The 47,903-nt window shown below is 68.3% G+C and carries 40 protein-coding genes and 4 pseudogenes; 26 read left to right on the plus strand and 18 right to left on the minus strand.

The annotated features are described in order from the left end of the window. Nucleotides 1-196: 196 nt before the first annotated feature. Nucleotides 197-1,474 (plus strand): LuxR C-terminal-related transcriptional regulator, encoded by a 1,278-nt coding sequence (locus A5767_RS19380; RefSeq protein ID WP_064852952.1) that lies wholly within the window; start codon nucleotides 197-199, stop codon nucleotides 1,472-1,474. A gap of 39 nt (nucleotides 1,475-1,513) precedes the next feature. Here A5767_RS19380 and A5767_RS19385 read toward each other — a convergent pair whose 3' ends face one another. Then, a complete protein-coding gene (locus A5767_RS19385) occupies nucleotides 1,514-3,292 on the minus strand; it encodes a cutinase family protein (protein WP_064061571.1) in 1,779 nt (592 codons plus the stop codon). A gap of 333 nt (nucleotides 3,293-3,625) precedes the next feature. On the opposite strand from A5767_RS19385, the gene A5767_RS19390 reads away from it, so the two are divergent. Genes A5767_RS19390 through A5767_RS19400 form a run of 3 tightly spaced genes read left to right on the plus strand, consistent with a single transcriptional unit; the run spans nucleotide 3,626 to nucleotide 6,406 of the window. Next, entirely contained in the window at nucleotides 3,626-4,711 is a 1,086-nt protein-coding gene (locus A5767_RS19390) for an S-(hydroxymethyl)mycothiol dehydrogenase (RefSeq protein WP_064852953.1), read from the plus strand. Next, on the plus strand, nucleotides 4,708-5,343 hold the full coding sequence (locus A5767_RS19395) for an MBL fold metallo-hydrolase (protein WP_006550373.1): 636 nt from the start codon (nucleotides 4,708-4,710) through the stop codon (nucleotides 5,341-5,343). Before A5767_RS19390 ends, A5767_RS19395 begins: the two co-directional genes overlap by 4 nt. 40 nt (nucleotides 5,344-5,383) lie before the next feature. Continuing rightward, nucleotides 5,384-6,406 (plus strand): CobW family GTP-binding protein, encoded by a 1,023-nt coding sequence (locus A5767_RS19400; RefSeq protein WP_064852954.1) that lies wholly within the window; start codon nucleotides 5,384-5,386, stop codon nucleotides 6,404-6,406. 129 nt (nucleotides 6,407-6,535) lie between these two features. On the opposite strand, the gene A5767_RS19405 is transcribed toward A5767_RS19400, so the two are convergent. The 4 genes from A5767_RS19405 to A5767_RS19420 form a co-directional block, all read right to left on the minus strand. Then, nucleotides 6,536-7,957, minus strand: coding sequence for a DEAD/DEAH box helicase (locus A5767_RS19405; RefSeq protein ID WP_064852955.1), 1,422 nt, complete (start codon nucleotides 7,955-7,957; stop codon nucleotides 6,536-6,538). 223 nt (nucleotides 7,958-8,180) lie between these two features. Next, nucleotides 8,181-8,594, minus strand: coding sequence for a molybdenum cofactor biosynthesis protein MoaE (locus tag A5767_RS19410; RefSeq protein ID WP_024101437.1), 414 nt, complete (start codon nucleotides 8,592-8,594; stop codon nucleotides 8,181-8,183). Further along, nucleotides 8,587-9,585 (minus strand): bifunctional molybdenum cofactor biosynthesis protein MoaC/MoaB, encoded by a 999-nt coding sequence (gene moaCB / locus A5767_RS19415; protein WP_024101436.1) that lies wholly within the window; start codon nucleotides 9,583-9,585, stop codon nucleotides 8,587-8,589. Before moaCB ends, A5767_RS19410 begins: the two co-directional genes overlap by 8 nt. After that, entirely contained in the window at nucleotides 9,582-10,787 is a 1,206-nt protein-coding gene (locus A5767_RS19420) for a molybdopterin molybdotransferase MoeA (protein ID WP_039957738.1), read from the minus strand. Before A5767_RS19420 ends, moaCB begins: the two co-directional genes overlap by 4 nt. A 129-nt stretch (nucleotides 10,788-10,916) precedes the next feature. On the opposite strand from A5767_RS19420, the gene moaA reads away from it, so the two are divergent. After that, the gene (moaA, locus tag A5767_RS19425; protein ID WP_039586034.1) at nucleotides 10,917-11,975 is read left to right on the plus strand and encodes a GTP 3',8-cyclase MoaA; all 1,059 of its coding nucleotides are present in this window, start codon (nucleotides 10,917-10,919) and stop codon (nucleotides 11,973-11,975) included. Beyond that, nucleotides 11,968-12,246 carry a MoaD/ThiS family protein gene (locus tag A5767_RS19430; RefSeq protein WP_006550379.1) on the plus strand — a complete coding sequence of 93 codons (279 nt, stop codon included), beginning with the start codon at nucleotides 11,968-11,970 and terminating at the stop codon, nucleotides 12,244-12,246. The genes moaA and A5767_RS19430 overlap by 8 nt, the downstream gene beginning before the upstream one ends. On the opposite strand, the gene nadE is transcribed toward A5767_RS19430, so the two are convergent. Further along, the gene (gene nadE / locus A5767_RS19435; RefSeq protein WP_006550380.1) at nucleotides 12,243-13,079 is read right to left on the minus strand and encodes an ammonia-dependent NAD(+) synthetase; all 837 of its coding nucleotides are present in this window, start codon (nucleotides 13,077-13,079) and stop codon (nucleotides 12,243-12,245) included. The genes A5767_RS19430 and nadE overlap by 4 nt on opposite strands. 77 nt (nucleotides 13,080-13,156) lie before the next feature. On the opposite strand from nadE, the gene A5767_RS19440 reads away from it, so the two are divergent. Together A5767_RS19440 and A5767_RS19445 are read left to right on the plus strand one after the other, a co-directional pair. After that, nucleotides 13,157-13,957, plus strand: a complete 801-nt coding sequence (locus A5767_RS19440; protein WP_006550381.1) for a fructosamine kinase family protein — start codon at nucleotides 13,157-13,159, stop codon at nucleotides 13,955-13,957. Beyond that, nucleotides 13,954-14,502: a nucleosidase gene (locus A5767_RS19445; protein WP_006550382.1), complete on the plus strand. Its 549-nt coding sequence runs from the start codon at nucleotides 13,954-13,956 to the stop codon at nucleotides 14,500-14,502. The genes A5767_RS19440 and A5767_RS19445 overlap by 4 nt, the downstream gene beginning before the upstream one ends. Before the next feature lie 21 nt (nucleotides 14,503-14,523). Here A5767_RS19445 and A5767_RS19450 read toward each other — a convergent pair whose 3' ends face one another. The 3 genes from A5767_RS19450 to A5767_RS19460 are packed head-to-tail and all read right to left on the minus strand — an operon-like array spanning nucleotide 14,524 to nucleotide 16,408. Continuing rightward, nucleotides 14,524-14,943, minus strand: coding sequence for an META domain-containing protein (locus A5767_RS19450; protein ID WP_231913236.1), 420 nt, complete (start codon nucleotides 14,941-14,943; stop codon nucleotides 14,524-14,526). Between the two features lie 24 nt (nucleotides 14,944-14,967). After that, a complete protein-coding gene (locus A5767_RS19455; protein WP_064852957.1) occupies nucleotides 14,968-15,759 on the minus strand; it encodes an META domain-containing protein in 792 nt (263 codons plus the stop codon). 4 nt (nucleotides 15,760-15,763) lie between these two features. Further along, the gene (locus tag A5767_RS19460; protein WP_050993422.1) at nucleotides 15,764-16,408 is read right to left on the minus strand and encodes a TetR/AcrR family transcriptional regulator; all 645 of its coding nucleotides are present in this window, start codon (nucleotides 16,406-16,408) and stop codon (nucleotides 15,764-15,766) included. A 128-nt stretch (nucleotides 16,409-16,536) separates the two neighbouring features. Between A5767_RS19460 and A5767_RS19465 the strand changes: the two genes are divergently transcribed. From A5767_RS19465 to A5767_RS19480, 4 genes are all read left to right on the plus strand, one after another. Continuing rightward, on the plus strand, nucleotides 16,537-17,094 hold the full coding sequence (locus A5767_RS19465) for an NAD(P)H-dependent oxidoreductase (protein WP_064852958.1): 558 nt from the start codon (nucleotides 16,537-16,539) through the stop codon (nucleotides 17,092-17,094). Between the two features lie 222 nt (nucleotides 17,095-17,316). Further along, nucleotides 17,317-17,931, plus strand: a complete 615-nt coding sequence (locus A5767_RS19470) for a 2Fe-2S iron-sulfur cluster-binding protein (RefSeq protein WP_051121499.1) — start codon at nucleotides 17,317-17,319, stop codon at nucleotides 17,929-17,931. Then, nucleotides 17,928-18,929: an FAD binding domain-containing protein gene (locus A5767_RS19475; protein WP_024101424.1), complete on the plus strand. Its 1,002-nt coding sequence runs from the start codon at nucleotides 17,928-17,930 to the stop codon at nucleotides 18,927-18,929. The genes A5767_RS19470 and A5767_RS19475 overlap by 4 nt, the downstream gene beginning before the upstream one ends. After that, a complete protein-coding gene (locus A5767_RS19480; RefSeq protein ID WP_064852959.1) occupies nucleotides 18,926-21,049 on the plus strand; it encodes a xanthine dehydrogenase family protein molybdopterin-binding subunit in 2,124 nt (707 codons plus the stop codon). The genes A5767_RS19475 and A5767_RS19480 overlap by 4 nt, the downstream gene beginning before the upstream one ends. On the opposite strand, the gene A5767_RS19485 is transcribed toward A5767_RS19480, so the two are convergent. Genes A5767_RS19485 through A5767_RS19505 form a run of 5 tightly spaced genes read right to left on the minus strand, consistent with a single transcriptional unit; the run spans nucleotide 21,029 to nucleotide 25,964 of the window. After that, a complete protein-coding gene (locus A5767_RS19485) occupies nucleotides 21,029-21,496 on the minus strand; it encodes an ATP-binding protein (RefSeq protein ID WP_024101422.1) in 468 nt (155 codons plus the stop codon). The two genes, A5767_RS19480 and A5767_RS19485, sit on opposite strands and share 21 nt — an antisense overlap. Further along, entirely contained in the window at nucleotides 21,486-21,821 is a 336-nt protein-coding gene (locus A5767_RS19490; protein WP_024101421.1) for an STAS domain-containing protein, read from the minus strand. The genes A5767_RS19485 and A5767_RS19490 overlap by 11 nt, the downstream gene beginning before the upstream one ends. Beyond that, nucleotides 21,818-23,773 carry a glycosyltransferase gene (locus A5767_RS19495; protein WP_064852960.1) on the minus strand — a complete coding sequence of 652 codons (1,956 nt, stop codon included), beginning with the start codon at nucleotides 23,771-23,773 and terminating at the stop codon, nucleotides 21,818-21,820. The genes A5767_RS19490 and A5767_RS19495 overlap by 4 nt, the downstream gene beginning before the upstream one ends. Further along, nucleotides 23,770-25,008, minus strand: coding sequence for a PP2C family protein-serine/threonine phosphatase (locus A5767_RS19500; RefSeq protein WP_064852961.1), 1,239 nt, complete (start codon nucleotides 25,006-25,008; stop codon nucleotides 23,770-23,772). Before A5767_RS19500 ends, A5767_RS19495 begins: the two co-directional genes overlap by 4 nt. After that, nucleotides 25,005-25,964 carry a glycoside hydrolase family 26 protein gene (locus tag A5767_RS19505; protein ID WP_033097722.1) on the minus strand — a complete coding sequence of 320 codons (960 nt, stop codon included), beginning with the start codon at nucleotides 25,962-25,964 and terminating at the stop codon, nucleotides 25,005-25,007. Before A5767_RS19505 ends, A5767_RS19500 begins: the two co-directional genes overlap by 4 nt. 393 nt (nucleotides 25,965-26,357) lie before the next feature. Between A5767_RS19505 and A5767_RS19510 the strand changes: the two genes are divergently transcribed. From A5767_RS19510 to A5767_RS19530, 7 genes and pseudogenes are all read left to right on the plus strand, one after another. Beyond that, nucleotides 26,358-26,588, plus strand: a complete 231-nt coding sequence (locus tag A5767_RS19510; protein WP_006550390.1) for a redoxin NrdH — start codon at nucleotides 26,358-26,360, stop codon at nucleotides 26,586-26,588. A gap of 115 nt (nucleotides 26,589-26,703) precedes the next feature. Continuing rightward, nucleotides 26,704-27,156 (plus strand): class Ib ribonucleoside-diphosphate reductase assembly flavoprotein NrdI, encoded by a 453-nt coding sequence (gene nrdI, locus A5767_RS19515; protein ID WP_064852962.1) that lies wholly within the window; start codon nucleotides 26,704-26,706, stop codon nucleotides 27,154-27,156. 83 nt (nucleotides 27,157-27,239) lie between these two features. After that, nucleotides 27,240-27,797, plus strand: a pseudogene (locus A5767_RS24040) (ribonucleotide reductase N-terminal alpha domain-containing protein); the annotation flags it as partial. Nucleotides 27,798-27,803: 6 nt separating this feature from the next. Continuing rightward, a pseudogene (locus A5767_RS24045) lies at nucleotides 27,804-28,991 on the plus strand (LAGLIDADG family homing endonuclease); the annotation flags it as partial. Between the two features lie 24 nt (nucleotides 28,992-29,015). After that, nucleotides 29,016-30,632: pseudogene (gene nrdE / locus A5767_RS24050) on the plus strand (class 1b ribonucleoside-diphosphate reductase subunit alpha); the annotation flags it as partial. A 51-nt stretch (nucleotides 30,633-30,683) separates the two neighbouring features. Next, nucleotides 30,684-31,685, plus strand: coding sequence for a class 1b ribonucleoside-diphosphate reductase subunit beta (gene nrdF, locus A5767_RS19525; protein ID WP_006550395.1), 1,002 nt, complete (start codon nucleotides 30,684-30,686; stop codon nucleotides 31,683-31,685). Nucleotides 31,686-31,843: 158 nt separating this feature from the next. Continuing rightward, on the plus strand, nucleotides 31,844-35,080 hold the full coding sequence (locus A5767_RS19530) for an arabinosyltransferase domain-containing protein (RefSeq protein ID WP_064852963.1): 3,237 nt from the start codon (nucleotides 31,844-31,846) through the stop codon (nucleotides 35,078-35,080). Here the strand turns inward: A5767_RS19530 and A5767_RS19535 are convergent. The 3 genes and pseudogenes from A5767_RS19535 to A5767_RS19545 form a co-directional block, all read right to left on the minus strand. After that, nucleotides 35,074-35,547, minus strand: a complete 474-nt coding sequence (locus A5767_RS19535; protein WP_006550397.1) for an NUDIX hydrolase — start codon at nucleotides 35,545-35,547, stop codon at nucleotides 35,074-35,076. The two genes, A5767_RS19530 and A5767_RS19535, sit on opposite strands and share 7 nt — an antisense overlap. 49 nt (nucleotides 35,548-35,596) lie before the next feature. Next, the gene (locus A5767_RS19540; RefSeq protein ID WP_064852964.1) at nucleotides 35,597-36,655 is read right to left on the minus strand and encodes an ABC transporter substrate-binding protein; all 1,059 of its coding nucleotides are present in this window, start codon (nucleotides 36,653-36,655) and stop codon (nucleotides 35,597-35,599) included. A gap of 46 nt (nucleotides 36,656-36,701) precedes the next feature. Next, nucleotides 36,702-37,711 (minus strand): annotated as a pseudogene (locus A5767_RS19545) (ABC transporter substrate-binding protein). Nucleotides 37,712-37,981: 270 nt separating this feature from the next. On the opposite strand from A5767_RS19545, the gene ctaD reads away from it, so the two are divergent. From ctaD to A5767_RS19560, 3 genes are all read left to right on the plus strand, one after another. Continuing rightward, entirely contained in the window at nucleotides 37,982-39,742 is a 1,761-nt protein-coding gene (gene ctaD, locus A5767_RS19550; RefSeq protein ID WP_082937751.1) for an aa3-type cytochrome oxidase subunit I, read from the plus strand. A gap of 172 nt (nucleotides 39,743-39,914) precedes the next feature. Then, nucleotides 39,915-41,144 carry a phosphoserine phosphatase SerB gene (gene serB, locus A5767_RS19555; RefSeq protein ID WP_024101411.1) on the plus strand — a complete coding sequence of 410 codons (1,230 nt, stop codon included), beginning with the start codon at nucleotides 39,915-39,917 and terminating at the stop codon, nucleotides 41,142-41,144. Beyond that, nucleotides 41,137-41,979, plus strand: coding sequence for a peptidyl-tRNA hydrolase (locus A5767_RS19560; protein ID WP_006554579.1), 843 nt, complete (start codon nucleotides 41,137-41,139; stop codon nucleotides 41,977-41,979). The genes serB and A5767_RS19560 overlap by 8 nt, the downstream gene beginning before the upstream one ends. A 27-nt stretch (nucleotides 41,980-42,006) precedes the next feature. Here A5767_RS19560 and glgX read toward each other — a convergent pair whose 3' ends face one another. Further along, complete coding sequence (gene glgX, locus A5767_RS19565) at nucleotides 42,007-44,169, minus strand: glycogen debranching protein GlgX (RefSeq protein ID WP_064852966.1); 2,163 nt, start codon at nucleotides 44,167-44,169, stop codon at nucleotides 42,007-42,009. Between the two features lie 43 nt (nucleotides 44,170-44,212). Here glgX and A5767_RS19570 point away from each other — a divergent pair, with 43 nt between their 5' ends. The 4 genes from A5767_RS19570 to A5767_RS19585 are packed head-to-tail and all read left to right on the plus strand — an operon-like array spanning nucleotide 44,213 to nucleotide 47,742. Continuing rightward, complete coding sequence (locus tag A5767_RS19570; protein WP_006554577.1) at nucleotides 44,213-45,043, plus strand: ABC transporter ATP-binding protein; 831 nt, start codon at nucleotides 44,213-44,215, stop codon at nucleotides 45,041-45,043. A 44-nt stretch (nucleotides 45,044-45,087) separates the two neighbouring features. Next, entirely contained in the window at nucleotides 45,088-45,921 is an 834-nt protein-coding gene (locus A5767_RS19575) for an NUDIX hydrolase (protein WP_006554576.1), read from the plus strand. Nucleotides 45,922-45,931: 10 nt separating this feature from the next. Next, nucleotides 45,932-46,711 (plus strand): enoyl-CoA hydratase-related protein, encoded by a 780-nt coding sequence (locus A5767_RS19580; RefSeq protein WP_019288413.1) that lies wholly within the window; start codon nucleotides 45,932-45,934, stop codon nucleotides 46,709-46,711. A 53-nt stretch (nucleotides 46,712-46,764) separates the two neighbouring features. Next, the gene (locus tag A5767_RS19585) at nucleotides 46,765-47,742 is read left to right on the plus strand and encodes a class I SAM-dependent methyltransferase (protein ID WP_019288412.1); all 978 of its coding nucleotides are present in this window, start codon (nucleotides 46,765-46,767) and stop codon (nucleotides 47,740-47,742) included. Nucleotides 47,743-47,903 lie beyond the last annotated feature (161 nt).

A 47,903-nucleotide genomic window follows, 5' to 3' on the forward strand; every position in this document is an offset into this window, starting at 1 on the left:
GTGCCCGTCGTCGCGCGGGGGTCCGCCACTGTTCGCAGCACCTCCCACGGACGAGGAATCGATGTCGCCCCAGTGATCGGAATGTTACCGCCGGCCGGGGTCCGAGGGGCCGAAGTGGCGTAGTACGCGATGCGCGCGTCGGCAGGGGCCGGGGCTCCTCCGGGAAGGCGCCGGTGGACGCCGATATCGTGGGCATGTGAGTCCCGCTGCCCGTCGCCCTGAGGTCCTGATCGCCGAGCTGCGCGACGTCCTCACCGGTCCGCTCGCGGAGATCGCGCAGCGATTCTCCACCTATGTCGACGACCTCGCTCCGCACAGTGCCCTGGTGATCTTCACGAGGGAATGCACCGGCCGGCCGCGGAAGGTGGCCGGCGACCCGTCGATCGTCGACCGGGTGACCATCGCCGAGCTGGATCGGGTGCGGAACGACCTCGCCGCGGGGGAGATCCGCCGCGGCAGCTTCCGTCTCGCTGGTCGCGATCGTGAGGTGTGCGCGATCCTCGACAGCACCGACACGCTCCTGGTGTTCGTGCCTCGCGGGGCCCGGGCCACCTCCGCGGCCCTCGTTCTCGTGCGGGCGGCGTTCGGCGTGGTCGCGACCGGCATCCGGTTGCAGGTGCACACCGCCAGCCCGGCATATCTCGCGGAATCGCGGGCCGCCTCCGCGGAGCGGGCCCGCACCGTCGCCGAGCTCACCGAATCCCATGCCGTGACCCTCGAGACGATCCTCGCGACCCTGCGGTCGAAGGATCTCGACGACACCCGTGCCCGGACCACGGCGCGGGAGACGGCGACCGAGGCCCTGATCGGCCTGCGATCGGCGGTGGACCTGCACCGCGAACTCGCGGAGGAGGCACTGACCACCGCGTTCGCGCGACTCCACGGTGAACTGCGCGATCTGGTGCGGCACCGCCCGCTCGACCTGCAGATGGTCGCTCCGCCGGTGGGTGGGCGGGGACTGCCCGGCGAGGTCGCGCACGCGGCCCGCGCGATCGCCCGGGGCGCGGTGCTGGCGATGTCCGGTCAGACCGACGTGACGCGGGTGCGCGTCGCGTGGACCTGCGACGACTCGACCCTGCTGGTGGACGTGCGTGACGACGGCAGCGGCGAGATCGACGTCGTCGAACTCGGGCGCCAGCTCCGCGACCGCGTCGAAACCCTCGGCGGTGGAATCGAATCCGAGTCGACCCCCGGCTGGGGCACACGGATCGCGGTGAGCTTCCCGCTCGACCTGCCGATCGCTGCGACGGACGGACCCGCTCTCGATGCGCTCGCCGCGCTCGCGCCCCGGGAGATCGAGGTCCTCGAACATCTCGTGGCCGGACGGCGCAACCGCGTCATCGCCGAACGTCTCGGCGTGAGCGAGTCGACGGTGAAGTTCCACGTGGCCGGCGTACTACGAAAACTCGGCGTCAGCACTCGCGGTGAGGCCGCGGCTCTCGGTGCAGAGGCCGGGGTCCGCGCCGCGGGCTGACGCCGAGTTCTCGGTCGTCGGGTGGCCCGTCGAGGACGGTCAGGCAGCCGGTGCCGGCGACGTGGTCGTCGGGGCGACGGTCGTCGTGGGCGTTCCGGAGGAGGTGGTCGACCCGGCGCCCGTGGTGGTCTCGCCCGTGGCCGGAGTCGTGGTCTCCGACGGGGTGGAGACCGGAGCCGTGGTGGTCATCGGGGTGGGCGTGGCTGTCGTCACGCCCGCTTCAGGTGCAGGCGGGGCCACCGGTGCAGCGGGGTCGCCTGCGGGAGCCGGGACAGCGTCGACGGGGGTGGGCACGCTGCTGTCGGCGACCGTCGCATCGTCGGTCACAGTCGAGGACGGCGAGGTCTCCGGCGTGGTGGACGCCTCGGCGGTCTCGGCCTTCGCCGTCTCCTCGGCGATCATCAGCACCGCGGCCTTGTCGACCTTGTTCGCATCGACCGCGTTGCCCTCCTTGGCCTGGCGGGCCAGGTGCTCGAGCCAGGCGGCGGCGTACTCGACGGTGGACGTGCCCTTGCCGTCGATGTCGTCGTCCCAGTAGTCGAAGTGGTGCCCGTAGTGGTCGTCGTTCTCACGGTCGTAGCCGAAGGTCTGGTCGTACGGGTCGGCAAGCACCACCGCGAGGGTGTTCTGGTTGCTCCGGATGAACCCGACGACCTCCTTGACGATCTTCTCCGGCAGGTACGCGAGGTTCGACAGACGCTCCGCGGGGATCGGCGCCTCGGCACCGTCCTCACGGGTGGCGCCGGAGTCGGCGTCGGCAGCCACAGGCGTGGTGGGGCGGGCGGCGGGATCGTAGCTCGGGTCGGAGACCTTGATCAGCACCTCGAGGAAAGTCTCGTCCGACCGCATCCAGTCCGGATTCGCCGAGATGTCGGCGAGGGCGAGCAGCGCGACCCGGCCGACGACCTGGGCCAGGTCGGCGCCGGTCGCGGGGGTCAGTCCCTCACGCTCGAGGGCGTCGCCGTTGACCTGACGACCCACGTTCGCGAGCAGTTCGATCAGCGCGATGTTCTCGGGTGCCGAGCACGTGAAGTCGCCCTCGGAGCAGAACGAGGCGACCTTGCCGGCGAGATGACCGAAACCACCGTTCGTGTCGGGGAGGACACCGCGTCCGGAAACGGCGTCGCTGCCCGGCTGGTAGGGGCGATCGAAGCCGTCGGGGTTCGTGCCGTTTTCCGCGCCGGGGAAGAAGCCTTCTCCGGCCTCGCGGCCCGCGTCGGAGAGGATGACCACGCCGCTGACGGCGTCGGGATCGATGATCTCCCAGGAACCGTCCTCGCTCTGCTCCTGCGCACCGATCTGCATCGCGGCGCGGCGCGCGACGTCGGCGCCCTCGCTGAACCCGACGATGGCGAACTGGGTGTCGGGGCAGGACCGCCGGATGGCCTTCATGACCTCGATGGTGTTCTCGGCGCCCTTGTTCACGGCGTTCTCGTAGCTGGCGAGGTCGGCCGGGTACTCGATGTAGATGGCCGCGTAGCCGTCGCCGGCCTCGTGGTTCTCGAGCGGTGCGCTGATGACCGGCTCGACCCAATGGCTGCGGTAGGCGCCCTGCTGGGCGGCGGGAAGGCGGTTGCCGTTCTCGTCGACGAGCATCTTCGACTCGTCGCGAGGGATGTCACCGCGACCGCCGATACCCAGGCTGACCATGTCGTGACATTCGGTGGTCTTCGCCAGGCCGGCGAGGTACGGGTCGGCAACGGTGGGGGTGTCCTGTTGCGGAAGCACGATCGCGGCCGCTGCCACGACTCCGAGCGCGGTGGGGGCGAAGACGCCGGCGAGAATCCGCCGACGCGACAGCGACTTTCGAAGTGCCATGGGCCTCTACCAATCCGTTTCTGACCGAGGAATTGCCGGCCCGCCGAAGTGCGGCGGGTCGTAACGGATTTCGTGAAGGTCGCTCGCAGCGTTACATCGACACGGGTTTACCGAGGTGGCGACGGAGAAATGCAGGCGCGAACACCGAGCCGCGAAATCCAAGGGAAATGCGCCAATCGGACAATTCGAGTTCGCCGCTCAGCGACTGGCCGTTCGGCTGGGTCGGGCCCGCCGAACGATCAGGAGCAGAGCGCCGCGGGAGTGGCTAGGGTCGGAATCACCGGAAGTCGGAAACACCGGATACTGCCGGTCGCATCACGAAACGGAGACAGCATGTCGCAAACAGTCCGCGGAGTCGTCGCTCGCTCGAAGGGAGCGCCTGTCGAGGTCGTGCCCATCGTGATCCCCGATCCCGGCCCCGGTGAGGTCGTCGTCGCGATCGCCGCGTGCGGCGTGTGCCACACCGATCTGCACTACCGCGAGGGCGGCATCAACGACGAGTTCCCGTTCCTGCTCGGCCACGAGGCCGCCGGTGTCGTCGAATCCGTCGGTGAGGGCGTCGACTCGGTCGCCGTGGGCGACTTCGTCGTCCTGAACTGGCGCGCGGTGTGCGGTCAGTGTCGCGCATGCAAGCGCGGTCAGCCGCAGTACTGCTTCGACACCTTCAACGCCACCCAGAAGATGACACTCGAGGACGGCACCGAACTCACTCCGGCGCTGGGCATCGGCGCGTTCGCCGACAAGACCCTCGTCCACGCCGGTCAGTGCACCAAGGTCGACCCGAGCGCCGATCCGGCCGTCGTCGGCCTGCTCGGCTGCGGTGTCATGGCCGGTCTCGGTGCCGCCGTCAACACGGGCGGAGTCACCCGCGGCCAGTCCGTCGCCGTCATCGGCTGCGGCGGTGTCGGCGACGCCGCGATCATGGGTGCGCGCCTGGCAGGTGCCGTCACGATCATCGCCGTCGACCGCGACGACAAGAAGCTCGAGTGGGCCACCGACCTCGGTGCCACCCACACCGTCAACTCCAGCGGGGTCGACGCGGTCGAGGCGATCAAGGATCTGACGGGCGGTTTCGGTGCGGACGTCGTCATCGACGCGGTGGGCAGGCCGGAGACCTACAAGCAGGCCTTCTACGCCCGCGACCTCGCCGGCACCGTCGTCCTCGTCGGTGTACCCACCCCGGATATGACCCTCGAGATGCCGCTGATCGACTTCTTCTCGCACGGCGGCTCGCTCAAGAGCTCGTGGTACGGCGACTGCTTGCCCGAGCGCGACTTCCCGACCTACGTCGACCTGTACCAGCAGGGACGCCTGCCGCTCGAGAAGTTCGTCACCGAGCGCATCGGCATCGACGACGTCGAGAAGGCGTTCGAGACGATGCACCGCGGTGAGGTCCTCCGTTCGGTGGTGGTCCTGTGAGCACCTCGCCGATCCGCGTCGACCGGGTCGTCACGTCGGGCACCTTCGCGCTCGACGGCGGCGAATGGGAGGTCGACAACAACATCTGGCTCGTCGGCGACGACTCCGAGGTCGTGGTGATCGACGCCGCGCACACCGCGCAGCCGATCATCGACGCCGTCGGTGGACGGAAGGTCGTGGCGATCGTGTGCACGCACGCACACAACGACCACATCACCGTGGCGCCGGAGCTGTCCGAGAAGCTCGACGCGCCGATCCTGCTCAACCCGGCCGACGACGTGCTGTGGGAGATGACCCACCCGGGTGTCGCGCACGGCACGCTCGAGGACGGGGAGCGGATCCGGGTGGCCGGAACCGACATCCAGGCGATCGCCACGCCGGGTCACTCGCCGGGTTCGACCTGCCTGTACCTGCCGGAAGCGGGTGAGCTGTTCACCGGCGACACCCTGTTCTCCGGCGGACCGGGCGCAACGGGCCGCTCGTTCTCGGACTTCCCGACCATTATCGGGTCGATCCGCGACAAGCTGTTCGTCCTGCCCGCGGAGACGAAGGTGCACACCGGTCATGGCGACGGCACCACGATCGGCACCGAGTCGCCGCACCTCGAGGAGTGGATCAAGCGCGGCAGCTGATGCTGCCGGTGCGTACGAGCGCACGGCTAGTCTCACCACCATGGCGAAGAAGCAGATCCCGGTGATCGTGGTGGCCGGATTTCTCGGCGCGGGGAAGACGACGCTGCTCAACCACCTGCTGCGCAACACCCGTGGTGCGCGGATCGGTGTGATCGTCAACGACTTCGGTTCCGTCAACATCGATTCGATGATGGTGGCGGGGCAGGTCGACTCGATGGTCTCGCTGAGCAACGGATGTCTGTGCTGCGTAGTCGATGTCAGTGACATGGACGCGATGCTCGACAAGCTCGCCCACCGCTCGTCCGATCTCGACGTGATCGTCGTCGAGGCGAGCGGACTCGCCGAGCCCCGCAACATGATCCGGCTCGTCGCCGGTTCGGAGAACGAATACGTCTCCTACGGTGGCCTCGTGCTGGTCGTCGACGCGGTGGAGTTCGACGCGACCGCCGAGCAGCATCCCGAGCTCGAACAGCACGTGGCGCTCGCCGATCTGGTGCTGATCAACAAGACCGACCGGATCGACGGTGAGGCCCACGACGATCTGCTGACGCGCCTGTGCCGGCTCAACTCCCGCGCCGCGGTCGTCTCGACCGATCACGGTCGCATCGACCCGGCGTTGCTGTTCGACATCCCGGAGCGGCCGGGTCCGCAGCCGGGGGAGCAGCTCACCCTCGACCGGTTGCTCTACGAGCAGGACGACCACGAGCACACCCATCTGCACGACGGCTACGACGCGATCACCTTCGAGTCAGCAGATGCACTGCACCCCCGCGTGCTGGTCGATTTCCTCGAGAACCAGCCCGCAGGGGTGTTCCGTATCAAGGGATACGTGCGAGTCGTTGCCGGACTGGACACCGGCACCTATCTGTTGCACACCGTCGGCGACCACATCAGGTTCGAACCGGCGGGTCGCGGCGACGACGTGCCCGACGGGACGCAGCTCGTCGTCATCGGGGCCGATCTCGACTCCGACGACGTACGCGAGCGACTACGCCGCTGTGTGCCGACCGAACCGGTGTCCGCGGACGCGATGTACGCGATACACCGATTCACGCCCCGCTGAGGCGATACACCGATTCACGCCCCGCTGAGGCGGAAGGCCGATTCATCCCGCTGAGGCGGCAGGCCGATTCATCCCGCTGAGGCGGAAGGCCGACTCACCCCCGCTGACGCGGGAGGCCGGCCTTTCGGCTCAGCGAGCGGCGGAGGTACGGCGCTGGGGACGACGACGGCCACCGGTGGCAGCTGCGGCGCCCTGACCGGCCGAACGCTGACCGCCGGCTGCGCGCTGCCCACCCGAGGAGCGCTGACCACCGGCGGAACGCTGTCCGCTCGACGAGGAACGCTGACCCGAACCGGAGCCCTGGCGGGGAGCCGACGAACGGCGGCTGCCGCCGTTGCGCTGCGGACGCGACGGCGCGGAAGCCTGCCTAGGTGCCGGCGCGACGTACGGCGCGATCTCGCCGACGAGCTTCAGCACGTGCTCGGAATCCGCCGTCACCTTGATGGGGGTGACGTCGATGGCGGCCTTGCGCATGATGGCCGCGAGATCCCTGCGCTGGTCGGGTAGGACGACGGTGACGACGTCGCCGGTGCTGCCGGCGCGGGCCGTGCGACCGGAGCGGTGCAGGTACGCCTTGTGCTCGGCCGGGGGATCGACGTGCACGACGAGTTCGACGTCGTCGACGTGGACACCACGTGCGGCGACGTCCGTCGCCACGAGCACCCGCGCCTCGCCCGACGAGAACGCGGCGAGATTGCGGTCGCGGGCGTTCTGGGAGAGGTTGCCGTGCAGGTCCACCGCTGGGATGCCGGAGTCGGTGAGCTGCTTGGCGAGCTTGCGGGCCTGATGCTTGGTGCGCATGAACAGGATTCGGCGACCGGTTCCCGATGCGAGAGTGCGGACGAGGTCCTTCTTCGTATCCATGCCCGCGACGTCGAAGACGTGGTGGGTCATCGCGGCGACGGGGGAGGTGGCCTCGTCGACCGAGTGCATGACCGGGTTCTTCAGGAACCGCTTGACGAGCTTGTCGACGCCGTTGTCCAGGGTGGCCGAGAACAGCAGGCGCTGACCGTCTTTCGGTGTCGCCGTCAGGATGCGGGTGACGCCGGGCAGGAAGCCGAGGTCTGCCATGTGATCGGCCTCGTCGAGCACTGTGACCTCGATGTCGTCGAGCACCACGAACTTCTGGCGCATGAGGTCCTCGAGGCGGCCCGGGCAGGCGATGACGATGTCGACGCCGCGGCGGAGGGCCTCGACCTGGCGCTTCTGCGACACGCCGCCGAAGATCGTGGTGACCTTCAGACCCGACGAATGCGCGAGCGGTTCGATGGCCGCGGCGATCTGGGTCGCCAGTTCGCGGGTGGGAGCCAGGATCAGGCCACGCGGACGGCCTGCCGCCCTGGTGCTCCTGCCGGCGAGTCGAGCGGCGAGCGGGATCGAGAAGGCCAGGGTCTTACCGCTACCCGTGCGTCCGCGTCCGAGCACGTCACGACCGGCGAGGGTGTCGGGGAGGGTGTCCACCTGGATGGGGAAGGGGCTGGTGATCCCGGCGTCGTTCAGCGTGGCGACGAGCGGGCGGGGCACCCCGAGATCGGAGAAAGATGTGGTCATGTAACAGCGCTGCCTTTCGATGCGGCGTGTGTGCACTCGACGGACCGTGTGCCCGTGGTGCTGTGCGATCGCCGCAAGGAAGGCCGGTGCATCTGTGCGTACTGCATCTGTGCATGCGGGCCGGGCACGATCCCGGGCCGCCGGTATCCCACGACGGTGGGCGTCGTCGTGACGCCCGAACCATGTCACCCTACCGCACGGGGTGCGTCAGTCCCTGATGTGACTACAGACCCACCCACTCCGAGGCACCCTCGGTGAAGTGCTGACGCTTCCAGATCGGCACTTCGGCCTTGATGCGTTCGACCAGTTCGGCGCAGGTGGCGAAGGCTTCTGCGCGGTGTGGGGCGGCGACCGCCGCGACCAGCGCGAGATCGCCGATGGTGAGATCGCCCACTCGGTGCACCGCCGCGACCGGGAGCCCGGACTTCGCCGCGACGTCCTCGCAGCACCGCCGCAGGAACGTTTCGGCATCCGGATGTGCCTGGTACTGCAGCGCGGTCACCGACTGTCCACCGTCGTGATTGCGGACGACACCGGTGAAGAGCACCACCGCACCGTGTTCGGCGCCTGCCACCGCGGCGTCCACCGTTGCGGGATCGAGCGGTTCCGAGGAGATCCGGGCCAGTAGTTCACTCATGAGCGCCGCCTCCTGCGACTTGTGCCAACAGATGGTCGAGGATCGGGTCGAGGGCGGCGAGACCGTCCTTCACCCCGCCGGGCGAGCCGGGCAGGTTCACGACGACCGTGTGGCCGACGAGACCGGCGACGCCGCGCGAGAGCACGGCGTGCGGGGTGGCCTCGAGTCCGCGCTGCCGGATCGACTCCGCGATGCCGGGCAGTTCACGATCGAGCAGGGCGAGAGTCGCTTCGGGGGTCGCGTCGGTCGGCGACGCCCCGGTTCCGCCGGTCGTCACGACCAGGGCAGGGCCCGGACGGACCGCGTCGGCGAGACCGGCTGCGATGTCGGCGTCCGCGTGGACGAGGGGACCGCGGACCGCGAATCCCTTGTCCTCGAGCCACGACCGGATGAGCGGTCCGGTGCGGTCCTCGCGGGTGCCCGCGGCGACACCGGTCGACGCGACGACCACGGCGGCGGAGCGTCCGGTCTTCTCCACGGGCTGTTCGCCGGCCCCGGGGGTCCCGTCCCGGCCGGGTGCGTCGTCACGGGTCCAGTGGCCGCGCTTGCCGCCCTCCTTGGAGATCAGCCGCACGCCGTCGAGAACGGCGGCCGGATCCACGGCCTTGACCATGTCGTGCAGGGTCAGGCCGGCGACGGCGACCGCGGTGAGCGCCTCCATCTCGACTCCGGTCGGGCCCTTGGTCTTCGCGGTGGCCTCGATCGTGATCGAGGTGTCGGTGAAGTCGAACATCACCTTCACCGACGACAGCGCCAGCTGGTGGCACAGGGGGATGAGCTCCCAGGTGCGTTTCGCCGCCGCGATGCCGGCGATGCGGGCCGTGGCCAGGACGTCGGCCTTGGGCATGTCGTCGGCGCGGACGAGCGCGACCACCTCGGGAGTGGTGACGAGTTCGCCTGCCGCCACGGCGATCCGTGTGGTGTCGGTCTTCGAGGAGACGTCCACCATGCGGGCGCGTCCCTGGTCGTCCAGGTGGCTGAGGTCGGTCACAGGATCCGTACTTTCACGAGGTCTCCGGCTTCGAGGGAGGTGGTGTCGGCGGGGATGTCGAGGAGCACGTCGGCGGCGGCGAGTCCGGCGACGAGATGCGACCCGTGCCCGCGGAAGGGGGTCACCCCCTTCTCGTCGAGTCGCCCGCGCAGGAACTGCCGGCGTCCCGGGATCGACGTGAGATCCTCGGTGAGCGGCAAGCTCTCGCACACGACGGGCGGATAGCCGGCGGCGGCCCGCAGTGCGGGTCGCGCGAACACCTCGAACGAGACGAGCGCGCTGACAGGATTGCCGGGGAAGGTCAGGATCGGCACGCCGTCGACCACGGCGGTGCCCTGAGGGCCGCCCGGCTGCATCGCCACCGAGACGAACTGCCCGCCCCGCGGCGCGAGCGTGTCCTTCACGACCTCGAAGTCGCCCTTCGACACTCCGCCGGAGGTGAACACGACGTCGGCGACGCCCACGGCATGTTCGAGCATCGTCACGAACTCCTCCGGATCGTCGTGGCAGTGGTCGATGGTCACGACGTCGGCACCGTTGGCCGACGCGCTCGCGGCGAGCGCCGGTCCGTTCGAGTTGAAGATCTGGCCCGGCCCGAGTTCGCTCCCGGCCGTGACGAGTTCGCTGCCGGTCGAGATGATCGCGACCCGCGGCCGTGCGCGGACAGGGATCGAGGTGAGGCCGACGGCGGCGAGCGCGGCGATGTGTCGGGCGGCGAGGACCGTGCCCGCGGGAAGCAGCAGATCTCCCTTGCAGACGTCGGTTCCCGCCTCACGCACATAGGCTCCGGGCGTGACGCTGCGCTCGACGGTCACGCTGCCGGCGCCGTCCGAGTCGGGGGTGGTCGCACGGGTGTCCTCGACCGGGACGACGGCGTCGGCGCCGTCCGGGACGGGAGCGCCCGTCATGATCTTCAGCGCGTGCCCCGGTTCGAGTGCCGCGACGGTGTCGCCCGCGGCCAGCACGCCCTGGACGGGCAGGTCGGCGGGGGTCGACGCGAGATCGCCGGCGCGGACGGCGTAGCCGTCCATCTGGGAGTTGCGGAAGGGTGGCAGGTCCAGCGGCGACTCGACGTCCTCCGTGAGGGTGCGGTGCAGCGCGTGCGCGAGCGGCACACGCAATGGGCTCTTCTTCCGCAACGGGTCGAGCAACGCCGCCACGTGCTGTTCGTGTTCCTCCACGGACCGCCTGCCGCTCGTCATGCCGCCATCCTAGGCACACGAGGGCCGTGCCCCGCCGCCCACGACGCGCCGCGTGTGCCCCGTCTGTCCGGATGCGATGTCACGATCGGCGGTTGTGGGCATACTGGGCTGTATGAAAGCGATGGTCGTATGACAGCGGTGGACATGGGCATCCCGGTCGTGCGCGATCGCGCAGACGACGCGTCCGATCGGCCCGACGTGCCCGAGCTTCTCGATCGCTTCGGTCGCATCGCCCGCGACCTGCGCGTGTCCCTCACCGAGAAGTGCTCGTTGCGCTGCACCTACTGCATGCCGGCCGAGGGCCTTCCCGAGATTCCGCGCGACCAGCTGCTCGCGAGCGCCGAGATCGTGCGTCTGGTGGGCATCGCGACCGGTCGACTCGGTGTCCACGAGGTGCGCTTCACCGGTGGGGAACCGCTCATGCGCCGCGATCTCGAGGAGATCGTCGCCGGATGCGCGCAGCAGACGCCGGGGCTGCCGATCGCGCTGACCACCAATGCGGTCGGTCTCCGGCACCGTGCGCGGGCGCTGGCGGACGCCGGACTGACCCGCGTGAACATCTCCCTCGACACCATCGACCGCGAGCACTTCGCGCGGCTCACGCGCCGCGATCGGCTCGATTCGGTGCTCGACGGTATCCGCGCCGCGGTGGCCGCCGGACTGGGTCGGGTCAAAATCAACGCTGTCCTGATGCCGGAAACCCTCGAAGGTGCGGCCGATCTGCTCGCGTGGTGCCTGGACGAGGGCGTGGAACTGCGGTTCATCGAGCAGATGCCTCTCGACGCCGATCAGAACTGGGCGCGCTCGCAGATGGTGCCGGCCCAGCAATTGCTCGACGTGCTCGGGCAGCGGTTCACGCTCACGGAGACCGAACGCGAGGACCCGTCCGCGCCGGCCGAACGCTGGCTCGTCGACGGCGGACCGGCGACCGTCGGGATCATCGCGTCGGTTACGCGGTCGTTCTGCAGCGACTGCGACCGCACGCGGTTGACGGCCGAGGGAACGGTCCGGTCCTGCCTGTTCAGCGACCGGGAGACCGACCTGCGCGCCGCTCTGCGGGGCGGCGCCACCGACGACGAACTCGCCGCGCTGTGGCGCGGGGCGATGTGGAACAAGTGGGCCGGACACGGCATGGACGCGGCGGACTTCGCGCCGCCGCAGCGGAGCATGGGAGCTATCGGTGGCTGAGGTGACGACGGGGATCGAGGTGCGGTACTTCGCGGCCGCAGCAGATGCGGCCGGACGCGAGAAGGACACGATCGACCTGCCGGAAGGCGCCGATCTCGGCACGCTGCGTGCCGTCCTCGTCGATCGTTACGGCGCCGATATGGAGCGGGTCCTGTCGGTGGCGGCCTTCCTGCTCGAACCCGGCGACGGCGGCACGGGCGAACTCACCCGGGACCTCGGCCGGCCGGCCGGGTCCCGAGTGGACGTCCTGCCGCCCTTCGCGGGTGGTTAATCCTCACGCCACCAGGTGTCGAAGGGCCCCACGGGCATCACGCGCTTGTGCCGCGTGTCGAGGAACTTGGCCTCGAGGCGCTTGGCGAGGTCGTCGGTGACGTCCTTGCCCTCGAGATAGTCGTCGATCTCGCTGTAGGCCATGCCGAGCGCTTCCTCGTCAGGCAGCGCGGGACGGTCGTCCTCGAGATCGGCGGTGGGGATCTTGATCCAGGTGCTCTCGGGTGCTTCGAGTTCGCGCAGCAGCGCCGCACCCTGCCGCTTCGTCAGACCGGCCAGGGGAGTGATGTCGACGCCGCCGTCGCCGTACTTGGTGTAGAAACCGGTCACCGCTTCGGCGGCGTGGTCGGTGCCGACCACGAGGTAGCCGAGTTCTCCGGCGATCGCGTACTGGATCATCATGCGTTCGCGGGCCTTGATGTTGCCGCGCACGAAGTCGCGCAGACGCGTCTCGGTGCCGTACAGCGCGCGAGCCGCTTCCGAAGCCGTCGCGTCGGCGCCGGGCTTCACATCCACACCGAGAGTGCGATCGGCTCCGATGAACTCCAATGCGACGAGGGCGTCGTGCTCGTCGGCCTGCTTGCCGTAGGGCAGGCGGACCGCGACGAACTCCGCCGTGTGGCCCTCGGCGCGGAGCTTCTCCGCGGCGAGCTGGGCGAGCTTGCCGGCGAGGGTGCTGTCCTGCCCGCCGCTGATGCCGAGCACGAATCCCTTCGCGGGAGTGCTGCGCAGGTAGTCGGCGAGAAACTGCACCCGCGCGTCGATCTCGGCGCGCGGGTCGATGGAGGGTTTCACCCCGAGTTCTTCGATGATCCGATCGCGAAGGTTCGTCATCTTCACGACCCTAGCGTTCCTGTGTTACTGCTGCGATACAACGGAGAAGAGGGTGGGCGAAGAGGGCGGGACGAAGTGTGCGGTCGGGCAGACTCTTCGGGGTGAGCACCGGAGACGTCTTCCGCAAACACGACCCGCACACCCATCCTGATTTCTTCCGGGCCGAGGCGGCCGGTCTGGCCTGGCTCGCCGAGGCCGGTATGCCGGTGGTGGCGGTGCGGTCGGTGAGCGAGCACCACATCGAACTCGAGCGGATCGCCGAGGCATCCCCGTCCGCCGAGGCCGCACGGGAGTTCGGTGCGGCACTCGCCCGGATGCACGACGTGGGCGCCGCCGGTTTCGGTGCGGCACCCGACGATTACGACGGGCAGCTGTTCATCGGCCGCCGCCCCATGAGCCGCACCGTGCACGACACCTGGGGATCGTTCTACGTCGCAGAGCGGGTGCTGCCCTTCCTGCGCATCGCGGTCGAGGCGGGCAGCGTCACCGGCCGTCAGTGCCACGACATCGAGGCCGCCTGCGATCTCGTCGCCGCCGGAGCCTTCGACGACGAGGATCCGCCCTCGCGCCTGCACGGAGACCTGTGGAACGGCAACGTGCTGTGGTCGCCGCGCGGCGTCGTCCTGATCGATCCGGCCGCGCACGGCGGCCACCGCGAGACGGATCTGGCGATGCTCGCGCTCTTCGGTTGCCCGCACCTGGGCCGGGTCGTCGACGGCTACGAGGCGGCGCATCCGCTACGCGTCGGGTGGGAGCAGCGGGTGCCCGTGCACCAGCTGCATCCACTGGCGGTGCACGCCGCGGGATACGGTGCCGGGTACGGGCGGGAGCTGCACCGGGCGGCACTCGCGACCCTCGAACTCGGAGGCAGTACGTGAACGGGATCCTCGTCGTATCCGCGACCCGCGCCGAGGCGGCGCACGTCCCGGAACGCTACGAGACGGTGATCACCGGGATCGGGAAGGTCGACGCAGCGGTGGCCGTCACCGCGGCGCTCGCGGGGTATCCGGCCGACGCGCGGCCGCTCGTCGTGAACATCGGCACCGCCGGCGCATTGCACACCCACCATTCGGGACTGTTCCTGCCGTCCGCCGCGATCAACCACGACATCAGCAGCGAGATCCTGAAGAGCCTCGGTCATCCCGTGCAGGACGTCGTGCAGATCGACGACGGTGACGGCAGCGTGCTCGCCACCGGTGATTCGTTCGTCTCGGACGCCCAGATCCGCGACGCGCTGTCCGCGCGCGCCGATCTCGTCGACATGGAGGGCTTCGCGGTTGCCTATGCCGCCCGCCGCATGGGCGCGCGGTGCCGGCTCGTCAAGCACGTGAGCGACCGGGCCGACGATTCGGCGCTCGACTGGCCGAAGCAGGTCGACCGCAGCGCGCAGGAACTCGCCCGCTGGCTCGTCGAGCGTTACTGAACGATTCGCTGTCGAACGATCTCAGCGCCCGTCCGTACGTTCGGTGAGGGTGACGGTCACCGCGCCGGTGGTCAGGGTGAGCACCTCCCCGTCGAGAGTCCACCGGGGTGTGCCCGCGAACAGCGTCCGTACCCAGTCGTCGGCGCCGTCGCGCGGGGGAGGACACGCCATTCTCGTGGACGCGAGCGTCCCGGCGCGGATCCTGCTCCCGGACAGGTCGGCGGTGCCGGTGAACCGGTTGCATCCGGCGGACGCCGCGACCCGCTCCCGAGCGGGGAACGACAACTGGAGCGGACCGCCGCCGGGGATCGGCCGCCCCTCGACCTCGGTCGAGATGTAACGGCGACCGATCGGGTCGGACGGCGACGACCCGAACACTCCGCACCCGGACAGCAGCGCACCCAGTGCGAGGACGACGACCACGCGGACTGCTCCCGGCATGGGTCTCACGGTACCGAGGAGGGATCAGCGGGCCGTGAACTCCAGTCCGTCGGTGCCGTTCGCTGCGGTGAGAATCATCGACGAGCCCCGGACGATGTAGGTGGTCTCACCTGCGAGCACGTTCAGGACGTGCGTCTCGATGTCGGCGAGCTCGGGATCGGCGCAGGCCGCGCGGGTCATGGTGAGCGGTTCGAACAGGATGACATCGTCGCCCACCTCGGCGCTGCCGCCGAACTCGTTGCACCCCGTGTTCCCGGTGAGGGTGCCGTCGTCGGCCAGGGTGAGCGTCGGCGCGGCGTTCTCCAGGGCGACCGACCTGACGACGGCGTCGGCGGTGCGCAGCGAGGTCACCACCCACTCGGTGCCGGTGATCGGCAGATCGGGGTCGACGACCTTCTCGTCCTCGAGCGAGACCGTGATGTCGTCGCCGGTGAGCGTGAAGGTGTTCCCGTCGAGCGACCAGCGCGGCTCGGCGTCGAACAGCGTGGTGAGCCAGGCATCGGCTCCCTCGCGTTCCGGCTGGCAGGCCATCATCGTGCTCGCCAGGTCCGGCGCCTTCACTCTGCCCTCGGAGAGGTCGACGCCGCCGACGAAGCGGTTGCAGCCGGCAGTCGCCGAGATGCGTCCGTCCTCCGGGAACTCGACGACCATGGGTCCGGCGCCCGGAATCTGCGTGCCGCTCACGCTCGTCGAGACGAAGGTGCGGCCGGTGAGGTCCTCCGCGGAGTTGCCGTCGGCCGAATCCGAATCGGTGCTGCACGCGGCGGCCACCGCTGCCAGGGAGACCAGTGCGAGCACCCGGAATGTGCGAATCATGCCGTTACGGTACGGCGCTCGACCCGGATTTGCGGCTACCTCGACCGGTCACGACACGGTGTGCGAGTTCGGCCCAGTTGTCGGCGAGTCGGCGGAGCGGATGTCCCAGCTCGCGCCACTGGTGGAGCACGAGGGTGGCCTCGAGCGACGCGACCAGCGAGGTCGCCAGCAATCGGGTGTCGCCGGTGACTCCGGCGGCACGCAGCAGTGCGTCGACGTGGGCGAGCGAGACCAGGTGGGCGGGAGCGGTGTAGTGGGAGTCGGTGGCGGATTCGGCCGCGCGGAGCAGTTCGCCCTGCACCTCGACGAGTTCGATGCGTGCACGACCGAAGGCGATGAGCCGGTCCAGGGCCTCGGCGTCGGGGCCGAGCGGTGGCGGGCCGAACAGGAAGCCCTGCTGGAACTCGCGCTCGCTGTGGTCGAGCAGTGCCCGGACGAGCCCGGCGCGGGAGCCGAACCTGCGGAAGACGGTGCCCTTGCCGACCCCGGCCCGCGCCGCGACGGCGTCCATCGTCACGGCATCGACGCCGCGCTCGGCGACGAGCAGGGCGGCGGCGTCGAGCAGACGGGAACGATTGCGCGCTGCGTCGCCCCGTTCGGAGAGTCGTTCGTCCGCCAGGGGGAGAGCCCGGCTGTTCGCCGCAGGCAGCGCCCGACCGTCCGCGTGCGGGAGGGGGCGAGTGTTCACAAGGTCACACTCTAGCGGGGCAGGGAATAAAGCGGACCGCGGTCCGTTTAAAATTGCGTAGTCAACCACTTCGACCCGAGGATGTTCCCATGACCCGAGTTCTCGCCCTCGTCGGCAGCCTGCGTGACGGCTCCGTCTCCCGCCAGCTCGCCGAGACCGCCGCTGCGGTCGCTGCCGAGAACGTCGAGGTGACCCTCTACGAGGGCCTCGCCGACGTTCCCTTCTACAACGAGGATCTCGACGGCGAGGCTGCCCCCGCTGCTGCCGTGGCTCTGCGCGACGCCGCTGCCGAGGTCGATGCCGTGCTGATCGTCACGCCCGAGTACAACGGCACCGTCTCCGCGGTGCTCAAGAACGCCGTCGACTGGCTGTCGCGCCCCTACGGTGCCGGCGCACTGAGCGGCAAGCCCGTCGCCCTCGTCAGCCAGTCGCCCAGCCAGAACGCTGCGAAGTGGGCGCTCGAGGACGCGGTCAAGGTCGTCGGAATCGCCGGCGGCAAGGTCGTCGACGGCGGCTCGCTGTCGGTCGGCGAAACCTTCGGCAAGTTCGGCGGCGAGCACGCCAAGGAGCACGCCGAGACCGCGCAGCAGGTCGTAACGGTCGTCGCCGCACTGGCCGACGCCACCAAGGTGCTCGCCGACGCCTGATCGAGACGTCCGTCGTCCCTGCCGGTACCGCCGGCACCGAGAGCGGCCGGCGGACCGACCGACACCCCCGGTGCCGGAGACCTCGCGGGTCTCCGGCACCGCGTATACGCAGGGTCCGGCCGAGCCGCGGACGCTCCGCTCGTCGCTCGTCGCATCTCGACGGTTCGATGACGCCTGCAGCGGGAATGCCCCGAACACAGCCCACTGTTCGGAGGTTTGCCCATGACAAGCGGGGACACGAGGACCGATACCGGCCACCGACCCGATCTCGACATAGTTCTCCACGTCGACGGGGTGGAGCGTCGCGTCCCGATCGACGTCCGCACCACCGTGCTCGACGCACTGCGCGACCGCCTCGGGATCACGTCCCCGAAGAAGGGATGCGATCTCGGTCAGTGCGGAGCGTGCACCGTGCTGATCGACGGCCGGCGCACCCTCTCGTGCCTGGCCCTCGCCGCCTCGCACGACGGCGCCGAGATCGTCACCGCCGCCGGACTCGGCGACGGGGAGATGCATCCGCTCCAGGCGCAGTTCATCGAGGACGACGCCTTCCAGTGCGGCTACTGCACCCCCGGCCAGATCTGTTCGGCCGTCGGCATGCTCGACGAGTTCGCCGACGGGGCGCCGAGTCACGTAACGGCCGATCTCGAACAGGCACCCGAACTCGACGACGACGAGATCCGGGAACGCATGAGCGGCAATCTGTGCCGCTGCGCCGCCTATCCCAACATCGTCTCGGCGATCCGAACCGTCGCCACCGGCGACAGCCGAATCGGTGCCGGTGACAGCCGAATCGGTGTCGGCGACAGCCGCCTCGATACGGAGGAGACGCGATGAGCCCCCTCCGCTACGAGCGACCGGCAGATCCCGCCGCCGCCGTCGCCGTCGTGCACGAGACACCGGGTGCGGTCTTCCTCGCGGGCGGCACGAATCTGGTCGACCACCTCAAACTCGGCGTCGCGACCCCCGATCTCCTCGTCGACGTCTCGCATCTTCCGCTCGACGCCGTGGAGGAGACGGCCGACGGGGGAATCCGGGTGGGCGCCAACGTCCGCAACAGCGACCTCGCGGCGCATCCCTTCGTGCGGCGCAACTACCCGGTGCTGTCGCGCGCACTGCTCGCCGGTGCCTCACCCCAGCTCCGGAACACCGCGACCACCGGCGGCAACCTGCTCCAGCGCACGCGGTGCTCGTACTTCCGGGACGTGAGCACCCCCTGCAACAAGCGCGAACCCGGCAGCGGCTGCTCCGCCATCGGCGGATACACCCGCTACCACGCGATCCTCGGCGCCTCGGAGCACTGCGTGGCCACCCATCCGTCCGACATGGCGGTCGCCCTGCTCGCGCTCGACGCCGAAGTCCTGGTCCTCGGCCCGGACGGCGAGCGCGCCATCGCGGTAGAGGACTTCTACCGACTCCCCGGCGACACACCCGAGCGCGACACCGTGCTCGAACGCGACGACCTCATCGTCGGCGTGCAGATCCCCGCGGCGCAGAGTTCGCTGTCCACCTATCGCAAGGTGCGCGACCGGGCGTCCTACGCCTTCGCGTTGGTCTCCGTAGCGGCCGAGATGACCGTTGCGGACGGGACGATCACCGGGTGCCGCATCGCATTCGGTGGGGTCGCACACCGGCCCTGGCGGGCACACCGCGCGGAGGAAGCACTCCTCGGGCAACAACCCTCCGACGAGGTCTTCGCTGCGGCGGCCGAGGCCGAACTCGCCGACGCGAGTCCCCTCGACGGCAACGCCTACAAGATTCCGCTGCTGCGGCGAACCGTGGTGGCGACCCTGCGCGAACTCGACGAACGACGGGAACGAGGTGGATCCGCATGAGCCCCGAGCCGATCCGAGCAGGTGGACGCTCCACCGCGCGCATCGACGGACCGGCGAAGGTCGCCGGGACGGCACCGTACGCCTACGAGCACCCGGTCGACGATCCCGCCTACCTCGTACCGCTCACCTCCACCATCGCCCGTGGACGCGTCGACCGCATCGACACCGCCGCCGCAGAAGCGGTGCCCGGGGTGCTGAAGGTCCTCACTCCCTGGAACGCCCCACGTCTCACCGAAGAGGCCGAGGGCGAGTACTCCGTCCTGCAGACACCCGACGTGCTGTACCGGGGTCAGATCATCGGCGCGGTCGTCGCGGAGAGCTTCGAGATCGCCCGGGAGGCATGCTCGCTCCTGAAGGTCGAGTACAGCAAGGAACCGCACGACGCGCTCTTCCGCGCCGACCATCCCGACGCGTACACACCCGAGACCGTCAACGGCGGCTACGAACCCGACACCGAGCGAGGCGACGTCGACGCGGCGTTCGCCCGCGCCGAGACGGTGATCGGTCAGTGGTACTCCACCCCTGAGGAACACAACAATCCACTCGAACCGCACACCGTGGTCGCGATCTGGCGGAACGACGTCGTGCCGTCGAACAGTGAGACCGACGGATACACTCTGACGCTGTACACCTCGACGCAACATCCGCACGGTGTCGTCGAGACCCTCGCGCCGGTCTTCGGTCTCGACGCGGCCCGGATGCGGGTGGTCTGTCCGTACATCGGTGGGGGATTCGGTTCCAAGGGCGGTCCTCACGCGCACGACGTCCTCGGCGGACTCGCGGCGCGGGCCCTGGCCGGGAAAGCGATCAAGTTCGCGGTCTCCCGACCAGACATGTTCGGTTACGTCGGGTACCGCGCTCCGACCGCCTCGCACATCCGGCTCGCGGCCGACAGTGACGGCAAGCTCACCGGTCTCGTGCACGAGGCGTTCGCCCAGTCGTCCCGGGTCACCGAATTCGTCGAACAGGCGGGGGTGCCGCTGCGCAATCTCTACGACGTCGCCAACGCCCGTACGTCGCATCGCGCGATCACCCTCGACGTGCCGGCGCCGTTCTGGATGCGCGCGCCAGGTGAAGCGCCGGGCATGTTCGCCGGCGAGGTCGCGATGGACGAGCTCGCCGCCGAACTCGGGATCGACCCGATCGAACTGCGCATCCGCAACGAACCCGAGTCGGATCCGGAGACGGGAAAGCCGTGGTCGTCGCGCCGACTCGTCGAATGCCTCCGCGAAGGAGCGCAGCGATTCGGATGGGATCCGTCCGACCGCGAACCCGGCCGCCGGCGGCAGGGCAACACCCTGATCGGTACCGGCATGGCGGTCGCGACCTATCCCCACATGGTCAATCCCGGCTCGGAAGCCCAGATCCGGCACCTCGGGGAGGGGCGCTACTCCGTCCGCATCGGAGCCACCGACCTCGGTACGGGTGCGTGGACGACCCTGACCCTCATCGCCGCCGACGCACTCGGATGCCGACCGGAGGACGTGGACCTCGAGATCGGCGACAGCGCACTGCCCAACGGCACGGTGGCCGGCGGGTCGTCGGGCACCTCGTCCTGGGGAACCGCGATCGTCACGGCCGCAGAGCAATTCGGCAAACGTTTCGGCGACGACCCGCCGGTGGGTGCCGAACTGTCCGCGTCGGCAGCCGAGAACCGCGAACTCGAGCACTACACCGCGCAGTCCTTCGGTGTGCACTTCGCCGAGGTGCACGTCGACGCCGACACCGGCGAGATCCGGGTGCCCCGGATGTTCGGTCTGTTCTCCGTGGGACGGGTGATCAATCCGCGAACCGCGCGTTCGCAGGTCATCGGCGGGATGTCCTTCGGGATCTCGATGGCGCTCTTCGAGGAGAGCATCCGCGACGCGCGTTTCGGGCACGTCGTCAACCACGATCTGTCCGAATACCACGTGCCGACACACGCCGACATCCGCCGGGTCGAAGCGGATTGGCTCGATGACGAGGACCTGCATGCGACACCCATGGGGTCGCGGGGGATCGGTGAGATCGGGATCGTCGGCAGCGCCGCGGCGGTCGTCAACGCCCTGTGGCACGCGACCGGAGTACGGGTCCGGAACCTACCGGCCCGCCTCGACGACCTACTGCCCGGACTGCCCTGACGCGTCGGACCGGTGACAGACCAGCAGCCAGCGATTGGTGCCGGCCTGTCGCCGGTACCGCAGCTCGTCGAGCGCGGCGAGGGCAATGGCGAGTCCTCGACCGCGCTCGGCGAGGGCATCCGGGAGTTCGACCGAACGCAGATCCACACGTGCCGGGGCCCCGTCGTCGATGAATACTGCTTCGAGACGATCCGGGTGGAGCTCCAGCGTCAGGGTCACCGAGACAGCTTGTCCCCGGCCGGCGTGCTCGATGATGTTCGCGGCGATCTCCGCGACCGCGATCTCGAACTGCACGCGGTCGGACTCGTCGAGTTCCTCGGCGGCGAACATCTCCGCGACCAGATCCATGATCCGGTCGAGGGTGCCCTCGCTCGTCGGGGCGGACAACTCCCACCGGCAGGGCGCCCCGTCGGACGGCTGCGCGTCGGACGGGGCATCAGTCGCCATCGAAGGCCGCGTCCGCGGAGTCGTGGGTCGCCAGGACCCGATCGAGGCGGGTCAGCGCGAGCACGCTCTGCACCTGCGCCGTGGGCGAGGCGATCCGCAGGTCGCCGCCGGCCTGCCGCGCCGCCTTCAATCCGGACACGAGTGCGCCGAGCCCGGACGAGTCGATGAACTCGGTCGTGCTGAGGTCGACGACGAGCCGATGGGATCCGTTCTCGACGAGATCGCGCAACTGCTCGCGAAGACGTGGCGCCGCAACCATGTTCAGACGACCGATGGGTTGCACGACGGTACTCGTTCCGACCGTGCGGGTTTCGTAATGGCTCATCGAACTCCTTCGTTCTCGGGTCCACGGTAGCGAGCCGCGCCGATCACCACCGACAGAATCAACAGGTCGAACACGACCCAGACGAGGTTCGCGGTCACGCCGAGAACCGAGATGTCGCCGAGGAACAACCGCACCGCGCCGACGACCGCCGCCACGACCAGCAGTGCCATGACGAGCAGTTGCTGACGGAACAGATACCAGGGGACACCCTCGCCACCCTGGCGCGTCTTCGGGGTGACCGCGAAATCCAGCGGCTTGTCGAAGTACACGTTGAGGAAGGCCGTCCAGCACGCCCTGATCCACACCGGGAACAGCGCGAGGCTGTACTGCTGGCCGCGCCAGGTCGGTGTGCCGCGGCCGACGACGAAGAACAGCAGCTGACTGAGGACCAGGAACGGGACGAGCCGCGCGAAGAAGTCGAGACTGTAGGCCTCCACCGGCAGGATCCCGAAGACGAGGTAGATCATCGGCGCCGCGAAATAGGCGAGGGCCGCGAAACCCGAGAGATAGCTCCACATCGTCGCCCAGTACATGAGGCGCTGCGCGAGGGTCATGCCCTTCTGGACGAGTGGGTTCTCCCGCAGCATCACCTGGATCGTGCCCTGCGCCCACCGGAGCCGCTGCGTGACCATCGTCTTCGGATCCTCCGGAGCCAGTCCGTAGGCGAGGATCTCGTGGTGGTAGACGGACTTCCAGCCCGCGCCGTGCAGACGCATGGAGGTGGCCATGTCCTCGGTCACGGAGATCGTGGCCAACGCGAGCATCGGCTCGGCCTCCTCGGCACGGTCGACGTCGACGGCCCGAATCATCGCGCGGATCGATTCGAGCGCGCCGAGCGGCGACCATTCGCGGTCGGCGAGGCGGTCGAGCACGGTCTCGTCGATGATGAGCGCATCGGTTCCGTGCGCGTCGAGCGCGGCGATCTCCTCGAGATCGGCTCGGATACCACCGAAGTCGGCATCGACGATGCTGCGCGCGGCGGCGTCGACCGCCTGCTGGAAGCGGAAGGTGACGTCGGCGAGCGCCGTTCCGGCCCGCCGTTCGCCGCGAGCCGTGCGAACGGCCTGTCGCACCGAATCCAGTGCCGCGGCCACGTCGGGCTGATCGGCGGGAACCTTCCGGCGTGCGCGGTCGACCACCTTGCCCGCGGTGCGCAGGGTGCGTTCCACACCGTCCTCGATGGCCCGGACATAGCCGGAGATGCCGAGTTGCATGAGCGCTTCGCGTCGGAGGATCGCGTTGGACCCGCAGAAGAACGCTGCGTTCCAGCCGTCCTTGCCCTGCTGGATCGGGCCGTAGAACAAGGGGGCCTGGCTGCCGAGCGGGTCGGACTCGGGAACGTTGGTGAAGTACTGCGGTGTCTGGACCAGGGCGGTGCGGTCGTCGGTGAAGTATCCGAGTGTGCGATCGAGGATCTCGGGTTCGGGCACCTGGTCGGCATCGAGGATGAGCAGGAACTCGCCGTCCGAATGCAGCAGCGCGTTGATCAGGTTGCCCGCCTTGGCATGGCGCGGCTTGTTCGTCCAGCTCGCCGCCCGCGTCATGTAGTCGACGCCGAGTTCGGCGGCGGCTGCGGCGAGTTCGGGCCGGGATCCGTCGTCGAGGATCCACGTCCGGTGCGGATAGCGGATCCGCTTCGCTGCCGCGGCGGTGCGCAGCACCAGGTCGACGGGTTCGTTGTAGGTGGTGATGAAGACGTCGACCGTCATCTCCTCCGGCGCTGCGGGTGGTTCGGGCCGTCTCCTCAGCCGCCACATCGTCAATGCGAAGAGCAGCGAGTCGATCAGGCTGTACGTCTCGGCCAGCACCAGCGGAACCGCGATCCACCAGGCATCCCAGTTCACCGAGAACAGCCAGCGCCAGACGATGTAGTTCAGGCCGACGACGACCGTGAGGACGATGAGGACACGCAGGAACGGGGACGGGTAGCCCTCCTTCGTGACGGCCTTCACGACATTTCGTTCCGTCGTATCGCGACGACCGTGACGTCGTCGAGCGGAGGTTCGTTCACCGTCAGGGCACGTGCTGCGGCCACCAGCGCCTCCGGGGTCGGATGGCCGGCGACGAAACGGCACAGTGCCGCCGGGTCGCTGTTCTCGTCGAGCAGGTCGAGCAGTCCGTCCGAGCAGACCACCAGCATGTCGCCGGGAGCGAGGTGCGCGGTCTCCGATGTCCATGTGGTGGCGGGGAACACTCCGAGCGGGGGACCGTCGCCCTCGAGGGGTTCGACCCCGCCGTCCGCGCGACGGATCGCCGCGAGTCCGTGCCCCGCATCGGCGTGGTCGACGTCTCCCGTGGAGAACTCGATCGCAGCGACGAAGGAGGTGGCGAACGTTCCCGTGTGCTCGAAGTCGTCGGCGAGGTGCTCGGCGCCGAGGGTCAGCACCATCCCGGTGTCGAGGACGCCGACCGGACGACGTCCGAAGCGCTCGAGCACCCGGCCGGCACCGCGCAACGAGGAACGCACGCCCGACGCCAGGATCGCCGCGCCGAGGCCCTTTCCCATCACGTCGGCGACGGAGATCACGACGCCCTCACGGAGCCGGTAGTGGTCGTAGAAGTCGCCACCCACCACGAAGGCGGGCAGGCAGACGGTGGCGATCTCGTAGCCCGGAAGGTCGGATAGCGGCCGGGGGAGGAGCTGCTTCTGGATCTCGGCGGCGCGGTCGAATTCGTCGGACCGGTCGAGTTCGCGCTGGGTCCATTCGGCCAGCTCCGCGAAGGTGTCGAGCTGATCCGGGTCGAGGTTCCTCTCCTCGGTGTCGTAGATGCAGAAGGTGCCCACGGGATGACCGGCCGGACCGAACAGGGGGTAACCCGCGTAGAACCGGATCCCACCCTCACCACCGATACCGGGGATGTCCATGAAGGCGGGATCGGTTGAGGCGTCGGGAAGGACGAGTGCGGGGTCGTCCGGCCGCTCGTACGCGCGCGCGATGGTGGTGCGGCACACCGTCCTCTCGCGAGGAACTTCGGAGAGTTCGAGTCCGAGGATCGACTTGAACCACTGCCGGTCGTGGTCCATCAGCGACACCGACGCCATGGGGACGCCGAACACGCGGCACGCCATGCGGGTGATCTTGTCGAAGCGCTCCTCGTGAGGGGTGTCGAGCAGCTCGAGTCGCTCGACGTCGCGCATGCGCTCGTCCTCGAGATGGTCGGGGAGCAGCGACGCCTCGGATGTCATCGTGCGGTGTGTCTCCTGTGCAGAGCGTCGTCCAGGGCCGCCGCGCACTCGGCCGTGCTGGTCAGGCGCCAGTCGGTTTCCTTGTTGTGATGGAACCACACGAACGTCGTCACCGCGGGGTGACTGTCCAAGTAACCCACCAGATCCCGGATCCAGTCCGGCTTCGACCCACCGGCCTCCGCGCTCGCGACCTCGGTGACCGCGACGGGACGACCCGGGGCGATCCGGCCGAGCTCGTCGAAGGTCGGTCCGAACAGATCTTCGGGGGACTGCCAGCGACTCCACGGCCGGGTGGTGCCCCAGTTGTAACCGTCGACCCCGACGACGTCGACGTGGTCGTCACCGGGATACAGGGGTGCGATGGGACTGCTGCCCTCGTGCGGGACGTTGACCGTCCAGATCCAGCGCACGTTGTCGGCCCCCTTGGAAGCGAACAGTTCGTGCACGTGTCGCCACGCCGCGACGTAGGTCTCCGGTGGGGTGCCGCCGGCGGGACCCCAGGGATACCAGTCCCCGTTCGGCTCGTGTGCGAAGCGCAGGTACACCGTCCCGCCCCAGGCGGTGAGTTCGTCCGCCCACCGGTAGAGATGGTCGTCGTGGATCCCGGCGGCGATGTCGGCCATCGTGATCGACGTCCGGTCGTACGTCCCGTCGCCACGCTGCAGCCACGGTTCCCACGTGACGATCGGGTCGGCTCCCGAGGCGCGCACGATGTCGAGGGCCCCGACGGGTGGTGGGGAGAGGAAGTCGACGAACCACAGCACCGCGCCGGGTGCGGTGCCGACCGCCTCGGTGACCGCGCGGTACTCGTCGACGGCCACCGGGCCGCCCGGGGTGCTGATGCCGAAGCGGGGACACGCGGTGCTCGTCTCGTCGAGCGGGGCGGAGATCGGTTCGCACTCACGGCGCGAGTCGCAGGCGGCGCACAGGGACAGTGCCAGCAGTGCGGCGAGCATCGCGCGAACCGGGTGCACGAGGAGTCATTCTTCCCGCCCGGAGCTCCCCGCGCAGGCCCTCCGGAGGGTGTTCTCGCGGTGACCTCGCGAAGTTGTCGGTGGTGCCCGCCACACTGTGCTCGAGGTCTCTCTCGGACGCGCTGCGGCGACACGCCGAGACACGCCCGAAACGCCGTGGAGGGAGGGTCGCGACCTGGGAATATCACCTTTGTAAGTCACAACATCCTGGGTTCTGTGTATCCGACGGACACAAGGTGTAGTGTCTAGACCGCTGGAGGGCCACAAGGGCCGACGATCTCTCGGGGAAGCGGGATCGGACGGATGAGTGGGCTTCCGGGTAACGCACAGCAGTCAGTCGTCAGGCCGCCCACGGCCGTCGGAAAAGGGGCATTCATGAACATCACCGTCTACACCAAGCCTGCCTGCGTCCAGTGCACCGCCACCTACCGCGCCCTCGACAAGGCCGGCATCGAGTACGACGTCGTCGACATCAGTGAGAACCCCGAGGCCCGCGACTACGTCATGGCGCTGGGATACCTCCAGGCGCCTGTCGTCGTCGCCGGCGACGACCACTGGTCGGGCTTCCGCCCCGATCGCATCAAGGCGCTTACCGTCGCTGCCTGAGCCTGAGCCTGGGCCGCGTTCGCGGCGGCCCGATCGTCGTCGTCTCCGGGCGGACGTGTTCTTCCGTGTCCGCCCGGGCCGGTCTTCGCAATCGAATGAAGAGTGGTGACTACCGATGGCTTCGCTGGGGTCGATCCCGGGAACATCGCTGGTGTACTTCTCGAGTACATCCGAGAACACCCACCGATTCGTGCAGAAACTCGGGATCCCGGCCAGCCGGATCCCGCTGCACGATCGTGAGGGGAATTTCGAGGTCCACGATCCGTACGTACTGATCGTGCCGACCTACGGTGGCGGGACGACCGCCACGGGCCGTGATACCCGCTACGTTCCCAGGCAGGTCATCCGATTCCTCAACAACGAGCACAATCGGGGCCTGATCCGCGGTGTCATCGCGGCGGGTAACACCAACTTCGGCGACTCGTACTGTTTCGCGGGAGACATCGTCTCGCGCAAGTGCGAGGTGCCGTATCTGTACCGGTTCGAGTTGATGGGCACGACCGACGACGTCGAGCGTGTCCGCGACGGTCTCGCCCGATTCTGGGAGTCCGTTCTCCAGAACGCCTGAGCCACATCCGTATCCGTATTCGACGCGCGTCGCGGACGTGACTGCGCGGCCGTTTCCTAACTCCGACAAGTGGGGACAGCACTGTGACCATTACCGATCCCGCTCCCGCCACGAGCGCACACCTCGACGATTCGCTCAAGGATCTCGACTACCACGCGCTCAACGCGATGTTGAATCTGTACGGCCCCAACGGCGAGATCCAGTTCGACAAGGATGTGGCCGCCGCCCGTCAGTACTTCCTGCAGCACGTCAACCAGAACACGGTCTTTTTCCACAACCTCGACGAGAAGCTCGACTACCTCGTCGAGGAGAACTACTACGAGCCCGAGGTGCTCGAGAAGTATTCGCGCGCATTCGTCAAATCGCTGTTCGAGCACGCATATTCGAAGAAGTTCCGGTTCCCGACCTTCCTCGGTGCGTTCAAGTACTACACCTCGTACACGCTCAAGACGTTCGACGGCAAGCGCTACCTCGAGCGTTTCGAGGACCGTGTGTGCATGGTCGCGCTGACGCTCGCCGACGGCGACGAGATCCTCGCCCGGCACCTCGTCGACGAGATCATCTCGGGTCGTTTCCAGCCGGCCACCCCGACCTTCCTCAACTCGGGCAAGAAGCAGCGCGGCGAGCCCGTTTCGTGCTTTCCCGCCGGTACGCTCATCGACACGATCGACGGGCAGCGGGCTATCGAGACCCTGCAGGCGGGGGATCTGGTCCTGTCGCACGACGGGGCGTACCACGCGGTCGAGGAGCTGATCGAGAACCCGAATGATCAAGCCTTGGTGTCGATTTCGCACTTCGGGCACAAAGAGCCGATTCGGTGCACTCCGGAGCATCCTATCCTGGTGTGGACCGAGCGTGATGTCGAGACCTTGATCGACGGCGATGGAGCGGATCCCTTCAACGGTTTCGTATGGCTCGCTGCCCAGGACGTGCGCCCGACCGACTTCATTGTCACCGCGGCGCCGTTGGGTGAGCGCGACAAGCGCGTTTTCGACCTCATGGACCATGTTGGTAATGGACTGTACGAAGAGGTCGATGGTCTGATTCGTAAGGTGAACGTTGATGCCAAGCATCGGAACAAGCAGCGTCACAGTCAGCGCTTCGTCGGTGTCAACCGATACGTCGAGGAATCGTACGAGTTCGGACTGATTCTCGGCTGGTATGTTGCCGAGGGCTACGTATCCAAGCGTGCGGGTGTCGACGGTGTGCAACCCAATGGTGTTCACTTCGCTCTCGGTGCACACGAGGTCGAGTACCAGGCAGATCTGGCGGCGGCGTTCAAGCAAGTATTCGGCGTCGAACTCTCTCAGTCCACCAACCAGTCGGACCACTCGACCAAGATGGGTTGCAACAGCAAGGTGGTGGCGTCATTGCTGCTGTCGCTTGCCGGGACCGGTTACAGTACGAAACGCCTGACGCGCGATGTCATGACTGCCGATGAAGAGTTTCAGCGCGGTCTGCTTGCGGGCTTGTTCAGGGGCGACGGCTGCAGCACCAATGGCGGCATGATCCTCGATCTCGTCAATCCGGAACTGGTGGATCAGGTGCAGTTGATCCTGCGCCGCCTGGGCATCGTGTCGGTCGTTCGCCAGTACATCAACCAGGCGGGCAATGTGACGGGCCATGTGTTCGTCCCCGGGGTGCCCGGTACCAACGAAGACTTCATCTTCGACGTCGGCAAGAACCTGCACAACTATGTCGGGCGGAAGGGCGCCAAGCGCACGACCTATCAGGTGGCGCACGGGCGTCATGTCTACGGAATCCGTGAGATCGCGAAGACCGACGAGACGCCGAGCAAGGTGTACAACCTGCACGTCGAGGGCACACATACCTATACGATTCGCGGCGCTGTGGTGCACAATTGCTTCCTGCTCCGCATCGAGGACAACATGGAGTCGATCGGCCGCTCCATCAACTCCGCACTGCAGCTGTCCAAGCGCGGTGGCGGTGTCGCCTTGCTGCTCAGCAACATTCGTGAGCACGGCGCTCCGATCAAGAAGATCGAGAACCAGTCCTCCGGCGTCATCCCGATCATGAAGCTGCTCGAGGACTCCTTCTCCTACGCCAACCAGCTCGGTGCCCGTCAGGGTGCCGGTGCGGTCTACCTGCACGCGCACCACCCCGACATCTACCGCTTCCTCGACACCAAGCGTGAGAATGCCGACGAGAAGATCCGCATCAAGACCCTCTCGCTGGGCGTCGTCATCCCCGACATCACCTTCGAGCTGGCGAAGAAGAACGAGGACATGTACCTGTTCTCGCCGTACGACGTCGAGCGCGTCTACGGCAAGCCCTTCGCCGACATCGACGTCACCGAGAAGTACTACGAGATGGTCGACGACAAGCGCATCCGCAAGTCGAAGATCAAGGCGCGCGAGTTCTTCCAGACCGTCGCCGAGCTGCAGTTCGAGTCGGGCTACCCCTACGTCATGTTCGAGGACACGGTGAACCGGGCCAACCCGATCGCCGGCAAGATCACGCACTCGAACCTGTGCTCGGAGATCCTGCAGGTCTCGACTCCCTCGGAGTTCAACGACGACCTGTCCTACAGTCATGTGGGCAAGGACATCTCGTGCAACCTCGGCTCGCTGAACATCGCGAAGACGATGGACTCGCCCGACTTCGCGCAGACCATCGAGGTCGCCATCCGCGGCCTGACGGCCGTCTCCGACCAGACGACGATCTCGTCGGTGCCGTCGATCGAGCGGGGCAACAACGAATCCCACGCCATCGGCCTCGGCCAGATGAACCTGCACGGCTTCCTCGCCCGCGAGCACATCTTCTACGGGTCCGAAGAAGGCGTCGACTTCACGAACATCTACTTCTACACCGTGCTGTTCCACGCCCTGCGTGCGTCGAACAAGATCGCGATCGAGCGCGGCTCGTACTTCAAGGGCTTCCCGGAGTCGAAGTACGCCTCGGGTGAGTTCTTCGACAAGTACACCGATCAGGTGTGGGAGCCGGCCACTGAGCGGGTCCGTCAGCTGTTCGCCGAGTCGGACATCGCGATCCCCACGCAGCAGGACTGGCGCGAGCTGAAGGAGTCCGTGCAGAAGCACGGCATCTACAACCAGAACCTGCAGGCGGTTCCGCCCACCGGTTCGATCTCGTACATCAACCACTCGACGAGCTCGATCCACCCGGTCGCGTCGAAGATCGAGATCCGCAAGGAGGGCAAGATCGGGCGTGTCTACTACCCGGCGCCCTACATGACGAACGAGAATCTCGAGTACTTCCAGGATGCATACGAGATCGGCTACGAGAAGATCATCGACACCTACGCTGCTGCGACGCAGCACGTCGACCAGGGGCTGTCGCTGACACTGTTCTTCAAGGACACCGTCACCACCCGCGACGTGAACAAGGCGCAGATCTACGCGTGGCGCAAGGGAATCAAGACCCTGTACTACATCCGCCTGCGGCAGATGGCGCTCGAGGGCACCGAGGTGGAGGGTTGCGTCTCCTGCATGTTGTGACCCTGCTCCACGACAGTCTTTGCATCAGCACACAATTCAGGTAGGTAACCGATGACTGCAGCAGCACACTCGCCGGCCGACGGCGTGCGCGTCAAACTCATCGATCGCGTCTCCGCGATCAACTGGAACCGCGTCCCCGACGACAAGGACGCCGAGGTCTGGGATCGCCTCACCGGCAACTTCTGGCTCCCGGAGAAGGTGCCGGTCTCCAACGACATCCAGTCGTGGGGCACGCTCACCGAGTACGAGCAGGAACTGACGATGCGGGTCTTCACGGGCCTGACGCTGCTCGACACCATCCAGGGCACGGTCGGCGCGGTCTCGCTCATCCCCGATGCGGTGACCCCGCACGAGGAAGCGGTGCTGACGAACATCGCGTTCATGGAGTCGGTGCATGCGAAGAGCTACTCGCAGATCTTCTCGACGCTGTGCTCGAGCCGCCAGATCGACGACGCCTTCCGCTGGTCGGAGGAGAACGAGCACCTGCAGCGCAAGGCGCAGATCATCCTCGACTACTACAAGGGCGACGACCCGCTCAAGCGCAAGGCCGCCTCGACGCTGCTCGAGTCGTTCCTGTTCTACTCGGGCTTCTACCTGCCGATGTACTGGTCGTCGCGGGCCAAGCTCACCAACACCGCCGACATGATCCGCCTGATCATTCGCGACGAGGCCGTCCACGGCTACTACATCGGCTACAAGTACCAGCGCGGGCTCGAGACGATCACGCAGGCCGAGCGCGACGAGCTCAAGGACTGGGTCTTCGAACTGCTCTTCGAGCTGTACGACAACGAGACCCACTACACGGCCGACCTCTACGACCAGGTCGGGCTCACCGAGGACGTCAAGAAGTTCCTGCGCTACAACGCGAACAAGGCGCTGATGAACCTCGGTTACGAGGCGCTGTTCCCGAAGGACGAGACGGACGTCAACCCGGCCATCCTGTCGGCGTTGTCGCCGAACGCCGACGAGAACCACGACTTCTTCTCGGGCTCCGGCAGCTCCTACGTGATCGGCAAGGCCGTCGTCACAGAAGACGACGACTGGGACTTCTGACGTAGACGTTCTCTGTCACCGGCCCGAACGCATCGATCCCGTACACCGGCGCAGCAGCGCCCGTGTGCGGGATCGCGTGCTTTTCGCGGCCCGGCCCGTCCCCGATAGCATCGCTCCTCGTGACCGAGACAAGAGAAGCGTCGGGCTCGCCTCGGCCGGTGACAATCGAACGCGTGCCGTCGGGCGGGCGGGCAGTCGAGCAGCGGACCCGTCTGTGGGCGGTGCTCGCCGCCGTCGTGGGGATCGTCGCATCCATCGCGATGCCGTTCCTGCCCGTGACGCAGACCACTGCGACCATCGACTGGCCGCAGAGCGAGAGCAACGCAGGCATCTCGGCGCCGTTGGTGTCCTACGCACCGGTCGATCTCGACGCCACGATCGAGTGCCGGTCCGTGCGCGACGCGCTGCCGGACGGCGGCACCGTCTTCTCCACACTTCCCGCAGGAGCTCCCGACCGTGAACGCTACGGGCTGATCGCCCGTGTCCGGCCGGCCGGTGACGACGGGCCGGCGGTGTTCGAGGTGATCTCCCGCAACACACTGCTCGCCTCCGCGCCGGTGGACGACCTGGCCGGGGACTGCTCGGTCACCCTGTCCTCGAACTCGGAACGCACCGTCGCCACGATCACCGGCTCGGCCGCGGCGTCAGGGGAGCGGACCTTCGACCGAGACCTGCGGCCCCAGCTCGTCGGCATCTTCACCGACCTGCCCGGTCCCGCACTCGACGGTGTCTCGGTCACCGCGACCGTCGACACCCGCTTCACGACGTCTCCGACGGTGCTGAAGATCGTCGCGATGATCGTCGCGGTGGTCGCCACGGCACTGGCGTTGTGGACGCTGGCCCGGCTCGACCGCGCCGACGGTCGTCGCCACCGCCGCCTGTTGCCGGCGTCGTGGTGGTCGTTCACCCGCATCGACGCGCTGGTCGTCGGAACGCTGCTCGTCTGGCACGTCATCGGGGCGAACACCGCCGACGACGGTTACCAGCTCGGAATGGCTCGCGCCGCGGGCGCGGCCGGGTACATGGCGAACTACTTCCGGTGGTTCGGTGTGCCCGAGGCACCCTTCGGCACTCCCTTCTACGACGTCCTCGCCCTGATGACCCAGGTCTCGACGGCGAGCATCTGGATGCGGCTACCGGCACTGACCGCCGGAATCCTGTGCTGGTGGGTGCTCAGCCGCGAGGTCGCTCCACGTCTCGGCGTCGCACTGCGTCGCAACCGGCTTCCGCTGTGGACCGGGGCGCTGGTCTTCCTGGCGTTCTGGCTGCCGCTCAACAACGGACTGCGCCCGGAACCGATCGTCGCGACGGGCGTCGTGCTCACCTGGTGCTCGGTCGAACGCGCGATCGCCACCCGGCGTCTGCTGCCCGCGGCGGCCGCGATCCTCGTCGCCGCGCTCACCGTGACCGCGGGACCGTCGGGCATCATCTGTTTCGCTGCGCTGATCGCCGGTGCCCGCCCGATCGCCCGCATCCTCCATCGGCGTGCGCAGACCCTGGGATGGCTGCCGGTACTTACGCCGATGCTCGCGGCCGGACTGGTGATCCTGGTGCCGGTCTTCGCCGACCAGACCCTCGCGGCGGTGCTGGAGATGCAGCACGTGCACGACGTCGGTCCGAACGTGCCGTGGTTCCAGGAGTATCTGCGCTACCAGTACCTGCTGCAGATCACCGTGGACGGCTCGCTGGCCCGCAGGTTCGCGGTCTTCACCCTGGTGTTGTGCCTGGCGGTGGCGCTCGTGGCGATGCTGCGCCGCGGTGGGCACATCCCCGGCACCGCGCAGGGACCGTCCCGCCGCATCGTCGGCATCACCCTCGGCGCGCTGGTGCTGATGATGTTCGCGCCCACCAAGTGGACCCACCACTTCGGTATCTACGCCGGTCTGGCCGCCGCGGTGGCGATGCTCGCCGCCGTGGCCACCGGACCCGCGGTGTTGCGTTCGCGACGCAACCGCGCCCTGTTCGCCGCGGCGGTGTCGTTCGTGGTGACCATGTCGTTCATCGGCCCCAACGGCTGGTGGTACGTCTCGAGCTACGGGGTCCCGTGGTGGGACAAGCCGCCGTCGGTCGCCGGATTCGGTTTCTCCACCGTCTTCTTCGCCGTGACGGTCGTCGCGTTGCTGCTGGCCGCGTGGTGGCACATCCACCCCGTCGCCTCCACCCGCACCGACACCCCGTCGCGGTTGTGGGCGGTGCCGCCGTTGACCGTCGCCGCCGCGGCGATGGTGCTGTTCGAGGTGCTGTCACTGGCCAAGGGTGCGATCTCGCAGTACCCGGGCTATTCGGTGGCACGGTCCAACGTCGACACGCTCACCGGCAACTCGTGTGCGCTCGCGAACGACGTGCTGCTCGAAACGGATCCGAACGCCTCGGTGCTCACCCCCATCGGCGCCGACGCGGCCTCCGCTCTCGATGCCGGGGGAGGGGACGGGTTCACGCCGGGTGGTGTCGCGCTCGATCTGACCCCGGACGACGACTCGGCCTCGGCCGGCACCGCCAACACCGTCGACACGAACGACGACCAGAGCTCGACCGGCGGTACCGGTGGCACCGGCGGCGGTACCGGCAGAGTCGGAATCAACGGCAGCACCGTCGCATTGCCGTTCGGCCTCGATCCGGTGACCACGCCGGTGCTGGGCAGCCACGGATCGTCCCTCGGCGACGTCACGAGCGCCTGGTTCCGGCTGCCCGAGCCCGACGCGACCGGATCGCGTGGGGATCTCGTCACGATCGCCGCGGCCGGCCGGATCTTCTCCGTCGACGCCGACGGCACCGAAACCTACGGTCAGCGACTCGAACTCGAATACGGAACCACCGCTGCCGACGGCAGCGTGACCGCGCTGGGACGGGCGTTGCCGATCGACATCGGTCCGTCGCCCTCGTGGAGGAATCTGCGTGTCCCGATGGACACGCTGCCGGCCGAGGTCGACGCGGTGCGGATCGTCGCCTCCGACAACGATCTCGCGCCCGAACAGTGGCTGGCGTTCACCCCGCCGCGCGTGCCGCAGACGCAGACTTTGCAGCAGGTCGTCGGGAGCGACACACCGGTCCTGCTGGACTGGGCTGTCGGTCTCAATTTCCCGTGCCAGCGGCAGATGGTGCACCGCAACGGCATCGCCGAGATCCCCGAGTACCGGATCCTGCCGGACCGGATCGGTGCTATCTCCACGGATCTGTGGCAGGACCACAACGGTGGCGGTCCTCTCGGCTGGACCGACCAGCTGTTGCGGGCCCGCACGATCCCGTCGTATCTCGATCACGACTGGGACCGCGACTGGGGAGCGATCGAGCAGTACACACCGATCGATCCGTCGACGGAGACCGCGGAACTCGACACCGCCACGGTCACGCGCAGCGGTCTGTGGAGCCCGGGTCCGATCAACACTGCCTACTGACGGAACCAGGCCTCCGCACGCCCGGCGAGCGCCTTCCCGAGCCGCAGACGCGACGTCTCGGTGAGTGGCTCGGGGAGGTCGTCCGGCGCGAACCACGCCACCTCGAGGTTCTCGTCGTCGGCAACGCGTGCGTCCCCGCCGGTCGCGCGGAGCAGGAAGCACACGTCGAGGTACTGCGCGACGTCGCCGTTGGGATAGGTGATGGGTGCGGTGACGTCGACGCTCGTCAGCCGCACGATCTCGGCGGCGACACCCGTCTCCTCGAGCACCTCCCGGACCGCGGCGACCGCCGGTTCCTCTCCGGGTTCGAGGATGCCGGACACCACGGCCCACATGCCGTTGTCGGCGCGGCGGGTGAGCAGGACGCGGTCGTCGCCGTCCGTGACGATCGCGCTCACCCCCGGCAGCCACAGGGGAGCGGTTCCTACGTGTGAGCGGAGCTGGACGACGAAATCGGGTATCGGCACGCCCTCGTTTCTATACCGGCAGGCGTGCTGCCGCCGGTCGGGCCGGCGATCAGTTCGAATATCCGTTGAGGGTGTACGTCAGGTCGGTGAGGATCGCCCGCGCGGCGACCGGTCCGGGGGTCGACCACACGTCGTCGGTCACGGAGAACAGACGGAGGTCGCGCACGGCCCCGAGGTCGAGCCACTCGTCGGTCTGCATGTAGTCCTTGCCGGCCTCGAGTCCGTCCTCACCGGCGAAGCGTACGAAGATCACATCGCCGTCCGCCGGGGCCGGGTCCTCCGTGTCGACGGCCTGCCACGGTTGTCCGTCGACCACCGCGAACCGCTGGGCCGGCGGCCGGGCAGCGCCGACGTCGCCGAGCACCTGCCCCGCGAACGACGCGGTGCCCTCCACGGTCGGGCCGTCGGCCGTGAACCGGACGATCGACGCCTGCGTCTGGGACGACACGAGCTCGCGGCCCAGATCGCGCGCGGCCGTCGCGTAGTCGTCGAGCACGCGACGTGCGGCCTCCGTGCGCCCGAGCGCCTCACCGACCCGGACGAACTGTTCCCTCCAGAAGACCGGATCGGACCCGACCAGCACGGTGGGTGCGATGCCGCTGAGGGAGGCGTAGACGTCCGGGGCGGTGGAGGAGCCGAGGATCACATCCGGCTGTGCGCGCTCGATCGCCGCGACGTCCGGGTTGCCCGCGGCACCCACGGGCGGGAGTTCGCCGATCCCGTGACCGAGATATTCCGGCCGGCCGGTGACCTCGGCGCTCGCTCCCACGACGCGCTCCCACAGCCCCAGGGCGCACACCGCGTCGAGCGCCGCGGGGTCGAGGACGACGATCCGCTGCGGGTCGGCGGGCACATCCGACCGGCCTGCGGTGTGCAGGACCGGCCGGGTGCCGGTGGTGGGCTGTCCCGGATCGAGCGGGGAGGGGAGTGCGCACGCGGTCGACGTGTCCCGGTCGATGCCCACGACCGACGCACCGGCAATGCGGGTCGTGGTGCGCACGATCTCCGATGCGTCGTCGTCGGGAGGTGTGGAGCATCCGGCCAGGGCTGTCGTCACCGCAGCGACGGCTGCGACGAGTACTGCTCGTGACCGGTGCACGGAAAACACGTCGGACCAACTCCTGTAGGACGCTGCTCGGATCGGACGGCTCAGGCTATCCGGTCGTGTGACGGTCGACGCCGAAGGTGTCCGCGAGGTCGTCGAGGATGCGGTGCGCACCCTGGATGCTCACCGGCATCATCCACACGCTGTCGTCGACCTCGACCTTCCGTCCCTGCAGGTTCTCCCACAACGGATTGGTGACGAAGGGTTCGGCCGCCGCCTGCGCCTTGCCGTCGCCGAGGTCGTAGGTGGTGACGAAGATGACGTCCGCCTCGGCCTCGGTGATCAGTTCGGGGCTGATGGCGTTCATGATGCTCGACGGATCCGACGGATCGGGACCCTGGCTCGCGGGGCGGGCGAGACCGGCGTCCTCGAGCACGATGCCGCTGAACGAGGTGGTGCGGTACAGCCGGGCCGTCGGTTCACCGGCGAAGCGGACGATCGAGATCGTCGGGTTGCCGGCCTTGGCGTTGATGTCCGCACCGATGGCCGCGGCGCGCTCCTCGTACTCGGAGATCTTCTGCTCGGCGAGGTCCTCCTTGCCGATGGCCTGCGCGACGAGGCGGATGTTGTCCTTCCACGTCGGTCCGGTCGACTGGGAGAAGACGGTCGGGGCGATGGCGGACAGTTCCTCGTAGTTCTCTCCGTCGCGCACCTCCGCCGAGAGGATGAGGTCGGGTTCGAGCGCGGCCACCTGTTCGAGGCTCACGTCCGCGGTCTTGCCGACGGACACGGGGCGTCGGTCGCGTACTGCTGCGAGTCGCCGAGATAGTCGGGGAATTCGTCGGTGCGGTAGTCGACGTACCCGACGAGAGGTGCCTCGAGGAGAAGCACGGCGTCGGAATAGCTCGTGTCGAGCGCGACGATGCGGGTCGGCTCGCTCTCGATCGTGGTGGAACCGCGGAAGTGTTCGACGGTCCGGGGGAAGCCGGCGGCCGAGTCGGACGCGGTGTCGGTGGTCGCGTCGTCGGAGGTGTCGGCCGAACTGCAGCCGGCGACGAGGAGTCCGGCGGTCAGCAGTGCTGCCGCGAACCGGGCTGGTCGGGAGGAGAGAACAGGCACGGGTCGTCCTTCTGTGATTGCGGGGGGAAGTGCACCCTAACCCGTGCTGTTCGCGCGTGGTGGGGTCACCTGGTCTCGCCCTTGCATGTGAGGTGCAGCACAGACTCGGATTGTGGTTGTCGGCTCCGCTCCAGGTAGCCTCGCGAGTCGAGTACGACAGTGAGTAGGACCCGGAGGGCGACCGTTTCGGGCAGGGTCTACGATTCGATGAGCGCAAGCCAGAGACCGTTCGCCTCCAGCCCGAGGTCGAGCGCGCATTCAGGAGGATTAGTGACTGCCGTAGCGCCCCAGCCAGTCCCAGAGATAGCTGCAGCAAGGCCGTACCCGCCGCGGCAGGGACCCAAGGGTTCGTTCATCTACAAGATGATCACGACCACAGATCCCAAGATGTTGGGGATCATGTACATGGTCACCTCGTTCGCCTTCTTCCTCATCGGCGGCCTGATGGCCCTGCTGATGCGCACCGAGCTCGCGGTCCCCGGCCTGCAGTTCCTGTCGAACGAGCAGTTCAACCAGCTGTTCACCATGCACGGCACGATCATGCTGCTGATGTACGCGACGCCGGTCGTGTTCGCCTTCGCGAACTACATCCTGCCGCTGCAGATCGGCGCCCCCGACGTCGCCTTCCCGCGCCTGAACGCCTTCAGCTACTGGCTGTACCTGTTCGGCGCGACGATCGTCATGCTCGGCTTCGTCACCCCCGGCGGTGCCGCGGACTTCGGTTGGACGGCGTACACGCCGCTCACCAGTGAGATCCACTCCCCGGGTGTCGGTGCGGACTTCTGGATCCTCGGCCTCGGCGTGATGGGTCTGGGCACCATCCTCGGTGGCGTCAACTTCATCACCACCGTGGTGTGCATGCGTGCACCGGGCATGACCATGTTCCGGATGCCGATCTTCACCTGGAACATCCTGATCACCAGCCTGCTGATCCTGCTCGTGTTCCCGCTGCTGACCGCCGCCTTCATGGGCCTGTTCGTCGACCGTCACCTCGGTGGCCACATCTACGACCCCGCCACCGGCGGTGTGCTCCTGTGGCAGCACCTGTTCTGGTTCTTCGGTCACCCCGAGGTGTACGTCATCGCGCTGCCGTTCTTCGGCATCGTCTCGGAGATCTTCCCGGTCTTCTCCCGCAAGCCGATCTTCGGTTACACCGGTCTGGTCTACGCCACGATGGCCATCGCGGCGCTGTCCATCGCCGTGTGGGCGCACCACATGTACGCCACCGGCGCCGTGCTGCTGCCGTACTTCTCGTTCATGACCTTCCTGATCGCCGTCCCGACCGGTGTGAAGTTCTTCAACTGGATCGGCACGCTGTGGAAGGGCCAGATCACCTTCGAATCGCCGATGCTGTTCTCGGTCGGCTTCATCGTGACCTTCCTCTTCGGTGGTCTGACCGGTGTCATCCTCGCGAGCCCGCCGCTGGACTTCCACCTGCACGACTCGTACTTCGTGGTCGCGCACTTCCACTACGTGCTCTTCGGCACCATCGTGTTCGCGACCTACGCCGGCATCTACTTCTGGTTCCCGAAGATGACCGGCAGGATGATGGACGAGCAGCTCGGCCGCTGGCACTTCTGGCTGACCTTCATCGGTTTCCACACCACCTTCCTGGTGCAGCACTGGCTCGGTAACGAGGGCATGCCGCGTCGCTACGCCGACTACCTGCCCTCCGACGGGTTCACCACCTTGAACACCATCTCGACGATCGGGGCCTTCGTCGTGGGCGCGTCGACGCTGCCGTTCCTGTGGAACGTCTTCAAGAGCTACCGCTACGGCCAGGTCGTCACCGTCGACGACCCGTGGGGTTACGGCAACTCGCTCGAGTGGGCCACCAGCTGCCCGCCCCCGCGGCACAACTTCACCGAGCTGCCGCGGATCCGTTCGGAGCGTCCCGCCTTCGAGCTGCACTACCCGCACATGGTCGAGAAGATGCGCGCCGAAGCGCACGTCGGCCCGGGCAGCGACAAGCACAACGTCAACGTCCTCGAGGGTGCCGACCGTACCCCCGGCGACCATCCGCGCGCCTGAGCGCAGATCGACGATCGACCGAAGCCCCACCCGTTCACCGGGTGGGGCTTCGGCCTTTCCGTGGGTCCGGACCCGCGAACGGGAGCGGCGGTTCGCCCTGCAACAATGAACGAGCGAGCCGGTACGCGCGTGCGTCCGTGTGTACCTCGACAGACAAGCGATCGGAGACGTAGTGGCGTCTGACAGCACGGTGCTGGTGACCGTGACCGGACCTGACCATCCCGGCGTGACCTCGGTGCTCTTCGCAGCGCTGACGCGGCACGACGTCGACCTCCTCGATGTGGAACAGGTCGTGATCCGTGGCCGGCTCACCCTCGGTGTCCTCCTCGTCTGCCCGACCGATGTCGAAGCGATGCAGGACGAGGTCGAGTCCGCGATGGCCACCATCGGCATGCACGCCGACGTCCAGATCGGTGCCGAGCGCGGCGCCCGCACCGTCTCGACCCACGCCGTCGTCGTGCTGGGCAGCCCGGTCAGTGCCAAGGCGCTGCGATCGGTGGGCCGCACCCTCGCGGCCCAGGGCGCGAACATCGATTCGATCCGCGGCATCGCCGACTACCCGCTCACCGGCCTCGAGCTGATGATCACCGCGCCCGACACCAGCGTCGAGGCCGACGCCGCGCTGCGGCACGCCCTCGTCGAACTCGCCGCGGGCCTCGACGTCGACATCGCGGTGGAGCGCGGCGGTCTCGCCCGTCGTTCCAAGCGCCTGATCGTCTTCGACGTCGACTCCACGCTCATCCAGGGCGAGGTCATCGAGATGCTCGCCGCGCACGCCGGTGTCGAGGACAAGGTCCGCGAGGTCACCGAGGCTGCGATGCGCGGTGAGATCGACTTCGCGCAGTCCCTCGAACAACGCGTCGCGACCCTCGCGGGTCTGCCGGCGACCGTCATCGACGAGGTCGCCGAGCAGCTCGAACTCACTCCCGGTGCCCGCACCACGATCCGGACGTTGCGTCGGCTCGGCTTCCGCTGCGGCGTCGTCTCGGGCGGCTTCCGTCAGGTGATCGACCCGCTCGCACACGAACTCGAACTCGACTTCGTCCGCGCCAACACGCTCGAGATCGTCGACGGCAAGCTCACCGGGCGAGTGGTCGGCGACATCGTCGACCGCGCCGCCAAGGCACGCGCCCTCCGCGAGTTCGCCGACGAGGCGGGCGTGCCGGTCGAGCAGACCGTCGCGGTCGGCGACGGTGCCAACGACATCGACATGCTCTCGGCCGCGGGCCTGGGCGTCGCGTTCAACGCCAAGCCGGCCTTGCGCGAGGTCGCCGACACCGCCCTGTCGTATCCCTACCTCGATGCGGTGCTCTTCGTCCTCGGCGTCACCCGCGAGGAGATCGAGGCGGCCGACCGCGTCGACGGAACCCTGCGCCGCGTCCCGATCGACGGCAGTGTCTGAGCTGGACCCCGACTTCGCGGACACGGCGCCCGAGCCGGTCTTCGAGGCCGCACCCGATCGGGTCTTCGACCCGGCCTCGGATCCGGGTTTCGCCGAGCGCCACGGCGTACTCACCCGCGGTTACGGGCACCGGCCCGACCCGGAGGATCCGGCGAAGGTGCAGGCGATGCCGATTGTGCTGCACATCCCCAAGGTCGATCCACCCGCCCGCAGTGCGGTGCTCGAAGCCGCCGCGATGGCCACCGTGGCACTGTGTTTCGACCCGCGGGTCGGTCCCGGCCCGGACGGCGAACCCGGTCCGTGGCAGGAACCCTTCCTCGCATGGAACGACGCGCGGATCCGGAAGGTCGCCCGCCGCGCCCGCGGAGCGCACTGGCGTGCCGCGCAGGACGTCGACGGAGTCACCGTCGACCACGCCGGTGCCCAGGCCCGGGCGTTCGTGCCCGGCCCGGTGGGGGAACTGGACCCGCGCATCTCCCGCCTGCAGATCGGTGGCACCGACCTGCCCCACGACGATCCGCCCCCACCGGCGGACGGCGTTCCGGTCCTCTGGGTGCAGAAGGACCTCGAGATGACCGTCGGCAAGGCGGCCGCGCAGGTCGGTCATGCTGCGATGCTGTTCGCGGGGGCACTGGACGTCGACACCGCACGCGCTTGGGCTTCCGACGGATTCCCGTGTGCCGTCCGCGATGCGGACGAGGCCACCTGGCGCGAGCTGCTCGCCCGCGTGGAAGCCGGCACGGCCGTCGCGGTCCGCGACGCGGGCTTCACCGAGGTGGCCCCGGGTTCGATCACCGTGATCGCGGTGCCCGGCACGGTCGACGAACGAGCCTGACCTCCACCGGCGTCGTGCCGCCGTGGATCATCCTTGCTCGATGGGTCCGTCGTCCGCGATCCAGAAGATCAGCACCGTCGGACCGTCGACCGGGTACGAACTTCCCACCCGCATCGGGGAGGTGTCCGCGGGCCTGCCGTCGGGGGCACTCGAATCGAAGACGCACACGATGTTGCCGCAATACCACTCGGGTCCGGCGAGGGTCACCGTGGCGGCGTCGCCCGAATGCAGAACGAACAGCCCGCTGCTGTCCTCGAGAGTGACGCCGGTGCGGGTCACGGTGCCGAGTTGCGAGCCGTCGACCCAGCCCTGCAGCGTGCGGCGACTGTCGTCCTGCCACGCATCCTCGTCGAGTTCGATCCCCTCGATGCCGAACCACACGAGATCGGGATAGCCCACGGACCGGGCGCGGCCCTCGAAGAAGCGTCGCTGCCGCAGCACCGGGACGCGCGTGCGCAGGCGGAGCAGTTCGCGCACGTAATCCGTTCGCGCACGGTCGGCGTGCTCCCAGTCCAGCGGCCAGGCGTCGCGGACGGGGACGTCCACGGGGACGCAGTAGGCGTTGTTGTTGCCGTTCTGCGTGTGCCCGAACTCGTCGCCGGCGAGCAGCATCGGTGTGCCCGTCGACAACAGCAGCGTCGCGAGCATCGCCCGGATGTGCCGGTCGCGGGCGGCGAGGATCTCCGGATCGTCGGTCGGCCCTTCGACCCCGTGGTTCACCGACTCGTTGTTGTTCGACCCGTCCCGGCCCTCCTCACCGTTCTCGTCGTTGTGCTTGCGCTCGTACGAGACCGCATCGGCGAGGGTGAAACCGTCGTGGGCGGTGACGAAGTTGACCGACATCCACGGCTGCCGGATGTTCCTGTCGTAGAGGTCCTCCGAACCGGTGAGCCGCGACGCCATCTCGCGGATCCCGGAACGTCCCGCCCAGTAGCGGCGGACCGTGTCGCGGTAGCGGTCGTTCCATTCGGCCCATTGCGCGCCGAAGTTCCCGAGCTGGTAACCGTGTGCGGTGGCGTCCCACGGTTCGGCGACGAGCTTGACGTCGCAGAGGACGGGATCGGTGACGATCGCGGTGAGCAGTGCCGCTCGCGGATCGAAGGCCCCACCGCGGGGACGGGCCAGCGCACTGGCGAGGTCGAAGCGGAAGCCGTCCACCCCCATCACGTCCGCCCAGTACCGGAGGCTGTCGCACACCATCCGCACGACGATCGGTGAGGACGCGTCGAGGGTGTTGCCGCACCCCGTCAGGTCGATGTCCCGTCCGTGCGCGTCGAGCAGGTAGTAGCCGGGCGCGTCGAGACCGCGCCAGGACAGACTCGGACCGTCGACCGATGCTTCGCACGTGTGGTTGTAGACGACGTCGAGCAGCACCTCGAGCCCGGCGCTGTGGAAGGCGTCGACCATCGTTCGGAACTCGGCGATCTCGTTGCCGGGCGTGACGGCGTAGGCGGGATGCGGCGCGAAGTACGAGGCGGTCGAATAGCCCCAGTGGTTGCGCATCCCCCGCGCACGCACCGACGGCTCGGTCACGAAGGCCTGCACGGGGAGCAGTTCGACCGTCGTCACTCCCAGCCCCACCAGGTGGTCGATCACCGACCGGTGGGCGAGTCCGAGATAGGTGCCGCGCAGTTCCGGCGGCACGAGCGGGTGACGGGCCGTGTACGAACCGACGTGCAGTTCGTAGACGACGGTGTTCTCCCACGGCACGCGTGGTTTGTCGTGCATGGGCGTCAGGACGGGGGTCACCACCGACAGAGGTGTGTGGCCGAGCGAGTCGGTGCTCGACATCGCACCGAACGGGTCACCCTGGTGGGGGATCAGCCGGTCCGGATCACCGACGTCGCCGACGATCCGGCGGGCCCACGGGTCGAGCAGGATCTTGTGCGGGTTGGTGCGCAACCCCCACTGCGGTTGCCACGGCCCGTAGGCGCGGTAGCCGTACCGTTGCCCGGCGCCGACGCCGGGGACCACCCCGTGCCAGACCCCGTAGGTGCGGTCGGGCAGGTCCACGCGGTGTTCGTTCCCGTCGTCGTCGACGAGGCAGACCTGGACGCGGTCGCTGTGCGGGGCGTGGACGGCGAAGCGTGTCCCACCGTCGACCGGGGTGGGGCCGAGCGGGAAGGCGGCCCGGTCGGGGAGCGCGACCGAGCCGGACACGACAGCAGATTCGGATGCGGAGGACGACACGGGAACCGATCCTGCCGCGTTTCGGGCTCGGGCGTAAGAGAAGATGGTCCGCGTGGCACAACCTGATCCCGATTTGCTCATCGAATTCGACGACGTAGTGGTCCGACGCGGCGGGAACGTCCTCGTCGGTCCCGTGACCTGGAAGGTGGAACTCGACGAACGTTGGGTGGTTCTCGGACCCAACGGGGCAGGAAAGACCTCGCTGCTGCGGGTCGCGGCGGCCGAGACGTTCCCCACCTCCGGCACCGCGCACGTCCTCGCGGAGACGTTCGGAAAGACGGATCTGTCCGAACTACGACCCCGGATCGGATTGTCCTCCGCGGCCCTGGCCAACCGGGTGCCGAACGACGAGAAGGTCACCGATCTCGTGCTCTCCGCGGGCTACGGCGTGCTGGGCCGGTGGCGCGAGCAGTACGACGACATCGACACGAGCCGCGCGGTGGAGATGCTCGAGAGCCTCGGCGCGGAACATCTCGCCGACCGTCTGTACGGGACGCTGTCGGAGGGTGAACGCAAGCGTGCGCTCATCGCCCGGGCGCTCATGACCGACCCCGAACTGCTGCTGCTCGACGAGCCCGCGGCCGGTCTGGACCTCGGCGGTCGCGAGGAACTCGTGGCCCGGCTCGGCACGCTCGCGGCCGACCCGGATGCCCCTGCGATCGTGCTCGTCACCCATCACGTGGAGGAGATCCCGCCGGGCTTCACGCACGCACTGCTCCTGAAGGAGGGCGGTGTGGTCGCCCAGGGCCTGCTCGACGACGTGATCACCGCTGAGAACCTCAGCGCGGCGTTCAGTCAGTCCATCTCGCTCGACAAGGTCGACGACCGGTTCTTCGCCCGCCGCACCCGCCAGGCGGGACGGCACCGCCGGTGACTCCGGGTCGGGTGGTGCCGGGACCGATCGGTTAGGTTGAGGCCATGGCCAACAATCGCTCGGCATCCACCTTCGATCCCACCGCGGTACCCATCCGCGACGCGTCCACCGTGATGCTCGTGCGGGACTCTGCGCGCGGCGTCGAGGTGTTCCTGCAGCGTCGTGTCGTCGGCATGGACTTCGCCGGCGGCATGACCGTCTTCCCCGGCGGCGGTGTCGACACTTCCGACACCGACGCCGAGGTGCGGTGGACCGGACCGGACGTGACCTGGTGGGCCGAGCGGTTCGGTATCGGCGAGGCGCAGGCCCGTGCGCTGGTGCTCGCGGCCGTGCGCGAGACCTTCGAGGAGTGCGGCGTGCTGCTCGCCGGACCCACCGAGGATTCGGTGGTGGCCGACACCGGTGACTACGCGGAGGCGCGTCGTCTGCTGGAAGCGCGCGAGTTGTCCTTCGGCGACTTCCTGGAGAAGGAACAGTTGGTGCTGCGCGCCGACCTGCTGCGTCCCCACGCGAACTGGATCACCCCGCTGGGGGAGCGGCGCCGCTACGATACGCGTTTCTTCGTCGCCGCGGTACCGGAAGGACAGCGGGCCGACGGCAACACCAGCGAGACCGATCTGGTGCAGTGGCAGACCGCGGAGGAGGCCCTCGCCGACTGGCGGTCGGGCCGGTGCATCCTGCTCCCGCCCACGTGGAGTCAGCTGTCGATCCTGTCGGGCTTCGCCACGGTCGCCGACCTCATGGCGGCGGATCCGGTCATCGAGCCGATCCTGCCGATCATCAGCCGTCGCGACGGGGCGGTCCACATCGCGTTCGACGGGGACGAAGCCTACTACGAGGTCGGTACTCATCCGTGGGCCCAGCGCTCCGACATCTAGGCTGAGGACCATGGCTGAATTCGTGACCCTCGACGTCTCCGACGGCATCGGCACCATCCGTCTCGACCGCCCTCCGATGAACGCGTTGAACCGGCAGCTCCAGGAGGAGATCCGGGCCGCTGCGCGCGAGGCGACCGTCCGGTCCGACGTGAAGTCGGTGATCGTCTACGGCGGCGAGAAGGTGTTCGCGGCCGGCGCCGACATCAAGGAGATGGCCGACCTGAGCTACGTGCAGATGAGCGAGATCGTCGGCGACCTGCAGTCGGCCCTCGGGTCGATCGCCGACATCCCCAAGCCCACCGTCGCCGCGATCACCGGCTACGCCCTCGGTGGTGGCCTCGAACTCGCCCTCGGCGCCGACCGGCGCATCGTCGGCGACAACGTCAAGCTCGGCACGCCCGAGATCCTGCTGGGCATCATCCCCGGTGGCGGCGGCACCCAGCGACTGGCTCGGCTCGTCGGCCCGGCGAAGGCGAAGGATCTCGTCTTCACCGGTCGTTTCGTCGGCGCCGACGAAGCCCTGTCGATCGGTCTGGTCGACGAGGTCGTCGCCCCCGACGACGTCTACGAGGCTGCGCGTCGCTGGGCCGGGCAGTTCACAGGCGCCGCCTCGCGCGCGCTCGCCGCTGCGAAGGCCGCGATCGACCAGGGCCTCGACACCGATCTGGATACGGGTCTGAAGATCGAACAGCACGTCTTCGCCGCGCTGTTCGCCACGAAGGACCGCACCATCGGCCTCGAATCGTTCATCGAGAACGGGCCGGGCAAGGCGAAGTTCGTCGGCGAGTGATGCCGACCGGCACCTGCACTTGTCCACAGCTTACCGATGAGTAGGATCACCGCATGACTGCCAGCAGGACCGACGGGGTCGACCCCGCGCCGAATCCGCACGCCACTGCCGAAGAGGTCGCAGCCGCGCTCGAGGACACCAAGCTAGCCCAGGTGCTCTACCACGACTGGGAAGCCGAGACGTACGACGAGAAATGGTCCATCTCGTACGACGAGCGGTGCATCGACTACGCCAAGGGGCGGTTCGTCGCCGCGGCCGGCGATCAGCCGCTGCCCTACGAGCGCGCACTCGAACTCGGCTGCGGCACGGGCTTCTTCCTCCTCAACCTCATGCAGGGTGGGGTCGCGAAGACCGGTTCGGTGACCGACCTGTCGCCCGGCATGGTGAAGGTCGCGCTCCGCAACGCCGAGAATCTCGGCCTCGACGTCGACGGCCGCGTTGCCGACGCCGAGACCATTCCGTACGACGACGACACCTTCGACCTCGTGGTCGGCCATGCCGTGCTGCACCACATCCCGGACGTCGAGCAGTCGCTGCGCGAGGTGCTGCGCGTGCTCAAGCCCGGCGGCCGTTTCGTCTTCGCCGGTGAGCCCAGCACGATCGGCAACTTCTACGCCCGCATGCTCGGCCGGGTCACGTGGGAGGCCACCACCAACATCACCAAGTTGCCTTTCCTGCGCGACTGGCGTCGTCCGCAGACCGAGCTCGACGAGTCCTCCCGGGCGGCCGCCCTCGAGGCCGTCGTCGATCTGCACACCTTCGATCCTTCCGATCTCGAGAAGCTGGCCTCCTCGGCCGGAGCCGTCGAGGTCAAGGCGTCGAGCGAGGAGTTCGCCGCGGCCCTGCTCGGCTGGCCGGTGCGCACCTTCGAGGCCGCCGTCCCGCAGGAGAAGCTGGGCTGGAACTGGGCGAAGTTCGCCTTCGGTGGCTGGAAGGCGCTGAGCTGGGTCGACGAGAACATCCTCGAGCACGTCGTGCCCCGTAGCTTCTTCTACAACGTCATGATCACCGGTGTGAAGCCCGGCAAGTAGTTGGGTTACGACTTCACCCTCGCCGACGTCGAGTACCTGACGTCGGACGACGGCCGCGGGGGGGGGGGGCGGGGGGGCGGCCCGGGGGGGGGGGAGGGGGGGCGGCCCCCCCCCCCCCGGGGGGGGGGGGGGGGGGGGGGGGGGGGGGGGGGGGGGAGGGG

It is taken from the genome of Rhodococcus sp. 852002-51564_SCH6189132-a (genome assembly GCF_001665495.1).
Taxonomy (GTDB): Bacteria; Actinomycetota; Actinomycetes; order Mycobacteriales; family Mycobacteriaceae; genus Rhodococcus; species Rhodococcus pyridinivorans.

Bases quoted from the DNA above. Each gene is read 5' to 3' on its own strand.
- A5767_RS19385 (WP_064061571.1), bottom strand. From the start codon at position 3,292: ATGGCACTTCGAAAGTCGCTGTCGCGTCGGCGGATTCTCGCCGGCGTC.
- A5767_RS19390 (WP_064852953.1), top strand. From the start codon at position 3,626: ATGTCGCAAACAGTCCGCGGAGTCGTCGCTCGCTCGAAGGGAGCGCCT.
- A5767_RS19400 (WP_064852954.1), top strand. From the start codon at position 5,384: ATGGCGAAGAAGCAGATCCCGGTGATCGTGGTGGCCGGATTTCTCGGC.
- A5767_RS19405 (WP_064852955.1), bottom strand. From the start codon at position 7,957: ATGACCACATCTTTCTCCGATCTCGGGGTGCCCCGCCCGCTCGTCGCC.
- A5767_RS19410 (WP_024101437.1), bottom strand. From the start codon at position 8,594: ATGAGTGAACTACTGGCCCGGATCTCCTCGGAACCGCTCGATCCCGCA.
- A5767_RS19420 (WP_039957738.1), bottom strand. From the start codon at position 10,787: ATGACGAGCGGCAGGCGGTCCGTGGAGGAACACGAACAGCACGTGGCG.
- moaA (WP_039586034.1), top strand. From the start codon at position 10,917: ATGACAGCGGTGGACATGGGCATCCCGGTCGTGCGCGATCGCGCAGAC.
- nadE (WP_006550380.1), bottom strand. From the start codon at position 13,079: ATGACGAACCTTCGCGATCGGATCATCGAAGAACTCGGGGTGAAACCC.
- A5767_RS19450 (WP_231913236.1), bottom strand. From the start codon at position 14,943: ATGCCGGGAGCAGTCCGCGTGGTCGTCGTCCTCGCACTGGGTGCGCTG.
- A5767_RS19455 (WP_064852957.1), bottom strand. From the start codon at position 15,759: ATGATTCGCACATTCCGGGTGCTCGCACTGGTCTCCCTGGCAGCGGTG.
- A5767_RS19465 (WP_064852958.1), top strand. From the start codon at position 16,537: ATGACCCGAGTTCTCGCCCTCGTCGGCAGCCTGCGTGACGGCTCCGTC.
- A5767_RS19470 (WP_051121499.1), top strand. From the start codon at position 17,317: ATGACAAGCGGGGACACGAGGACCGATACCGGCCACCGACCCGATCTC.
- A5767_RS19475 (WP_024101424.1), top strand. From the start codon at position 17,928: ATGAGCCCCCTCCGCTACGAGCGACCGGCAGATCCCGCCGCCGCCGTC.
- A5767_RS19480 (WP_064852959.1), top strand. From the start codon at position 18,926: ATGAGCCCCGAGCCGATCCGAGCAGGTGGACGCTCCACCGCGCGCATC.
- A5767_RS19485 (WP_024101422.1), bottom strand. From the start codon at position 21,496: ATGGCGACTGATGCCCCGTCCGACGCGCAGCCGTCCGACGGGGCGCCC.
- A5767_RS19490 (WP_024101421.1), bottom strand. From the start codon at position 21,821: ATGAGCCATTACGAAACCCGCACGGTCGGAACGAGTACCGTCGTGCAA.
- A5767_RS19500 (WP_064852961.1), bottom strand. From the start codon at position 25,008: ATGACATCCGAGGCGTCGCTGCTCCCCGACCATCTCGAGGACGAGCGC.
- A5767_RS19505 (WP_033097722.1), bottom strand. From the start codon at position 25,964: ATGCTCGCCGCACTGCTGGCACTGTCCCTGTGCGCCGCCTGCGACTCG.
- A5767_RS19510 (WP_006550390.1), top strand. From the start codon at position 26,358: ATGAACATCACCGTCTACACCAAGCCTGCCTGCGTCCAGTGCACCGCC.
- nrdI (WP_064852962.1), top strand. From the start codon at position 26,704: ATGGCTTCGCTGGGGTCGATCCCGGGAACATCGCTGGTGTACTTCTCG.
- nrdF (WP_006550395.1), top strand. From the start codon at position 30,684: ATGACTGCAGCAGCACACTCGCCGGCCGACGGCGTGCGCGTCAAACTC.
- A5767_RS19570 (WP_006554577.1), top strand. From the start codon at position 44,213: ATGGTCCGCGTGGCACAACCTGATCCCGATTTGCTCATCGAATTCGAC.
- A5767_RS19575 (WP_006554576.1), top strand. From the start codon at position 45,088: ATGGCCAACAATCGCTCGGCATCCACCTTCGATCCCACCGCGGTACCC.
- A5767_RS19580 (WP_019288413.1), top strand. From the start codon at position 45,932: ATGGCTGAATTCGTGACCCTCGACGTCTCCGACGGCATCGGCACCATC.
- A5767_RS19585 (WP_019288412.1), top strand. From the start codon at position 46,765: ATGACTGCCAGCAGGACCGACGGGGTCGACCCCGCGCCGAATCCGCAC.